This is a genomic window from Micromonospora sp. SD12, from assembly GCF_052068495.1.
Lineage (GTDB): Bacteria > Actinomycetota > Actinomycetes > Mycobacteriales > Micromonosporaceae > Micromonospora > Micromonospora echinofusca.
In genome coordinates this window covers 455,317-503,982 of the sequence record NZ_JBQHDF010000004.1, presented here as the reverse complement: position 1 = coordinate 503,982, position 48,666 = coordinate 455,317, and the positions used below count along the sequence as shown (strand labels likewise).

50 protein-coding genes (1 of these 50 only partly in view) are annotated in these 48,666 nt (G+C 74.2%); 24 read left to right on the top strand and 26 right to left on the bottom strand.

What is annotated here, in order from left to right; genetic code table 11:
- Positions 1-292 precede the first annotated feature (292 nt).
- The 7 genes from ACTMS2_RS12180 to ACTMS2_RS12150 all read right to left on the bottom strand — a co-directional run bounded on the left by ACTMS2_RS12180 (position 293) and on the right by ACTMS2_RS12150 (position 10,023).
- Positions 293-1,504, bottom strand: a complete 1,212-nt coding sequence (locus ACTMS2_RS12180; protein ID WP_441175475.1) for a cytochrome P450 — start codon at positions 1,502-1,504, stop codon at positions 293-295.
- Positions 1,505-1,605: 101 nt separating this feature from the next.
- A complete protein-coding gene (locus ACTMS2_RS12175) occupies positions 1,606-2,601 on the bottom strand; it encodes a TauD/TfdA family dioxygenase (RefSeq protein ID WP_441175474.1) in 996 nt (331 codons plus the stop codon).
- Positions 2,602-2,652: 51 nt separating this feature from the next.
- Positions 2,653-5,652, bottom strand: a complete 3,000-nt coding sequence (locus tag ACTMS2_RS12170) for a condensation domain-containing protein (protein WP_441175473.1) — start codon at positions 5,650-5,652, stop codon at positions 2,653-2,655.
- A gap of 2 nt (positions 5,653-5,654) precedes the next feature.
- Positions 5,655-7,445, bottom strand: coding sequence for a non-ribosomal peptide synthetase (locus tag ACTMS2_RS12165; RefSeq protein ID WP_441175472.1), 1,791 nt, complete (start codon positions 7,443-7,445; stop codon positions 5,655-5,657).
- A gap of 4 nt (positions 7,446-7,449) precedes the next feature.
- Positions 7,450-8,271 (bottom strand): hypothetical protein, encoded by an 822-nt coding sequence (locus ACTMS2_RS12160; protein ID WP_441175471.1) that lies wholly within the window; start codon positions 8,269-8,271, stop codon positions 7,450-7,452.
- Positions 8,272-8,341: 70 nt separating this feature from the next.
- Positions 8,342-9,079 carry an ABC transporter permease gene (locus ACTMS2_RS12155; RefSeq protein ID WP_441175470.1) on the bottom strand — a complete coding sequence of 246 codons (738 nt, stop codon included), beginning with the start codon at positions 9,077-9,079 and terminating at the stop codon, positions 8,342-8,344.
- Positions 9,079-10,023 (bottom strand): ABC transporter ATP-binding protein, encoded by a 945-nt coding sequence (locus ACTMS2_RS12150; RefSeq protein WP_441175469.1) that lies wholly within the window; start codon positions 10,021-10,023, stop codon positions 9,079-9,081. The genes ACTMS2_RS12155 and ACTMS2_RS12150 overlap by 1 nt, the downstream gene beginning before the upstream one ends.
- Before the next feature lie 232 nt (positions 10,024-10,255).
- Here ACTMS2_RS12150 and ACTMS2_RS12145 point away from each other — a divergent pair, with 232 nt between their 5' ends.
- The 6 genes from ACTMS2_RS12145 to ACTMS2_RS12120 all read left to right on the top strand — a co-directional run bounded on the left by ACTMS2_RS12145 (position 10,256) and on the right by ACTMS2_RS12120 (position 15,695).
- Positions 10,256-10,474 (top strand): hypothetical protein, encoded by a 219-nt coding sequence (locus tag ACTMS2_RS12145; protein WP_441175468.1) that lies wholly within the window; start codon positions 10,256-10,258, stop codon positions 10,472-10,474.
- Between the two features lies 1 nt (position 10,475).
- On the top strand, positions 10,476-11,951 hold the full coding sequence (locus tag ACTMS2_RS12140; protein ID WP_441175467.1) for an amidase: 1,476 nt from the start codon (positions 10,476-10,478) through the stop codon (positions 11,949-11,951).
- A gap of 135 nt (positions 11,952-12,086) precedes the next feature.
- Positions 12,087-13,070 (top strand): ABC transporter ATP-binding protein, encoded by a 984-nt coding sequence (locus ACTMS2_RS12135; RefSeq protein ID WP_441175466.1) that lies wholly within the window; start codon positions 12,087-12,089, stop codon positions 13,068-13,070.
- The gene (locus ACTMS2_RS12130) at positions 13,067-13,903 is read left to right on the top strand and encodes an ABC transporter permease (RefSeq protein WP_441175465.1); all 837 of its coding nucleotides are present in this window, start codon (positions 13,067-13,069) and stop codon (positions 13,901-13,903) included. The genes ACTMS2_RS12135 and ACTMS2_RS12130 overlap by 4 nt, the downstream gene beginning before the upstream one ends.
- Positions 13,900-15,093 carry a sensor histidine kinase gene (locus tag ACTMS2_RS12125; RefSeq protein WP_250102381.1) on the top strand — a complete coding sequence of 398 codons (1,194 nt, stop codon included), beginning with the start codon at positions 13,900-13,902 and terminating at the stop codon, positions 15,091-15,093. The genes ACTMS2_RS12130 and ACTMS2_RS12125 overlap by 4 nt, the downstream gene beginning before the upstream one ends.
- Positions 15,090-15,695, top strand: a complete 606-nt coding sequence (locus ACTMS2_RS12120; protein ID WP_101414466.1) for a response regulator transcription factor — start codon at positions 15,090-15,092, stop codon at positions 15,693-15,695. Before ACTMS2_RS12125 ends, ACTMS2_RS12120 begins: the two co-directional genes overlap by 4 nt.
- Positions 15,696-15,704: 9 nt before the next feature.
- Here ACTMS2_RS12120 and ACTMS2_RS12115 read toward each other — a convergent pair whose 3' ends face one another.
- Positions 15,705-16,673 carry a peptidoglycan DD-metalloendopeptidase family protein gene (locus ACTMS2_RS12115; protein WP_441175464.1) on the bottom strand — a complete coding sequence of 323 codons (969 nt, stop codon included), beginning with the start codon at positions 16,671-16,673 and terminating at the stop codon, positions 15,705-15,707.
- Between the two features lie 205 nt (positions 16,674-16,878).
- Here ACTMS2_RS12115 and ACTMS2_RS12110 point away from each other — a divergent pair, with 205 nt between their 5' ends.
- Complete coding sequence (locus tag ACTMS2_RS12110) at positions 16,879-17,604, top strand: Clp protease N-terminal domain-containing protein (RefSeq protein ID WP_441175463.1); 726 nt, start codon at positions 16,879-16,881, stop codon at positions 17,602-17,604.
- A gap of 6 nt (positions 17,605-17,610) precedes the next feature.
- Here ACTMS2_RS12110 and ACTMS2_RS12105 read toward each other — a convergent pair whose 3' ends face one another.
- Together ACTMS2_RS12105 and ACTMS2_RS12100 are read right to left on the bottom strand one after the other, a co-directional pair.
- The gene (locus ACTMS2_RS12105; protein WP_089001680.1) at positions 17,611-18,129 is read right to left on the bottom strand and encodes a hypothetical protein; all 519 of its coding nucleotides are present in this window, start codon (positions 18,127-18,129) and stop codon (positions 17,611-17,613) included.
- A gap of 124 nt (positions 18,130-18,253) precedes the next feature.
- Positions 18,254-18,445, bottom strand: coding sequence for a DNA repair protein (locus ACTMS2_RS12100; RefSeq protein WP_363903089.1), 192 nt, complete (start codon positions 18,443-18,445; stop codon positions 18,254-18,256).
- A gap of 333 nt (positions 18,446-18,778) precedes the next feature.
- Here ACTMS2_RS12100 and ACTMS2_RS12095 point away from each other — a divergent pair, with 333 nt between their 5' ends.
- Positions 18,779-19,441 (top strand): GNAT family N-acetyltransferase, encoded by a 663-nt coding sequence (locus ACTMS2_RS12095; protein WP_441175462.1) that lies wholly within the window; start codon positions 18,779-18,781, stop codon positions 19,439-19,441.
- Positions 19,442-19,642: 201 nt separating this feature from the next.
- Here ACTMS2_RS12095 and ACTMS2_RS12090 read toward each other — a convergent pair whose 3' ends face one another.
- The 3 genes from ACTMS2_RS12090 to ACTMS2_RS12080 are packed head-to-tail and all read right to left on the bottom strand — an operon-like array spanning position 19,643 to position 21,340.
- A complete protein-coding gene (locus ACTMS2_RS12090; RefSeq protein ID WP_441175461.1) occupies positions 19,643-20,341 on the bottom strand; it encodes a TetR family transcriptional regulator in 699 nt (232 codons plus the stop codon).
- The gene (locus ACTMS2_RS12085) at positions 20,304-20,798 is read right to left on the bottom strand and encodes a thiol-disulfide oxidoreductase DCC family protein (protein WP_441175460.1); all 495 of its coding nucleotides are present in this window, start codon (positions 20,796-20,798) and stop codon (positions 20,304-20,306) included. The genes ACTMS2_RS12090 and ACTMS2_RS12085 overlap by 38 nt, the downstream gene beginning before the upstream one ends.
- Complete coding sequence (locus tag ACTMS2_RS12080) at positions 20,795-21,340, bottom strand: hypothetical protein (protein WP_441175459.1); 546 nt, start codon at positions 21,338-21,340, stop codon at positions 20,795-20,797. Before ACTMS2_RS12080 ends, ACTMS2_RS12085 begins: the two co-directional genes overlap by 4 nt.
- Before the next feature lie 167 nt (positions 21,341-21,507).
- Here ACTMS2_RS12080 and ACTMS2_RS12075 point away from each other — a divergent pair, with 167 nt between their 5' ends.
- Entirely contained in the window at positions 21,508-21,864 is a 357-nt protein-coding gene (locus tag ACTMS2_RS12075; RefSeq protein WP_441175458.1) for an STAS domain-containing protein, read from the top strand.
- 6 nt (positions 21,865-21,870) lie between these two features.
- Here ACTMS2_RS12075 and ACTMS2_RS12070 read toward each other — a convergent pair whose 3' ends face one another.
- Both ACTMS2_RS12070 and ACTMS2_RS12065 read right to left on the bottom strand, forming a co-directional pair.
- Positions 21,871-23,073: a PP2C family protein-serine/threonine phosphatase gene (locus ACTMS2_RS12070; protein WP_441175457.1), complete on the bottom strand. Its 1,203-nt coding sequence runs from the start codon at positions 23,071-23,073 to the stop codon at positions 21,871-21,873.
- 65 nt (positions 23,074-23,138) lie between these two features.
- On the bottom strand, positions 23,139-24,590 hold the full coding sequence (locus ACTMS2_RS12065; protein ID WP_441175456.1) for a glycoside hydrolase family 3 N-terminal domain-containing protein: 1,452 nt from the start codon (positions 24,588-24,590) through the stop codon (positions 23,139-23,141).
- Between the two features lie 167 nt (positions 24,591-24,757).
- Here ACTMS2_RS12065 and ACTMS2_RS12060 point away from each other — a divergent pair, with 167 nt between their 5' ends.
- Positions 24,758-25,933 (top strand): ROK family transcriptional regulator, encoded by a 1,176-nt coding sequence (locus tag ACTMS2_RS12060; RefSeq protein ID WP_441175455.1) that lies wholly within the window; start codon positions 24,758-24,760, stop codon positions 25,931-25,933.
- A 188-nt stretch (positions 25,934-26,121) separates the two neighbouring features.
- On the opposite strand, the gene ACTMS2_RS12055 is transcribed toward ACTMS2_RS12060, so the two are convergent.
- Positions 26,122-27,135 carry an ABC transporter permease subunit gene (locus ACTMS2_RS12055; RefSeq protein WP_441175454.1) on the bottom strand — a complete coding sequence of 338 codons (1,014 nt, stop codon included), beginning with the start codon at positions 27,133-27,135 and terminating at the stop codon, positions 26,122-26,124.
- Positions 27,132-28,142, bottom strand: a complete 1,011-nt coding sequence (locus tag ACTMS2_RS12050) for an ABC transporter ATP-binding protein (RefSeq protein WP_441175453.1) — start codon at positions 28,140-28,142, stop codon at positions 27,132-27,134. The genes ACTMS2_RS12055 and ACTMS2_RS12050 overlap by 4 nt, the downstream gene beginning before the upstream one ends.
- A 119-nt stretch (positions 28,143-28,261) precedes the next feature.
- On the opposite strand from ACTMS2_RS12050, the gene ACTMS2_RS12045 reads away from it, so the two are divergent.
- Entirely contained in the window at positions 28,262-29,068 is an 807-nt protein-coding gene (locus tag ACTMS2_RS12045; protein ID WP_441175452.1) for an ABC transporter ATP-binding protein, read from the top strand.
- 13 nt (positions 29,069-29,081) lie between these two features.
- Positions 29,082-29,978 (top strand): ribokinase, encoded by an 897-nt coding sequence (locus ACTMS2_RS12040; RefSeq protein WP_441175451.1) that lies wholly within the window; start codon positions 29,082-29,084, stop codon positions 29,976-29,978.
- Positions 29,979-30,009: 31 nt separating this feature from the next.
- Here the strand turns inward: ACTMS2_RS12040 and ACTMS2_RS12035 are convergent, their stop codons facing one another.
- Positions 30,010-30,759 carry a hypothetical protein gene (locus tag ACTMS2_RS12035; RefSeq protein WP_441175450.1) on the bottom strand — a complete coding sequence of 250 codons (750 nt, stop codon included), beginning with the start codon at positions 30,757-30,759 and terminating at the stop codon, positions 30,010-30,012.
- 58 nt (positions 30,760-30,817) lie between these two features.
- Positions 30,818-31,297: a DUF6232 family protein gene (locus tag ACTMS2_RS12030; RefSeq protein ID WP_441175449.1), complete on the bottom strand. Its 480-nt coding sequence runs from the start codon at positions 31,295-31,297 to the stop codon at positions 30,818-30,820.
- Between the two features lie 593 nt (positions 31,298-31,890).
- Between ACTMS2_RS12030 and ACTMS2_RS12025 the strand changes: the two genes are divergently transcribed.
- Entirely contained in the window at positions 31,891-32,292 is a 402-nt protein-coding gene (locus ACTMS2_RS12025; RefSeq protein ID WP_441175448.1) for a nuclear transport factor 2 family protein, read from the top strand.
- On the opposite strand, the gene ACTMS2_RS12020 is transcribed toward ACTMS2_RS12025, so the two are convergent.
- Positions 32,289-32,765: a DUF6232 family protein gene (locus ACTMS2_RS12020; RefSeq protein WP_441175447.1), complete on the bottom strand. Its 477-nt coding sequence runs from the start codon at positions 32,763-32,765 to the stop codon at positions 32,289-32,291. The two genes, ACTMS2_RS12025 and ACTMS2_RS12020, sit on opposite strands and share 4 nt — an antisense overlap.
- A 99-nt stretch (positions 32,766-32,864) precedes the next feature.
- On the opposite strand from ACTMS2_RS12020, the gene ACTMS2_RS12015 reads away from it, so the two are divergent.
- Positions 32,865-33,638, top strand: coding sequence for an enoyl-CoA hydratase-related protein (locus ACTMS2_RS12015; RefSeq protein WP_441175446.1), 774 nt, complete (start codon positions 32,865-32,867; stop codon positions 33,636-33,638).
- Between the two features lie 116 nt (positions 33,639-33,754).
- On the top strand, positions 33,755-35,377 hold the full coding sequence (locus ACTMS2_RS12010; protein ID WP_441175445.1) for an acetolactate synthase: 1,623 nt from the start codon (positions 33,755-33,757) through the stop codon (positions 35,375-35,377).
- Between the two features lie 45 nt (positions 35,378-35,422).
- On the opposite strand, the gene ACTMS2_RS12005 is transcribed toward ACTMS2_RS12010, so the two are convergent.
- Genes ACTMS2_RS12005 through ACTMS2_RS11995 form a run of 3 tightly spaced genes read right to left on the bottom strand, consistent with a single transcriptional unit; the run spans position 35,423 to position 36,588 of the window.
- Positions 35,423-35,857, bottom strand: a complete 435-nt coding sequence (locus ACTMS2_RS12005; RefSeq protein ID WP_089001662.1) for a PLD nuclease N-terminal domain-containing protein — start codon at positions 35,855-35,857, stop codon at positions 35,423-35,425.
- Positions 35,858-35,884: 27 nt separating this feature from the next.
- Positions 35,885-36,253, bottom strand: coding sequence for a DUF202 domain-containing protein (locus ACTMS2_RS12000; protein WP_441175444.1), 369 nt, complete (start codon positions 36,251-36,253; stop codon positions 35,885-35,887).
- Positions 36,250-36,588: a YidH family protein gene (locus ACTMS2_RS11995; RefSeq protein WP_441175497.1), complete on the bottom strand. Its 339-nt coding sequence runs from the start codon at positions 36,586-36,588 to the stop codon at positions 36,250-36,252. The genes ACTMS2_RS12000 and ACTMS2_RS11995 overlap by 4 nt, the downstream gene beginning before the upstream one ends.
- Before the next feature lie 79 nt (positions 36,589-36,667).
- Here ACTMS2_RS11995 and ACTMS2_RS11990 point away from each other — a divergent pair, with 79 nt between their 5' ends.
- Both ACTMS2_RS11990 and ACTMS2_RS11985 read left to right on the top strand, forming a co-directional pair.
- A complete protein-coding gene (locus ACTMS2_RS11990; RefSeq protein WP_441175443.1) occupies positions 36,668-37,465 on the top strand; it encodes a GNAT family N-acetyltransferase in 798 nt (265 codons plus the stop codon).
- Positions 37,466-37,467: 2 nt separating this feature from the next.
- The gene (locus tag ACTMS2_RS11985) at positions 37,468-37,875 is read left to right on the top strand and encodes a hypothetical protein (RefSeq protein ID WP_441175442.1); all 408 of its coding nucleotides are present in this window, start codon (positions 37,468-37,470) and stop codon (positions 37,873-37,875) included.
- Here the strand turns inward: ACTMS2_RS11985 and ACTMS2_RS11980 are convergent.
- A complete protein-coding gene (locus ACTMS2_RS11980) occupies positions 37,863-38,114 on the bottom strand; it encodes a hypothetical protein (RefSeq protein ID WP_441175441.1) in 252 nt (83 codons plus the stop codon). The two genes, ACTMS2_RS11985 and ACTMS2_RS11980, sit on opposite strands and share 13 nt — an antisense overlap.
- 218 nt (positions 38,115-38,332) lie before the next feature.
- Between ACTMS2_RS11980 and ACTMS2_RS11975 the strand changes: the two genes are divergently transcribed.
- From ACTMS2_RS11975 to ACTMS2_RS11965, 3 genes are all read left to right on the top strand, one after another.
- On the top strand, positions 38,333-39,112 hold the full coding sequence (locus ACTMS2_RS11975) for an electron transfer flavoprotein subunit beta/FixA family protein (protein ID WP_089001656.1): 780 nt from the start codon (positions 38,333-38,335) through the stop codon (positions 39,110-39,112).
- A gap of 11 nt (positions 39,113-39,123) precedes the next feature.
- A complete protein-coding gene (locus ACTMS2_RS11970; protein WP_441175440.1) occupies positions 39,124-40,083 on the top strand; it encodes an electron transfer flavoprotein subunit alpha/FixB family protein in 960 nt (319 codons plus the stop codon).
- Between the two features lie 175 nt (positions 40,084-40,258).
- Entirely contained in the window at positions 40,259-42,967 is a 2,709-nt protein-coding gene (locus ACTMS2_RS11965; RefSeq protein WP_441175439.1) for an HAD-IC family P-type ATPase, read from the top strand.
- 70 nt (positions 42,968-43,037) lie between these two features.
- On the opposite strand, the gene ACTMS2_RS11960 is transcribed toward ACTMS2_RS11965, so the two are convergent.
- Together ACTMS2_RS11960 and ACTMS2_RS11955 are read right to left on the bottom strand one after the other, a co-directional pair.
- Complete coding sequence (locus tag ACTMS2_RS11960) at positions 43,038-43,835, bottom strand: anti-sigma factor (protein ID WP_441175438.1); 798 nt, start codon at positions 43,833-43,835, stop codon at positions 43,038-43,040.
- A complete protein-coding gene (locus ACTMS2_RS11955; RefSeq protein ID WP_441175437.1) occupies positions 43,789-44,391 on the bottom strand; it encodes an RNA polymerase sigma factor in 603 nt (200 codons plus the stop codon). The genes ACTMS2_RS11960 and ACTMS2_RS11955 overlap by 47 nt, the downstream gene beginning before the upstream one ends.
- Before the next feature lie 230 nt (positions 44,392-44,621).
- Here ACTMS2_RS11955 and ACTMS2_RS11950 point away from each other — a divergent pair, with 230 nt between their 5' ends.
- From ACTMS2_RS11950 to mnmA, 4 genes are all read left to right on the top strand, one after another.
- Positions 44,622-45,452 (top strand): DUF4397 domain-containing protein, encoded by an 831-nt coding sequence (locus tag ACTMS2_RS11950; RefSeq protein ID WP_101414491.1) that lies wholly within the window; start codon positions 44,622-44,624, stop codon positions 45,450-45,452.
- Positions 45,449-46,114, top strand: coding sequence for a class F sortase (locus tag ACTMS2_RS11945; RefSeq protein WP_441175436.1), 666 nt, complete (start codon positions 45,449-45,451; stop codon positions 46,112-46,114). The genes ACTMS2_RS11950 and ACTMS2_RS11945 overlap by 4 nt, the downstream gene beginning before the upstream one ends.
- Positions 46,115-46,277: 163 nt before the next feature.
- Positions 46,278-47,453: a cysteine desulfurase family protein gene (locus ACTMS2_RS11940; protein ID WP_441175435.1), complete on the top strand. Its 1,176-nt coding sequence runs from the start codon at positions 46,278-46,280 to the stop codon at positions 47,451-47,453.
- A gap of 148 nt (positions 47,454-47,601) precedes the next feature.
- Positions 47,602-48,666: the 5' portion of a tRNA 2-thiouridine(34) synthase MnmA gene (mnmA, locus tag ACTMS2_RS11935; RefSeq protein WP_441175434.1), read on the top strand. Its footprint extends 9 nt past the window's final position; 1,065 of the gene's 1,074 nt are visible here — the first part of the coding sequence; the start codon lies at positions 47,602-47,604; its stop codon lies beyond the right edge, outside the window.

The window sequence follows — 48,666 nt, the reverse complement described above, 5'->3', positions numbered from 1 at the left end:
TGGTGGTGGTCATTGGTGTGGAAGTGCGCTGGTGCTGGTCAGGTGTCGTGGGCCGGCGGTGGGGCATGAGACCGTCACATTCAGCTGGTGACCCGCGCACGAATAACCGGGGAAAGGCGCCCCGCGGAATCGTGCCGTCGCTAACGGCGGTCAATTGACGGGCGAATGCCGCCGTCGGATCCCGCTGTCGAAATACGGTCACACGCCACGACGCCGCCGGGGCGCGGAACCGGGTGACCGGATCCACGTCCCGACGGCGACACGCCCCTCTCCGGGGGCGGGTGGGGAGCCCTCAGACCGTGACGGGTAGCGACAGGAGTGCGGGGATGAACGGGTAGGCGCGCAGCTTCAGCGACTCCCGGGGGGCGGCCAGCGCGATGTCGGGGAAGCGCAGGAACAGCTCACGGAGGGCGATGGTCACCTCCATCCGGGCCAGTTCGGCCCCCGCGCAGAAGTGCGGGCCACCGCCGAAGACCAGGTGCGTCTTGTCGGCGCGGTCGATGTCGAACACCTGCGGGTCGGCGAACCGCCTCGGGTCGTTGCCGGCGGCGGCGACGTGCAGGAGCACCGTGTCGCCCTTGCCGATCCTGGTGCCGTCGATCTCCATGTCCTCGGTGGCGAAGCGACGAAAGGCGTGGTGCACCGACGGGTTCTTGCGCAGCATCTCCTCGACGGCCGCGTCGAACAGCTCCGGTTGCCGTCGTAGCCGCTCCAGCGTCTCCGGGTCGTCCAGCAGGGCCAGGGCGCCCCGGCTGATCATGCCCGCGGTGGTGTCGTAGCCGCCCAGCATCGTCAGCGCGGCCAGGACCAGGACCTGCTCGACGTTCAGCACGGGGGTGCCATCGGCGTCCTTCGTGTGGATCCAGTACGAGAAGAGGTCTTCGGTGGGCTCCGCCGTCTTGCGCCGCCTGATCTCGTCGAGCATCTGCAACATGTCCGCGCGGAGCTGGGCGTTGGTCTCGTCGTCGCTGCCGAAGCCGAGGTCCGCCATCCTCTTGAGGTCCGTGCGGTATTCGTCGGGGATGCCGAGCACGTCGCAGACGATCGTGATCGGCAGGATGGCCCCGTAATCCTCGACGAGGTCTCCGCCGCCCGCCGCCTCGAGCGCGTCCAGCCGCCCGGCGACGAGCTCCTGTATTCGCGGTCGGAAGGTCTCCAGGTTGCGGGGCAGGAAGGTGAAGTTGATCATCTTCTTGAGCCGCGTGTGGTCCGGCGGGTCGAGGGTGACGATGGTGCCGGTCGGCGTGCCCTCCGGGAAGCGCTGGCTGGTGAAGTCGCCGTTGGAGTACTCGCGGGGACGCGCCAGGCGCTTGTCGCGCAGCGCCGTGTAGACCTCGGCGTGGCCGGTGACCAGCCACACCCGGCCGTGGTCGTCGAGGCATGTCTGGTGGACGGTGCCCCGCTCGTGCATGACCGCGTAACGCTCGTTCGCCGCGTACGGGCTGGCGAAGTAGTCGGCGTCCATCAGCTTCTCCAGCCCGTGCACGGGGCACCTGCTCACCATGTTGGCCTCACTCTGGTCGGTGGGAAGGGAATCGCTGGCGGCTTCGGGTTCAACCGGTCTTGCGCCCCGCGGCGATCCGCCCCTCGCCCAGGGCCGGTGGATCAGTTGGTGCTGCTGAGCACGTGCCCGTCGGCGGGCCGCATCACGCGGGAGCGGCGGAAGTCGCGGTGCACGAAGATCCGTTGCAGCCAGCGGTCGCGGCCGTCGTAGCGCGGGGTGAACTCGGTGCGGCCGTGCAGGGCCAGCCGGTTGTCGACGAACGCGAGGTCGCCGGGCTCCAGGATGAACGTACGGCGGACGGTGCGCAGCGCGTCGCCCAGCATCGACAGCGCCTGCGTGGCCTCGGGGTCGAGGGGGAAGGAGCTCTCGAAGTCGACCCGTACGTCCGGGTCCTCGAAGCTGCCGACGAGGATGCCGTGCGGCTCCGGCGCGCTGTGCAGGTCGCCGAACGACGCCGGCGGCTCGGTGACGAACCGGGGCTCGTGCAGCACCCGCCGGACCTGCTCGGACAGCAGGGGCAGCGCGTTGCGCACGGACGTCACCTGCAACCCGGCGACGTTGTCGTGGTCGTTGCGCAGGCAGTGCAGGCCCACGTAGTCCGGGCGGTGCTGGTGGAAGGCGTTCTCCACGTGCATGGAGAGCGTCACCGAGCCCGCGTTGCCCTGGAACTTCTCCATGCCCGGCACCGGCACGACGTCCTGCACGAGCGCGCCGCTCTTCTCCTCCTTGAAGGCGATGAGTTCGCCGAGTTGCAGGCCGAGCAGCACCTGGGCGGCGGCGGGCACCGTGGACTCCCGCTGCACCGAGCCGGCCACGGTGGGCGTCGCGGGCAACTCGTCGACGTCCACGGGCAGGTTCCGCACGAGCAGTACGGCGTCGAGCCCGGGATCCCAGGCGAAGCGCCGCACCATCTGGCGCAGTCGTACGGGCAGGTTGCTGGACAGCTCGCGGGCCGACGCGAGCCAGGCGGTCGCGTCGACCATGCGCGGCGGCCGGCCCGCCAGGTAGCGGGCGATCGTGTCGACCTCGATGTTCTCCTCTCTGGTCAGTGTGATCATGCGGTCGGTACCGCGGGTGGGCTGGACGTCGACGGTCACGCCGAGCCTCCTCTGCTGAGGTTCGAGACGGTGTGGGGGTTGAGCGATCGGTCAGTCGTCGTCCTCGTCGTCCCAGAACGCGTCCTGCAGGTGCTCCGCGAGCTGCCGGGGCGTCGGGTTGGCGAACAGGTCGGCGAGCTGGACCGGCATCGACAGGTCGGTCCGCACCCGCTGCACGAGCTGGGCGCCCAGCAGCGAGTGGCCACCGCTGGCGAAGAAGTTCGAGTCCGCGTGCAGGCCCGGCCGGTCGAGCATCTCGGTCCAGATCCCGACGAGGGCGAGGGTCGTCTCGTCCGGCGGGTCGGCGTCGGCCGACGTCCGCGCGGCGGCGAGCGCCACGAGGGCCGCGCGGTCCACGGTGCCGGCCACGGTGACCGGCAGCTGGTTGAGCACGACCAGTTCGGGCGTGAGCGGCAGGGCGGCACGGGCGTGTTCGCGCAGCCTGTCGGTCACGTCGGGCTTGCGGGACTCGACGAACGCGACGACCGTGCCGTCCTGCGCGTCGCCGCCGGACCCGACGGCGGCGACCGCCTCCACGTCCGGGTGGGCGGCGAGGACCGACTCGACGTCGAAGAGATGGATCCGCTGGCCGCCGACGCGTACCTGCGCCGACAGCGGGCCGACCACGTCCACCCGGCCGTCGGGCAGCAGGCGCGCGAGGTCCGCGGTGCGGTGGAACCGCCCGTACGTCGGGTGCTCGCCGAAGCGCGCGGCGGTCAGCTCCGGCCGGCCGTGGTAGCCGGAGGCCAGCGTGTCGCCCGCGACGCACAGCTCACCGCGTACGCCGATGCCCAGCTCGTGTCCGGTGCCGGGCTCGGTGACGAACACGCGGGTCGCCGGGCGGACGCCCGGCTCGTCCAGGCTGTCGTCCAGCGCGGCGTACCCGGCGACGCCGGGCGTGGTGTAGCCGTGGTGCGGCGTGCCGCCGGTGGCGCGCAGCTGCGCGGCCAGCGGGCGGGGGAGCGGTTCGTGCGCCACCAGGACGACGCGGCCCGCGAGCCGGTCGCCCGCGTGCTCGGCCACCTGGCGCCACACCGCCGGCGTCGCCTGCACCACGTCCACCGCCTGCCCGCGCACCAGCTCGCCGAGCGCGTGGCCGTCGGTCCGGGCCGCGTCGGGAGCGACGACGACCCGGCCGCCGGTGCTCAGCGCGACCAGCAGCTCCGTCAGCGCCGCGTCCGTGGCGGCGCTGCTCAGCCAGGCGGTCACGGCCGGCCCGGCGCCGACCCGGTCGATGAGCCGCGCGACCGCGCCGGCCAGGGCCCGGTGGGTGACCGTCACCGCGAGCGGCGCGGGCGTGTCGAGGTGGTACTCCAGGTAGGCCACCGCGTCGAGGTCACCGCCGGTGGGCGCGTCGGCGCGGATCGCGTCGGTGGCGGCGGGGACGGCGGGGATGGGCAGGGCGCCGGGCACGGGGAGGCCCTCGGCCGCCAGCACCGGGGCGGCACCCGAGTCGGCCAGCCGGGCGGCGAGGTCGGGGATCGGCTGGGCCGGGTCGAGCAGGACGCAGCGCGCGCCCGCCAGCCACACGCCGAGCCACGCGGCGGCCAGCAGCGCGCCGCGCGGCGCGAGCACGGCGACCGTGCCGCCGCCCGAGGCCGCGACCAGGTCCCGGGTGGCGAGCGCCGCGGACCACAGCCGGCCATACGACACGGCGTCCGCGCCGTCCTGCACCGCGACGAGGTCCGGGCTCGCGGCGACCGTCGCGTGCACCGCGTCCAACACGGACGCGGTGGCGGCCGGCGCCGACGGCGACGCCGGCAGGGCGAGGTCGCTCGTGCCCAGGCGGGACAGCTGCGCCACCGGCCGGTCCAGCTCCTCGCCCAGCCGTACGAGCAGCGCGTCGTAGCGTTGCAGCAGCAGCACGACGTCGGCCGCCTCGAAGGCGTCGACGCAGAACGCCGCGCGGACGGTCGTCGCGTCCTCGCCCGGCATGATGAAGAACTCCAGGTCGAAGCGGCTGTAGCCGTTCTCCACCATGACGTGCCGCACCGGCATCCCGGTCAGCGTGGCGGAGGTGTCGACGGTGCCGGGCACGTAGTTGAACAGGTGCCGGAAGAAGGAGCTGCGCCACGACGACGGCGCGTCGCCGAGCACGGCGGGGGACACGTGCTCCAGCGGTACGTCGGCGTGGCTGATCGCCTCCAGGAACGTGCTGCGCGTCTGCTTCACGACGGCGCGGAAGTCGGCGTCCGGGTCGAGCCGGACCCGCAGCGGCACCAGGTTCGCGTGGTAGCCGATGGCGTTCATGCTGCGCTGGTCCCGGACGTTGACCGGGGTGCCGATCACCACGTCGGAGCCCGCGCCGTGCTGGGCGAGCAGCACCGAGTACGCCGCGAGCAGCACCACCGCCTCGGAGGCGCGCAGTTCGCGCTGGAAGCGGCGTACCACGGCGCGGGCCGGCGCGGAGAGTTCGTGGTGGACGGTCTCGGCGCGCAGGGACGGCGCCCCGACGGGCGGCCGGGCGCACCACAGACCCGCCTCGGCGGCCCGCAGCCCGTCGAGGTTCTTCCGCCAGTACGCGACGCTGCGCTCGTTCGGCGCGCGCTCCGCGAGCGCGGCCACCGGGGCGTCGTCGGGCTGGCGTCCCGCCGCCACCGTCTCGTACGCGACGAGCAGTTCGCGGAGCAGGATCGTGGTCGACATGGCGTCGAAGTTCAGGTGGTGCACGACGACGCAGCACACGTCGCCGTCGGCTCCCGCGCGGATGCCCGCCCGCACCAGGGGGCGGCCGTCGATCGCGAAGGGCTCGGCGGCGAACGCGGTCAGGTCGGCGTCCATCCCGTCGTCGCCGGCCGGGACGTCCACCACCGGCACGTCGATCCGGTCGGCGGCGAGCACCTCCCGGGTCAGCGTCGCGTCGTCGGTGCGGAACACGGTGCGCAGCACCTCGTGGCGGGCCAGGACCGCCCCCAGCGCCGCGGTGAACAGCTCGCGGTCGATCCGGCCGGCCACCTCGAAGGCGACCGCCACGTTGTTGACCCCGGTGTCCGGCACCAGCCGCTCGAGCAGCCACATGGCTGCTTCCTTCCTGCTGGCCGCGATGCTCATGCTCACTCGTCCCCTCGGTCGGTGTCGGCGCAGACCTCGGCGAGTCGCGCCACGGTCCGGTTTTCCAGCACGTCACGCAGCGACAGGGTGAGTCCGCGTCGGCGTGCCTCGTTGACCAGCTGGGCGGCGCCGAGGCTGGTGCCGCCCCGGACGAAGAAGTCGTCGTCGACACCGATCGAGGAGACGGCCGTGTAGGTGGCGAAGAGCTCGCACAGCAGCGCCTGCAACTCGTCGGCCGGCGCCCGCCCGCCCGGCGTCGCCGTGACCTCCGGCGCCGGCAGGGCCGCCGTGTCGAGCTTGCCGTTGACGGTCAGCGGCAGCGCCGCGAGGCTCACCACGGCGCTCGGCACCATGTAGTCCGGCAGGGTCTCGGCGAGGTCCTTGCGCAGCTGCTGCGGGTCGAGCGTCGCGTCCGCCTCGGCCACGACGTACGCGACGAGCTGCTTGACCTCGGGCGCGTCCGTGCGGATCACCGCCGCCGCGTGCCGCACCTGCGGGCTGCGCAGCAGCGCCGCCTCGATCTCGCCCAGTTCGATGCGGTAGCCGCGGATCTTCGCCTGGTTGTCGACCCGCCCGCAGAACTCGTACTCGCCGTCCTCGGTGGGCCGGACCCGGTCGCCGGAGCGGTACATGCGCGAGCCGGGCGGGCCGAACGGGTCAGGCAGGAAGCGCTCGGCGGTCAGCCCCGGCCTGCCCAGGTAGCCCCGGGCGAGCTGGGCGCCCGCGATGTGCAGTTCGCCGATCTCGCCGGGCACGACCGGGCGCAGCTCCTCGTCCAGCACGTGGAAGCGCACGTCGGGCATGGGCTGGCCGATGGGCAGCGGCCCCGGCGGCACCGGCTGGTCGGGCTCGATGACCACCGTGCTGCACCCGACGGTCGTCTCCGTCGGGCCGTACTCGTTGACGACCCGCGCGCCGGGGTGCCGGCGGCGCCAGGCGTCGACGGTCTCGCCGAGCAGCAACTCGCCGCCGGCCATCAGCTCCCCGGTCGGGGACGCCTCGGCGGGCAGCGCGGTGAGCAGCGGGATGTGCGAGGGCGTCACCTTGACGAACGTGGGCCGCTCCTGCCCGAAGGGCCCGGCGGCGGGCGTGCCCATCTCCTCCAGGGCGCCGACGTGCACGCAGCCGCCCGTCATGAGCGGCGCGTAGAACGCGGTGACCGTCAGGTCGAAGGCGAACGAGGAGTGCAGCAGCGCCCGCCCGCGTACGCCCGGGTAGGACCGCACGACGTGGCGCAGGTACGTGCCGAGCTGGCGGTGCTCGATGACCACGCCCTTGGGGCTGCCGGTGGAGCCGGAGGTGTAGATGACGTACGCGGTGTTGGCGGGCCGCAGCGGGGCGAGCCGGTCGGCGTCGGTGACGTCGGTGTCCGGCTGGCCGGCGTACGCGTCCGGGTCGTCGAGGAGGACCCGGGGCGCGTCGGACGCCGGCACCGCGTGCTGGTCGTCGCCGGTGGTCAGCAGCAGCATCGGCCGCGCGTCGGTGAGCATGTGCTCCAGCCGCTGCGGCGGGTAGCTCAGGTCCAGCGGCAGGTAGGCCGCCCCGGCCTTGAGGGTGGCCAGCGCGGCCACCACCAGGTGCGCGGAGCGGATCCCGATCGCGACGAGCCGGTCCGGGCCCGCGCCGAGCGACACCAGCCGGTGCGCGAGCCGGTTCGCCTCGGCGTCCAGCTCCGCGTACGTCCTGCGGTGCTCGCCCCACACGACGGCGGTCGCGTGCGGGGTGCGCCGCACCTGTTCGGCGAACAGGTCGGTGAAGAGCGCGGGCTCACCGCCCGCCGGGCCCGGTGCCACCGCGCTACCCCGCGATCCGCAGACCGGCGTCCGCGCCGGTCATCAGGGCGGAGACCGTCGCGGCGACGTCGGGATGGCGCAGCATCTGGTCGTGGTCGACGTCGAGCGGGACGGTACGCCCGAAGCCCTGCCCGCCCTGGGTCGAGTGGGCGGAGGTGATCGCCGTCGCCGTCGCCCACTGCGGGGTCGGGTCGATCTCCGCCGCCGCCCGCAGGTACCCGACGAACGAGGCGAAGCTGCCGCCCAGCTCGCCCCGGACGTCGTCGTCGAGCCCGAGCCTGCGGCCCGCCACGTCGATCGCGCCGCGGAAGATCCCGGCGAGCGCGGGACCGATGAGGGTGAGGTCCTCGAGGCCGTACTTCTCCCGCACCGCCTGGCCGTCGGCGTGGAACGCGGCGATCTCCTCCGGGGAGAGGATGGTGCGCAGCGCGTCGGCGGCGGCGTGGAAGTCCCGGTAGAGCCCGACGATGTTCGGCAGCTCCGGGTCCAGCAGGATCAGCCGGGGCGCCTCGTCCTGCGCCTCGGCCAGCCGGGACGCGAGGGGGGCGGCGAAGACCGCGCCCACGCAGTAGCCGATCACGGTGTCGACGGTGCGTTCCCGCCGGCGTACGCCCTTCGCCCACCGCTCGACGTAGTCGGCGCCGGACATGGTGTCCTCGGCGCCGGAGGCGGGTGCCACGGTCTCCCAGATCTCGCCGGGCGCGCTCAGCAGGGGGACCAGGTCGCGGAAGCACGCCTGGGTGCGGCCGGTGCTGGTGAAGTCGACGGTGAGCGTGAGGCCGCCCGGTCCGCCCTTGCGCAGTATCTGCCAGGAGTTCTTCTTCACGATGCAATCCCTCGTCGTAGCGGTGCGTACGTTCGTCGTGCGGGGTGTGGGAGGTCCGTCGGCTCCCGGCTCAGACGCGGGCGCTGTCGCGCACGTAGCGCAGGGTCACGGCGGCGCCGAGCACGATGGTCCAGCCCGCGAGCACCAGGGCCGCGAGCCCGAGGCGGGAGTCGGCCTCGAACGGGCTGTGGCCGACCACGGCCAGCCAGTGGCTCGGCATGACGGCGGACACCGCCTGGAGCCACTCGGGGAACGCGACCGACGGGAACAGCGCGCCGCCGAGCACCCCGAGCAGCATGTGCGAGACGGAGGTGAGGACCTGCACGCTCTCGGCCGTGGCGACCTGGCCGATGAAGACGCCCAGCAGCGCGAACGGCAGCGTGCCGATCCAGACCCCGAGCACCAGCTGGAGCCAGCCGCCCAGCGGCAGCCGGACGCCCTGCAACAGCGCGCCGGTGAGCGCCACCGCCGTGATCGCCGGCAGCGCCACCACCATCGCCGCGGCCAGCTTCGCGGTCAGGTACGACGTCGGCGACAGCGGGGTGATGCGCAACTGGCGCTGCCACCCCGTCGACCGCTCGATCGCCACCCGGGTGCCGACGTTCAACGCCACGAAGAGCGCGCCGAAGGCGGCGAGACCGCCCAGCAGGTGCTCGCTGAAGTTGATGCCGGTGCGCTCGACGACCTCGCCGCGGAACAGGTTGGCCTGCATCAGGTAGAGCAGCGTCGGGAACAGGAACGCGACGATCCAGAACTTGCGGGCGCGGATCACCCGCTTCACTTCGATCTTGAGGAAGCCCGTGCTCATCAGGCGGCCCCGCCCTTCGTGGAGGTGAGGGCCAGGAACGCCTGTTCCAGGCCGAGGGCGCCGATCTCGACGTCGTACGCCCGGGGATGGCGCGCGAACAGCTCCCGGGCGGCGGCGTCGGAGTCGGAGCAGACGAGTTCGAAGCGCTGGCCGCGGGACTCGGCGCTGAGCACGCCGGGCAGCAGGCGCAGCTGCTCCACCGTCGCGTCCGGGACGGTGGCCGACAGCGAGCGGCCCGCCACCACGGAACGGATCTCGGCGACCGTGCCGTCGGCGATGACCGTCCCGGCCTGCACGAGCACCACCCGGTCGGCGAACTCCTCGGCCTCCTCCAGGTAGTGAGAGGCGAACACCACGGTGCGCCCGGAGTCGGTGAACTCCCGCATGGCGGCCCAGAACACGTGGCGCGACTCGACGTCCATCGCCACCGTCGGCTCGTCCAGCACCAGCAGCTTCGGGTCGGACACGAGGGTCATCGCCAGCCGCAGCCGCTGGCGCTGACCGCCGGAGAGCCGGCTGCGGCGGTCGGCGATGTCGGTCAGGTCGGTGCGGCGCAGCACCTCGGCGATCGGCAGCGGGGCGGCGTGCAGCGACGCCACCATCGTGAGCAGCTCGCGAATCGACACGTCGTCGAGCAGTGCGCCGTCCTGGAGCGTCGCCCCGATGACGCCCCGGGTGATGGCCTCCCGGGGGGTGTGCCCGAAGACGCGGATCTCGCCGCGGTCGGGGCGGGTGAGCCCCAGGATCATGTCGACGAGCGTGGACTTGCCCGCGCCGTTGGGCCCGAGCAGCGCCACCACCTCGCCGGGCGCTATCCGCAGGTCGATGCCGTTGACGGCCCGTACGTCGCCGTATCTCTTGTGCACGGCCGAAACGTCGATCGCCTGTGGTTGCACCGCACCGGCCGTGGGTGTCGCCACGAGGTTCGCGATTGCGTTGCTCATTGATTTCCCCATTTAGATCGGTGCGGGTATGCGAATAGTATTTATCAGCGCCGCGGAGCGGGGAGCCAGGAACTCCGGGGCCGTCGCCGCGAGGATCGGCGTCCGAGGCGCCTCATTCCGGGGTGGTGAGGGGTGACCGTAGGGGTTACCCCGCGACGGCCGCGACCGCCATCGTCGGAGTTGTCGTGGTCCTGGGCCGCGCATTTTTTGTGGCCCGTGCGGGGAGGTGTTCGTGGCACGCCAGAAGCGGAACGGTGACCGTCATTCGTCGAACGGTGACGCGAAGACGGACGTCATGGTCGGTGACGATGTCACGGCCGAGTCGTTCGTTTTTCCGCACAGCGACTTCTTCCGGCACACAAGAATGGACGCGGAATCGGAATTGACCGGCGACCGGCCCTCGCCGCGGGTCGTCGCGACCGGCCGGCCGGGTCACGCGGCGGTGAGCTGACATGGACCACGTCGCCGCCGCGGCCGAGCGGGCCGACCGGCTCGGGCCGATGCTCGGCACCTTCCTGCACCGCTTCCCGACCGTCGACGCCGGCACGGACGGGCCGCTGCGCGGCACGCTGATCGGCGTCAAGGACGTCGTCGCCGTGGCCGGCGCGCCGAGCACCTGCCAGAGCGTCGTGCACGACGCGGACTGGTGGGCCGACCGCGACGCGACCGTGGTGGCGCGGCTGCGCGCCGCGGGCGCGCTGATCGTCGGCAAGACCACGATGGGCGAGCACGCGCTGTCCCGGCCGGACCCGGAGGCGCCCTTCCCGGTGCCCCGCAACCCGTGGGACCCCCACCGGTTCACCGGCGGGTCGAGCTGCGGCAGCGCCAACGGCATCCCCGCCGGCTTCTTCGACGCGGGCGTCGGCACCGACAGCAACGGCAGCATCCGGATCCCGGCCGCGCTGTGCGGCGTGACCGGGCTCAAGCCGACGCAGGGCCTCCTGCCGGCGACCGGCGTCCGCCCGCTGGCGCGCTCGGTCGAGACCACGGGCCCGCTGGCGCGCACGGCCCGGGAGTGCGCGCGGCTGCTCGCCGTGATGGCGGACCGGCCCGCGGAGCTGTCCCGGCCGCCGCTGGCCGACCTCGCGGGCGTACGCGTCGGCGTCCCGGGCGACCTGGTGCGCTACGCCGCCGCGCTGACCGAGGACACCGCCGCCGCCTTCGACGCCGCGCTCGACGAGTTGCGGGCCGCCGGGGCGCAGGTCGTCGACGTGCCGTTCGACGAGGCGTTCCCGCTCTTCGCCGCGCAGCTCGTGACGATGCTGGTGGAGGCGTTCGAGGTGCACGGGGCGCAGCTGCGGGCGCGTTGGAGCGACTACGGGCGACCCTTCCGGTGGAACGTCGCGCTCGGCGGCGTGCTCCCGGCGGAGACGTACCTGCGGGCCCAGCGGGTGCGCGGGTGGGGCGCCGACGCCCTGCGGGCGCGGTTGCGTGACGTCGACGTCATCGCCACGCCCGCCTGGCCGTCCGGCGCCCCCCGCTACGACGACCAGGCCAGCCTCCAGATGATCTCCTTCCTGCCCAGCGCCTGGAGCGCGGTTGGCTTCCCCGCGCTGGCGCTGCCGATGGGCGTCGACGGCGACGGGATGCCGCTGTCGCTGCAACTCGCCGCCGCGCCCGGCCGCGACTTCGAGCTGGCCGCCGTCGCCGACGTCTACCAGCGGCGTACGGGCTGGCACGAGCGGGAGCCGAAGCTGGAGGTCGTGACGGACCTCGCGTCCGTCTGCGTGCCCGAGGCGCCCGCCGACGGCGTCGACCCCGTACGCCGGGAGCGGCTGGCGCGGGCGTTCGGCGAGCTGGGCGTCCCGCTGGGGGACGGGGACCTCGACCAGGTGACCATGACGTGGACGAAGGTCGAGGCGCTTGCCGGGGTGCTGCCGGAACTCCCGGTGGACGTGGCGCCGTTCGCCGCCCACCCGGCCGGTTGAGCGCCCCCCGGATGCACCGGGCCACCGACCGCTCGGCGTCGTGTCCGCGTCCGCGCGTCCGCTGACCCCGGGCGGCGCGCCTGCCCCGGACGTGGGGGACACACGGGTCGGGCATGCGTACGACACGGTGGGAACATGACGCGACGGGGGTTGGAACTGTCGCCCACCGACGGCAGCCTGATGAGCATGGATGACGTCGTGATCGAAGTGGACGGGCTGCGCCGCAGCTACGGGGAGTTCGAGGCGGTGCGCGGCATCTCGCTGCGGATCCGCCGGGGCGAGCTGTTCGCGCTGCTGGGCACCAACGGTGCCGGGAAGACCACCACCATCGAGGTCCTGGAGGGCCTGCAACCGGCCACCGCCGGCCGGGTCCGGGTGCTCGGGCTGGACCCCGTCCGGGACCGCAACTCGGTGCGCCCCCGGACGGGGGTGATGCTCCAGCACGGCGGGTTCACGGGCGCGCTCACCGTCCGCGAGACGGTGGAGATCTGGCGGTCGCTCACCGTCCGGCCGCAGACCACCGCGGAGGTGCTGGACCTGGTCGACCTCGGCGACCGGATGAACGTCGCCGTCGAGCAGCTCTCCGGCGGCGAGGGCCGGCGGCTGGAGCTGGCGCTTGCCGTGCTCGGCCGCCCGGAGGTGCTCTTCCTCGACGAGCCCACCACCGGCATGGACCCGGCGTCGCGCCGCCGCACCTGGGACGTCGTCCGTGAGCTCCAAAAGGGCGGCACCACCGTCCTGCTCACCACGCACTACCTGGAGGAGGCGGAGGTCCTCGCCGACCGGGTGGCGATCATGCGGGGTGGGAGCATCGTCGCCACCGGGGCGCCGGAGGACGTCGTACGCACCCTGCCCGCCCGGATCAGCTTCCGGCTGCCGGCCACGGAGTCGCTGCCCGACCTGCCGCACGCCGCCCGCCTGGTCGAGGGCGACCGGGTCACGTACGAGTCCCGCCAGCTCCAGACCGACCTGACCCGGCTGCTCGAGTGGGCCAACGCGGGCAACATCCGGCTGGCCTCCCTGTCGGCCCGACCGGCCACCCTGGAGGATGTCTTCCTGGACATCGCCGCCGACCACGACCCGACCGACCAGCACGCGGAAGCGGAGGTTGCCCGATGAGCGGGACGATGACGACGCCGAGCCCCACCACCGCCGCCGCCTCGGGCGACCGCGCGACCAGGCCCATCTGGCAGATGGCCGCGATGCTCAAGATGGAGCTGCTGGCGCTGCGCCGCAGCTGGACGTCGACCGCGATGTCCGTGGTGACGCCGCTGATGATCGCTCTGCTGCTGGTCAGCGAGTACCGCGGCCAGACGGTGCCCGGCGTGCGCCGGGTCGTCAGCGTCACCACCCTGATCATGGTCTTCCTGGTGCACCACCACCTGACCACCGTGTACGCCTCGCGCCGCCAGGAACTGGTGCTCAAGCGGCTGCGCGCCGGGCTGGCCTCGGACCGCACGATCCTGTTCGGCACGGCCAGCAGCACGGTGGCGATCTTCCTCGCCCAGTTCCTCGCGCTGGCCGTCTACGCGGTCCTGGTCCTCGACCTGCCGATGCCCAGGAACCCGCTGGTCATGGTGGTGGCGCTGCTGATCGGCTCCTCGATCATGGCGGCGTTCTCGGCCGCGCTCTCCGCGATCACCCGCAGCTCCGAGGCGGCCATGCTCACCACCCTGCCGACCGTGGTGGTCTTCCTGGCCACGCCGGGTGCGCTGCTGCCGCTCGGCGCGTTGCCGGAGTCGCTGGAGCGGGTGCTCTGGTTCCTGCCCAACGGCCCGTTCACCGAGGTCATGCGCGTCGGCTGGCTCGGCCGTACCGACGAGGGCCAGACCCTGAGCTTCGCCGGCACCTTCATCGAGACGCTGCCGTCCTTCGGGGTGCTGCTGGTCTGGCTGGTGGTGTCGCTGCTCATGGCGGGCCGGTACTTCCGGTGGGAGCCCCGGCACGGATGATCGGGGCAGCGATCGCGTCACCCGGCCACGGGGACGTGAACATGGACCGGGCGCAGGTCGAGCGGGATCTCGGCCTGCGCCGCGCCCGCGTCGTCACCCTCACCACCGTCGGCAGCGGCGTCCTGGGGACGCTGCTGCTGGCCGCCGCCGGGCTGTCGCGGGAGGACGATCCGGGGTGGACGGCTGCCGGGGCGGTGGGCATCGTCCTGTTCGTCGTCGCGCAGGCCGGCGCGCTCTACGGTGCGATCACCCCGTGGCTGGCGGGGGCCGTGCGGCGCCGCCTGCTCGTCGCGTTCGTCGTGGCCGCCGTGGTCTCCGTACCCCTGGTGGGGCCGGTGGGGGCGCCGGAGTGGGCGACCTGGGGTTTCCTCGGCGCGTCGGTGATCGGCTCGGTGCCGATGCTGTCGCGCTGGTGGGCCGCCGGCCCGGCGGCGCTGCTGACCGTGGCGGTGGCCGCCGGGGTGGCGCTGCGCAACGGGGCGTCGGTGCGTGACCAGGTCACCATCGTGCTGGTCGCCGGCGTCTCCATGGCCGCGTGGAACGCCCTGCAGCTCTGGCTGTGGGGCCTGCTCGTCGAGGCGCAGCGGGGGCGGGCCGCCCAGGGGCGGCTCGCCGCGACCGAGGAGCGGCTGCGCTTCGCGCGCGACGTGCACGACCTGCTCGGGCACAGCCTCTCGGTCATCGCGCTCAAGGCGGAGCTGGCGTCCCGCCTGGCGGCGACGGACGCCGGGCGGGCCAGCTCCGAGGCGGCCGAGGTGCAGCGACTGGCCGCGTCGGCGCTGGTCGAGCTGCGCGAGGTGGTGCACGGGTACCGTGCGGTGGACCTCGGGGACCAGATCGCCGCGGTGGAGCAGGTGCTGCGTTCCTCCGGCATCCGCTGCGCGGTCGCGCTGCCGCCGGACGACGTACCGTCGGAGATCGCCCGGCAGTTCGTCGCGGTGCTGCGGGAGGCCAGCACCAACGTGCTGCGGCACAGCCGGGCCACCTGGTGCACCATCGAGATCAGCCAGGACGAGGACGAGGTACGGATGACCATGACGAACGACGGCGCCGAGGGTGCGTCGCCGGACCGGCACAGCTTCGGGTTGCGCGGGCTGGCCGAGCGGATGGCCGAGGCCCGGGGCTCGCTGCGGCACCGGACCGACGACGGGGTGTTCCGCCTCGACGTGACGGTACGGACCCGCCCGTGATCAGGGTGCTGCTCGCCGACGACGAGGACCTGATCCGGGCGGCGCTGGCCGCTCTGCTCGGTCTGGAGTCCGACCTGGAGGTCGTGACCGAGGCGTCGGACGGGCGGGCTGCGGTGACCGCCGCGCTCGCCCACCGGCCGGACGTGGCCGTGGTGGACCTCCAGATGCCGGCCCTGGACGGGTTGGAGGTGACCGCGGAGCTGGCGCGCGTCCTGCCCGCCTGCAAGGTGGTGATCCTGACCGGGCACGGCCGGCCGCCCCACCTGCAACGCGCGCTGGCCGCCGGGGCCAAGGGGTTCCTGCCCAAGGGCGCTCCCGGCGGGACGCTGGCCGACGTCATCCGCCGGGTGCACGCCGGCGGCCGGTACGTCGACCCGGCGCTGGCCGCGGACGCCCTCACCGCGCCGGAGTGCCCGCTCACGCCCCGCGAGCTGGACGTGCTGCGGCTGGCCGAGTACGACACGCCGGTGGCGGAGGTGGCGCGGCGTACCCACCTGTCGGCGGGCACCGTCCGCAACCACCTCTCCGCCGCGGTCAGCAAGCTCCGCGTGGCCAACCGCGCGGAGGCGTTCCGCACCGCCCGGGACAACGGCTGGCTCTGACGGTGCCGCTCAGATGAGCACGCTCCACGTCACCGGCCCGACGAGGCCGTCGGCGACGAGGCCGTTGCGGCTCTGGAAGGCGCGCACCGCGCTGGTGGTGACCGAGCCGAAGCCGCCGTCGACGAGGAGGCTGGCACCCCGGGCGTTGAGGGCGGTCTGGAGGCCGCGCACCAGGTCGCCGGAGTTGCCCTCGCGCAGGGGCAGGACGAGCGCGGTCCAGGTGATCGGGCCGACCATGCCGTCGGCGTAGAGGCCCCGGCTGCTCTGGAACGACCTGACCGAGGCGGCGCAGCCCGGTCCGTAGATCCCATCCACCACGACGGAGATGCCGCGGGCCCGCACCAGGTACTGGATCACCCGGGGCATCCAGCCCGAGGCGCCCTGGCTGACGCTCGGGTAGCCGGTGCTGCCGACCGGGGCCGTCGAGCCGAGGGTGATGCCCCGGTTGGCCAGGAAGACCCGGGGGTCCAGCGAGGTCAGCCGGGGCCGGTGGATCTCGAAGTGCAGGTGCGGGCCGGTCGAGTTGCCGGTGTTGCCCATCAGGCCGATCAGCTGCCCGCAGCTGACCCGCTGACCGGCGCTGACCAGCACCCGGTGCAGGTGGCCGTAGTAGGAGAAGTAGCTGTCGGCGTGGTTGATGTGGACGCTGTTGCCGGTGCGACCGGCCAGCGGCCCGCTCGTCGTGTCGCCCGGGTACGAGTTGGTCTTGACGTCCCGGACGGTTCCGTCGGCGGTGGCGTAGATCGGGGTGCCCTGGCTGTTGGCCACGTCCCAGCCCAGGTGACCGGGCCGGCTGGGGCTCTTGTAGCCGGAGGTCAGCGTGCCGCGGGTCGGGTTGCTCCAGCCGGCGACGGCGGCCAGCGCGGGGCTGGGCAGACCGAGCACCCCGATGCCGGCGCCGACGCCCAGCGCCGTGAACAGGGCGCGGCGCCGGGCCGGTACGTGGAGCAGCGTGCCTGTCTCCGGTGCGTCACACATTGTTGCCTCCGATGTTCGTACCGTGGGGAGGGTTGGACGATGGAGGCCGAATCGTAAAACTTCTATATCGAGCGAGGCAATGGTGAAACTTTCCTACGGGTGATCACCGGCCGTCGTCTGCCGAGGCCGACGAGCCCGCGGGAGCTGTGGTGCCGATCGTCAACTTTGGGTTGACGGCATGCGTGCGTCAACCTATGGTTGACGCATGACGGATCCAGTGCAGATGACCAACCCCGTACGCCTGGACGACCTGATCCGGGCGATCAAGAAGGCGCACACCGACGCGCTAGACCAGCTCACCGACGCGGTCATCGCGGCCGACCACCTCGGGGAGGTCGCCGACCACCTGATCGGCCACTTCGTCGACCAGGCACGCCGCTCCGGCGCGTCCTGGACCGAGATCGGCCGCAGCATGGGCGTCAGCAAGCAGGCGGCGCAGAAGCGCTTCGTGCCGAAGGCCGACGAGACGCCGCCCGACCCGCAGCAGGGCTTCTCCCGGTTCACCCCCCGCGCGCGCAACGTGGTGATGGCCTCGCAGAACGAGGCCAGGGCCACCGGGCACGCCGAGATCCGCCCCGAGCACCTGGTGCTGGGACTGCTCAACGAGCCGGAGGCCCTGGCCGCGAAGGCCGTCGTCGCCCAGGGGGTGCCGCTGGAACGCGTACGCGAGGCCGCGACGGCGGCACTGCCACCCTCGACCGCCGAGGTGCCCGACCTGATCCCGTACGACGCCCAGGGCAAGAAGGCGCTGGAGCTGACCTTCCGGGAGGCCCTGCGCCTCGGGCACAACTACGTCGGCACCGAGCACATCCTGCTCGCGCTGCTGGAGCACGAGAACGGCGCCGGGGTCCTCAGCGGGCTCGGCGTGACCAAGGCCGCGACCGAGGAGTGGGTGGCGGCGGCCCTGCGGGCCGTCCAGATGCGGGAATGACCCGCCTCAGGGCGCGGCGGGGAAGCCGTAGCGGGCGGCGTGCTCGGGGTCCGTCGGGTCCACCTGGCGGATCCCGGCGTCGGCGAGCCGCTTGTTGACCTCGTCGAGCCGCTCGCGCACCAGCCGGGCCTCCTCCTCGGTGACCCGGCCCCGGTGCGGCCGGCCGGCGTGCTCGATCGTGCCGTAGTCGACCCGCTCCGCGCCCTTGCGGGCCTTCGGCGGGCGGACCCGCTCGGCGGTCTTCAGCAGCTGCGCCATCGGCACGTCGGTCGCCATCGCGTCGAACTCGCTCGCGGTGAGCACCACCCGGCGCGGCTCGCCGTCGCCGTGCCGGTCGTGGATCTCGACCACCGCGACGTCCAGCGCGGCGTCGTCGATGCTCTCCACCTCGACCGGGGTGGCGTCCAGCCGTACGGGCCCCGCGACCAGGTCCGGGTGCTCCAGGACGACGACGCGGACCACCTCGTCGTCGGGCTGGATGACCGTGCCGCTGAAGTCGGAGACGTGGATCGTCTTCTTGCCCATGCGCGGAGCTTCTCCTGTCGTAGGCCGGGATGCCGGACCAGAAGAAATTACCCGACAGGTGTGCGAAAGCCGCCGGTGGACCGTCCGGGTGTGTCGCGGTACGACCGGGCCTTGCGCGGGGTGGTCAGTGGGTGTTCCGGCCGCCGCGCGACGCGGCGCCGGCGGGCTGCTTGTCGACCTCGCTCCACGGGAGCGCCTCGGGCCCGGCGCGGTGGCCCCGGTACGCCGACTGGGCCGGGAACCACCCGGTGGCCTCGGTGCATCGCCAGAGTCGCTCCGGGTCCTGGTGGTACCGGTCGTTCGGCTGATTCGGCATGACCATACCGTCCCAAACAAAGTTGTCCATGTATGAAAATGAATATGACGGCCGGTCGATGCGTCTGGTTCCCGTGATCGGCCCTCGTCCCACGAATCGGCGGCCATCGGTGTGTCGATACGTCTACCCGCCCGCCACGCCACCCAATCATCGCGCGCGTCCCCGCTGCGCGGGGCGGATTCCGTCGGGTCACGGGGACCCGCGCCGGTCCACCCCCGACGGGTTCGCGCGCGCACCGCGCCGCGCCCGCGTACGGTGATCGTCGGCGAGGCGGGCGGCGTCGGCGGCCCGGCCTCCGGGTGACGACCGACGGCCGTGGGGAGGTGACCGGCGATGCTCGACCGGCGGCTGCACCTGCACCTGGCGAGCTGGCTCGGCCAGTGGCCGGCCGGGCCCGGGCTGCACGTGGTCGGCTCGCACCGGCGGGCCCGACCGGCCTGGGACGGCAGGCTCCGGCCGGCCGTCGCGGTGGCTGCCGGCGCGAGCACCGTGCTCTCCGTCGCCCCCGACCGGGTCGCGGCGGTCCGCGAGTTGGCCCGGCGGCCGTGCGGCCCGCCGCTCGCGGCGTTGCCCGCCGCGGTCGGCCGACCCGGCTGGGCGGTGCACGACGACGTGTTCCGGTGGAGCGTTGCGCCGACCCCGCTGCCGGACGCGGGGGAGTGGACGGCCCCGAACGCCGCCGGGCTGCCGTCCTGGCTGCGCCTGTTCGACCGGCCGGTCCTGGTGGCACGCGACGCCCAGGGCCGCTACCTGTCCGGGGTCGGGATCAAGCGGCACGACGCGTACGGCCACGAGCTGGCGGTCGGCACCGTGCCGGCGGCCCGGGGGCGGGGACTGGCCCGGCGGCTGGTCGCCCAGGCGGCGCGCCGGGTGCTCGACGAGGGGGCCGTCCCGACGTACCTGCACGACCCCGCGAACACCGCCTCCGCCCGGGTGGCGACCGCTGCCGGCTTCGCCGACCGGGGCTGGCGGTCGTTCGGCGTCTATCCGCCCTGAGCGTGCCCGAGGGCGGGGCGCGGACCGTGGTTCCCGGGCCGGATCCACGGTCCGCAGTCTCCCCCCAGGGCCCGCGGGTGGTGTGCGCACCCATCACGCTATGTATCGGTGAGGGCGTCGGCAAGGTGCCACTGGTGCGATCCGGGTGTCGACTAACGGACTCTGACCTGCGGCTATTTGGAGGATGGCCGCGTTCGGCAGTCAGTGACGCAGCGTACGAATGAGGTCGAGCACCTGCCGGGTCACCGGGCGCAGCACGCGCAACCGCGACAGCCCTACCAGTCGGTCGACCAGCGGCACCGCGCCGTCGATGAGCTGCCGGGTGCGGGCCTGGCCGGGCGAGCGGTCGTAGACCCAGTAGAGCACCACCCCCATGTACGCCAGCCAGAGCAGCTCCGGCAGGTGCGGGCGCAGCTCCGGGTCGACCCGGGCGGTGGAGCCGTCCAGCGCCTCGGCGAAGAGCCCGATCGCCGCCTCGCGCGGCCCGGAGGACTCGGCCGAGAAGGGGCTCAGCGGTGAGGTCGGCTCCGCCGCCGTCTTGAAGAAGCTGGCGGCGAAGGAGTGCGACGGGGTGAGCACGTCGATCCCGGCGTGCATCACCCCGGCCAGCCGGGCGGCGAGGTCGCTCTCGCGGGCGAGCACCGGCCCGGCCGCCGTCCGGTGCTCCGTCTGCGAGCGGGCGTAGAACTCCTGGATCAGGTGTTCCTTGGAGCCGAAGTAGTAGTAGGCGTTGCCCACCGCCACCCCGGCCTCCTGGGCGATGGCGCGCATGGTGGTCCGGGCGTAACCGCGTTCGCGGAACAGCCGCATGGCGGTGTCCAGGATGAGCTGCCGGGTCTGCTCGCCGCGCGCGGTCGCCGGCTCACCCGCAGCGGTCGTCGGCGCAGTCTGCTCGGTCATCGGGGCCACCGTATCCCGCCGGGTCGTCGGCCGGCTCCGCCCACGGGTCGCGCACCCGTTGCCGGACCGAGGAGGCGGCGGCGACCACCCGCCGGGCAAGCGGGAGCAGGTGCGGGCGGGCCAGCCGCTCCGCCGTCGCCCGGTGGTCGGCGAGCGACCAGAGGCAGGCGAACCAGGCGCCGTCGCCCGCGTACACCTCGCCGGTGTCCGCGACCACGGTGAGGTCCCGCAGCGTGGCGTCGTGGTCCAGGCCGGGGAAGCGCCGCCGGGCCTCGGCCGAGCCGGCCGGCACGAACTCCAGGGGTACGAGCTGGGCGCGGGACGCCAGCCAGCGCCGCGCGGAGCGGCAGAGCGGGCAGTGCGCGTCGTAGAGGACGGTGAACCCCCGGACGCCACCGCCCCCGTGCGCGGTGGCGTCCGGGAATCCGCCCGACCCGCCCGTGGGTCGGGCGCTCATCGGGCCGGCGGTCCGCCGACCGCCCCGGTCCCCGCTCCCGGTCCGGCGGGGTGCGGTCCGCCGGGGTGCGGTCCGGCGGCGGGCTGCAGCCCCGTGGGGTACGGCCCCGCGGGCCGGGCCCCGGCGGGCTGGGCGTCGCGCGGCGCGGGTGGCATCGGCAGCCGGCCGACCGGGGCGACGGGCGGGTGGGTGGCGTACTGGCGGAGCCGACCGCGGCGGTACCGGCCGAGCGCGAAGACGTTGAAGAAGTGCAGCGCTCCGAGCACCAGCAGCACGAGGCCGATCTTGAGGGAGAGCTCCTCCATCGCCTGGGCGGTCGAGCCGACCGGGTCGGGATGCTTCATGGCCACCGTGACGTAGCCGAGATTGAGCAGGTAGAAGCCGACGACGAGCAGGCTGTTCACGGCCTTGGCCAGCCGCTCGTCGGCGAACACCTCCTCCAGGAAGACCAACCCGTTGCGCGACAGCGCCCGGGCCACCCACACGGTCAACCCGATGCTGATCGCCAGGTAGACCAGGTACATCCAGACCTTCGTGTCCATCGCGGACGCCCTTCTTGAACGTGTTCAACTCTTGCCGCCTGAGCGTAGGCGACTTGTTGAACGTGTTCAAGTAGCTCCTCGGGTCCTCGAAGCGTCCCGGGCGGGCGGGGGCCGGTATCGTCGAGGCGCGCCGGTGCCGGCGCGTCCCTTCGACGGTGAGGCGAGCCATGGACCCGGATACGCGGGACACGGAGCCGGGGCGGGTCGTCCTGCGCCCGGCCGGCGAGATCGACATGGCCAACGCCCCCGAGTTCGAGGCGACGCTCACCGAGGCGCTGCGCCGGCCCGCCGTCCGGGAGGTCGTCGTCGACCTCGCCGACGTGCGTTTCATGGACTCCAGCGGCGTACGCGTCCTGGTGCACGGCGCCGCCGTGGGCCGCGAGCGCGACGTGCCGCTGCGGGTGACCGCCCCGCAGCCGGGGGTGGCGCGGGTCCTGCGGATCACCGGGGTCGGCGCCCTGCTCGGGCTCGCCGACGTCGAATCGGGCCGGCCCGTCGCGCGCGGGTGGCGCGGGCTGGACTGACCGGGCTCAGGGCTCCGCGTTCGCCGACGCCTCGGCGGACCACTCGACGAGCATCAGCGTCGCGTCGTCCTGGTGCGTCCCGCCCTGGTGCTCCGTCACCGCGTGGCTGAGCCGGCGCAGCGTCTCCGCGGCCGGCAGCCCGGAGCCGATGTGCCTCTCGGCGAGGTCGGCCAGGCGGGTCAGCCCGAACATCTCGCCCGCCGGGTCGCGCGCCTCGGTCACCCCGTCGGTGTGCAGCAGCAGCCGGTCACCGGGCTCCAACCGGGCACGGGCCACCTCGACGTCGCCGTCCGGCAGGCCCAGCGGCAGCCGACGGCCCCCGGCCAGCTCCCGTACGGCCCGTCCCCGGCGCAGCAGCACCGGCGGCGGGTGCCCCGCGTTGACGTAGCGCAGCAGCCCGCTGCCGGTGTCGAACTCGGCGAGCACCGCGGTGACGAACCGCGCGTCCTGCCACTCGGCGAGGATCGCGGCGTCCACCGCCCGCGCCAGACCCGGCAGGTCCGCGCCGGTGCGCCGGGCGGCCCGCAGCGCCGCCAGCGCCACCGAGGTGGTCAGCACCGCCGGCAGGCCGTGCCCGACGCCGTCGAGGATCGCCAGGGTCAGGACCCCACCGTGCACCGCGTAGTCGAAGGCGTCCCCGCCGACCTCGTAGCAGGGCTCCAGCAGGGCGCTGACGACCGCCTCCCCGGTGGCGAAGGTCAGCGGTGGGAGCAGGTGCCACAGCAGCTCGGCGGAGACCGCCATCGGCCGGCTGCGCCGCGCCCGGTGCAGGACGTCGCCGTAGTCCCGCTTGCTGGTGACCAGGTGACCGACCAGCCCGGAGACGAGTCGGCAGCCGTCGCGCAGCGCCTCGTCGGCGAGGTCGGCGTCGGGCGGCGGGAACACCTCCATCAGCCCCAGCCGGTCGGTGCCGTTGACGATCGGCACCCACAGCCGGGGCGGCGGCCCGGGGCTCACGTGCACCTCGACCTGCGTGAAGGCGCGGCCGGCGAGGCTCGTGTCGATCGGCAGCACCGTCGGCGCCGGCCGCTGCGAACCGGGCAGCGGGCGCAGGTCGCGCTGCTCGGCGTCGACCAGGTAGACGGTCGCCGCCGCGCCCAGTGGCCGGAGCGCGGCGTCGACCGTGGCCGCGAGTTCGTCCGGCGGCAACCGGTGGGACCGGGACACGAGGTCGGCCAGGGCCCGGTGCCAGGGATCGGTGGCGGTCATGCCGTCGCATACCCCGACCGGGCCTGGTCGAAGCCGATCGGGCCAGGTCGGGGTATGCGCCGGCGTCAGCCGGCCAGGCCGAGCACCTCGGCTGCCGCCCGGCCGCAGGCGTGGCTCGCGCCGTACGTGGTGACGAAGGCCCGCGCTCCCACCGGACGCCACCGCGACGGCCAGCCCATCTCGACCACGGTCACCGGGTGCTCGGCGGCCAGCGCGGTCACCAGCTCCGCCCCGCCCGGCAGCCGGTGCAGGTGGCGGCCGACCAGCACGATCGGCCGGTCCCCGGCGAGCTGGCGCAGGGCGGCCGGCCCGGTCTCGGTGGCGACCACCCGCAACTCCTCCGCGCCGTCCAGGTGCGGGCCGAGGCCCCACGGCACCCGCCCCTCGGCGATGGTCGACGCGGCGTGCAGCTGGACGACCAGCGGGCGGTCCAGGCCGGCCAGTTCCCCCTCCACCCGGACGGCGCGCCGCGCCGCCGCGTACCCGAGCCCGTCGGGGGCGACGGACGTCGTGCCGGCGGCCCGGGTCCAGGCGGCGAGCGCGGCGGCGCGGCCGGCCGCCTGCTCCACCCGCGCCCGGTCGAGGCGGCCGTCGCCGAGCGCCCCGACGATCTCCGCGACCACCCGCTCGACCAGTTCGGCGTCGACCTGGGCGCCGATGCACAGCAGGTCGGCGCCGGCGGCGAGGGCCCGCACGGCGGCCGGGCCCACCCCGCCGGCGGCCACCGCCGCGCCCTTCATCTCCAGCGCGTCGGTGATGACCGTGCCGGTGAAGCCGTACTCGCCGCGCAGCAGGTCGACCAGGACGGCCCGGCTGAACGTGGCGGGGCCGTCACCGGTCAGTGCCGGCACCCGGATGTGCGCGGTCATCACGGCCTGCGCGCCGGCCGCGACGACCGCGGCGAAGGGCGGCAGGTCGCGGCGGCGCAGCACGTCGAGGGGTACGTCCACGGTCGGTAGCTCGTGGTGGGAGTCGGCGACCGTCGCGCCGTGCCCGGGGAAGTGCTTGGCGCAGGCGGCGACCCCGGCGGCCTGGAGCCCGCTCACGGCGGCGGCGGAGTGCGCGGCGACCCGGGTCGGGTCCGCGCCGAACGAGCGGGTGCCGATCACCGGGTTCTCGTCGGCGGTGTTCACGTCCACCGTCGGCGCGAGGTTGACAGTCACGCCGAGGCCGGCCAGCTCCGCGCCGATGGCCTCGTAGACCCGGCGGGTCAGCGTCACCTCGTCGATCGCGCCGAGCGCGGCGTTGCCCGGGTACGGGCTGCCGGTGGCGTGCGCCAGCCGGGTGACGTCACCGCCCTCCTCGTCGATCGCGATCAGCACGTCCGGGCGGCCGGCCCGCAGGGCGGCGGTGCTCGCCGCCACCTGCGCCGGGTCGTGGACGTTGGTGCCGAACAGGGTGTGCCCGGCGAGCCCCTCGGCCACCAGGTCGACCGCCCAGCCCGGGGGAACCGGCCCCGGGTACGCGGCGAGCAGCGTGCCGAGCGCGAGCCGGCGCAGTCCTGGATCCAGCCCCACGTGATCTTCCCCTTTCGTCCCCGGCGGTACGGAGGTCGTACCGGCGGGGGTCGGTGACGTACCGGGTCGGCCGACCACCCCGCTCCCGGGCGGCCGATACGCTGTCGGCTACCCGCTCGCAGGTCGGTTTACAGTTAGCAAGGTTTACCAAAACTAGAGGACGTGGCATGAGTGCGACCCGGCTGCCCGGCACCCCCCGCCTGTTGCGGGCGCTGAACGACCGCGCGGCGTTGGAGCTGCTGCTGGAGCAGGGGCCGCTGACCCGGGCCCGCCTCGGCGAGCTGACCGGGTTGTCCAAGGTCACCGCCTCCCAGCTCGTCGAGCGGCTGGAGGAGCGGGGCCTGGTCACCCGGGTCGGCGAGCAGGCCGGCGGGCGGGGGCCGAACGCCCAGCTCTACGCCGTGCGGCCCGGCAGCGCGCACGTGGTCGGGGTGGACGTGGGCGCCGACCGGGTGGTCGCGGCCTGCGCGGACATCACCGGGGCGGTGATCGGCCGCGTCGAGCAGTCGACCCAGGACACCGACGACCCCGTGGGGGTCGTGCACAACGCGGTGGTCCAGGCCGCGAGCAGCGCCGGGGCGAAGCTGTCGAGCGTACGCCGGATCGTGCTGGGCACCCCGGGCCTCGTCGACCCCGGCACCGGGGACATCACGTTCGCCTTCAACCTGCCCCGCTGGCACACCGGTCTGCTCGCGGCGCTCCGGGACGACCTGCACACCCCGGTGGTCTTCGAGAACGACGTGAACCTGGCCGCCGTCGCCGAGGCGCAGTCGGGCGCGGCCCAGGGCCTGACGGACTTCGTCCTGGTCTGGGTCGGCGCCGGTGTCGGCCTGGCGATCGTGCTGGGCAACCGGCTGCACCACGGCAGCAGCGGCGCGGCCGGCGAGATCGGCTACCTGCCGGTGCCCGGCGCGCCCATCCCGCGTGACGTCTCCCGCCGGGCGAAGCCGGCGTTCCAGCAGCTGATCGGCGGCGACGCGGTCCGCGAGCTGGCCCGCGCACACGGCTACCCGGACGACAGCGCCGCCGCCGCGGTGCGGGCGGCGGTGGCCGACGGCACGGCCGGCGGCCCGATGCTCGACGAGGTGGCCCGCCGGCTGGCGCTGGGCGTGGCGAGCACCTGCGTGGTGCTGGACCCGCCGCTGGTGGTGCTCGCCGGCGAGGTCGGCCAGGCCGGCGGGGCGGCGCTGGCCGAGCGGGTGCAGCACGAGGTCGCGGCGATCACGCTGGTCCGCCCCCGGGTGGTGCCCACCGGGCTGACCGAGGAGCCGATCCTGCGGGGTGCGCTGCGTACCGCCCTGGACGCCGTCCGCGACGAGGTCTTCGGCTCGACCGTCGGCTGACCGGGCCCGGCCGCCCGCCGGCGCGGGCCGCGCGCCGCCGGCCGCCGACCGGGTTCGGCGGGTGCGGCGGCAGGCGGGCGACATGTGAAGGAATATTTCATCGCCGGCCGGCATCCTGCAAGGTCTTGCCGCGCCCGCGCGGTTCCCGCCCCGCGCCCCGTGCCCGCGACGTCGCCGGCGGCCGGGCGTCACATCAGGTCGCGGCGGCGGAACGCCACGAAGGCGGCGGCAGTCAGGGCAGCGGTCAGCCCGAGCAGCAGGACCAGCGACGACTGCCAGGTGATCACGTAGAGGCCGTTGCAGGAATTGGAAACCCCGTTGTCGCACGCCCGGTAGTCCCAGAACTCGATCCGGCCGTTGAGCAGGGCGGCCGCGTGGCTGGAGAGCATGTACCGGTCCACCTTGACGACGTCCAGGATCTCCATCACCAGCCGGGCGCCCAGCTCCCACACCACCAGGTAGCCGGCGATCGCGCCGAGCGCCGCCGAGGTGTGCCGGCCCAGGGTGGCGACGGCGAACCCGATGACGGTGAGCAGCAGCACCAGCAGCAGGCCGCGGCCCCAGGTCGCGCCCAGCGAGCCCCAGAACTCCCCGTCGAGCCGCCCCGGCCGCCCGGCGAACCGACCGATCAGCCAGAACGTCCCGAGGTACGCCGCCGAGGCCAGCACGGACAGCAGCGCCGTCGCGCCGAGCAGGGTGCCCAGCTTGGTGCCGAGCACCGTCATCCGCCGGGGACGCCAGAGCAGCAGGTTGACCACGCCGCCCGAATTCAGGTCGGCGCCGATGTAGGAGGCGCCGACCAGGAACCCGAAGAGCGCGAGGAAGGCGATGAGGAAGTAGAGCAGCGAGCCGGCCTCCTCGGCGAAGGTGAACACCCCGTGGAGGAAGTCGGCCGCCACGGGCGCCCGCTCCATCAGGGCCGGGTCGACCTCGCCGCAGTCGTCCGGGACGTACTCCCGCACGTCGTCCGCCAGCACGGCGCCGCGCTGCCGGTCCAGACAGAGCTGGTGGACGCGCTCCAGCTCGCCGCGCGCCGCGGCGGCGCTGCGCTGGGCCTCGAAGATCTCCTCGGCGCTGGGCCGGTGGGAGTTGGCCAGGGTGGTCGCCGCCGTGACGCCGAACGCGAGCACCAGCAGGACGAGCATGAGCTGCACGAAGCGCCGGGCGCCGAGACGCTCCAGTTCGGCACGGACCAGGTTCACGCGTCCACTCCCCGCACGTCGAGGTCGATCACCGGTTCGGAGGGCCCGCCGTCGGGCAGCACCGAGTCGTCCACCTGCCGGGGCAGCGCCGGGTGCGCCGCCGTGCCCGTCAGTTCGAGGAAGACGCTCTCCAGGTCGGGCCGCAGCGGGGTCAGCTCGCGTACCCAGAGGCCCGCCTCGCCGAGGGTGCGGCTGACCTCGGTGGCGTCGTCCACGTCGGCCACCACCAGGTGGTCGTCGTGCCCGGTCGCCGCCAGCCCGGCCGCCGTCAGCAGTTCCACGGCACGCTGCGGATCGTCCACCCGCACCAGCAGCTCGTGCCGGTCGAAGCCGGCCAGCACCTCGTCGACGCGCCCGGCGGCCACCCGCCGGCCCCGCGAGATGATCGTCACGTGGTCGCAGATCAACTGGATCTCGGCGAGGATGTGGCTGGAGACCAGCACGGTCACGCCGGCCTCCGCCAGCGAACGCATCAGGTCCCGCATCTCCCGGATGCCGGCCGGGTCCAGCCCGTTCGCCGGCTCGTCCAGGATCAGCAGCTCCGGGTCCTTGAGCAGGGCGGAGGCCACCGCAAGCCGCTGCTTCATGCCCAGCGAGTAGCCCTTGACCCGCTCGTCGCCCCGGTCCCGCAGGCCCACCCGCTCCAACACCTCGTCGACCCGGGCGACCGGCACGCCGCCGGCCCGGGCGAGCAGGCGCAGGGTGCGGTGGCCGGTGAAGTTGCCGAAGAACTGCGGGCTCTCCACGATCGCGCCGACCCGCCCGGACACCAGGGGCAGCCCGGCCGGCGAGGGGACGCCCAGCACCGTCATCCGGCCCGCGTCGGACCGCACCAGCCCGAGCAGGGCGCGCAGCGTGGTGGTCTTGCCCGACCCGTTGGGGCCGAGGAAACCGTGGATCTGGCCGGCCTCCACCAGCAGGTCGAAGCCGTCGACCGCCACCCGGCGGCCCTGCCGCACGCTGTGGAAGGTCTTACGCAGACCCTCGATCTCGATGACCGCGCTCATCCGCGTGGCTCCCCGCTGCGACCGGGCATGGACCGTCCTCCGGTTGTGGTGACCAACGACACGGCGCCCCACCCTATGGCCGGGGCGCCGCCCGTGGGGGGCGCCCCGGCGTTGCGTGGTTGGATGGTCGGGTGACTGGGGACGAGGATCTGGTGGTCAGCCTCGACGGCGTCGGCGTACGCCGGGCGGGCACGGCACTGCTGCACGACGTCGACTGGCGGGTCGAGCTGGACGAGCGCTGGGTGGTGCTCGGGCCTAACGGCGCCGGGAAGACGACCCTGCTCAACCTCGCCGCCGGGCGGCTGCACCCGACCACCGGCACCGCCCACGTGCTCGGCGAGCGGATCGGCCGCACCGACGTCAACGAGCTGCGCACCCGCATCGGGCTCTCCACCGCCGCGCTCGCCGAGCGGGTACCCGCCGACGAGCGGGTCAGCGACGTCGTCGTCACGGCCGCCTGGTCGGTGCTCGGGCGCTGGCGGGAGAGCTACGACAGCAGTGACGAGGCCCGGGCCCGCGCGCTGCTGGGCCAGCTCGGCATCGGCGGCCTCGCCGAGCGCACCTACGGCACCCTCTCCGAGGGGGAACGCAAGCGGGTGCAGATCGCCCGCGCGCTGATGACGGACCCGGAGCTGCTGCTGCTCGACGAGCCCGCCGCCGGGCTCGACCTGGGCGGCCGGGAGGACCTGGTCGCCCGGCTGGCCGAGCTGGCGTACGACCCGGACGCCCCGGCGCTGGTGCTGGTGACCCACCACGTGGAGGAGATCCCGCCCGGCTTCACGCACGCGCTGCTGCTGCGCGAGGGCGGCGTGGTGGCGCAGGGGCTCCTCGACGCCACGCTGACCGGGGACAACCTCTCCAAGACCTTCGGGCTGCCGCTGGCCGTGCAGCGCTCCGGCGACCGGTTCACCGCCCGCGCCGCCTGACGGGGAGGTGACGATGCGGCAGACCCGGGTCGTCGTGGTGGGCAGCGCCAACATGGACCTGGTGGGCACCGCCCCCGCCCTGCCCCGGCCGGGGGAGACCCTGCTCGGCACCGACTTCGTCATGGTGCCCGGCGGCAAGGGCGCCAACCAGGCCGTCGCCGCGGCCCGGGCCGGCGCCTCCTGCGCCTTCCTCGGGGCGATCGGCTCCGACTCGTTCGGCGTCACCCTGCGGGCGCGGATCACCGCCGCCGGGGTCGACACCGGGCAGCTCCGCACGACGTACGGCACGTCGGGGGTGGCGCTGGTGATGGTCAACGCCGAGGGCGAGAACGCGATCCTGGTCAGCCCGGGGGCCAACGCCTCGATGACCGGCCTGACCGAGCCCGAGCTGACCGCCGTACGCGGGGCGGACGTGCTGCTCGCGCAGCTGGAGATCCCGGTCGCGACGGTGACCGAGGCGGCCGTCGTCGCCCGGGCGGCCGGCGCCCGGGTGGTGCTCAACGCCGCCCCGGCGGTGCCGGTGCCGCCGGAGCTGCTGGCGGCGACGGACCTGCTGGTGGTCAACGAGACCGAGGCCCATGCGCTCACCGGCCACGGCCTGGACGAGCCGTCGGCCCTGCTCGACCTGGCGCCCCGGGCGGTGCTCACCCTCGGCGCGCAGGGCGCCTGGTACGGCGACCGCGACGGCACCGCCGTGCACGTGCCGGCGGTCAAGGTCGACGTGGTGGACTCCACGGCCGCCGGGGACGCCTTCACCGCCGCGCTCGCGGTGGCCTGGGGCGAGGGCCGGGACGTGGTCGACGCGGTGCGCTGGGCGGCGGCGGCCGGGGCGGCCTGCGCCCGCCGGCTCGGCGCCTCCGTGGCGCTGCCCACCCGGGCCGAGATCGACGAGCTTTACGTTCCTGCCTGAGCCGCCCGGCCACGGGCCGTACGTCCTTCGGTCACGCCTCGGTGTCGTCGGTGAGCTTCTCGCCCCGGCGGCGGAGCATGCCCAGCCCGGGGATGCCGGCGACGGCGAGCTTCAGGTCGCGGGTGACGTCGAGCAGGTCGTGCAGGTCCGGCCCGACCCGGTCGAGGGTGGCCAGGATCGGCAGGATGTCCGCCGTCAGGTGCTGCTTGAGCTTCGGCAGTTCGTCGACGAGCCGGATCGCGGCGTTCACCTCCTCGTGGCTGAGCTGCTCGACGAAGCGGTTCGCCATCGGGGCGCCCCGGCGCAGCGCCGGCTCGTACGCCGTCAGCAGCTCGGCGGCGGTGGCCGCCGCCTCCGCCGCGGTGCCCACGGTGCCGGCCGCCCGTACGGCCACCGCGTCGGCCTCGGCGACCACCGCACCGGCCGTACGGGACACCTTTTCCGCCTCGCCGACCACGACGGCCGCGGCGGCGGCCACCTCGGTGGCCGTCTCGATCGCGGTGGTCGCGGCGGCGCTGATGACGGCCACCTCCCGCACCGCGCCATCGGCGTCGGTGAGCACCCGGTCGGTGCGGTCGAGGGTCTGCTCGATCCGGTCCACCACGCCGTCGATGCGGTCCACCATGCCGTCGACCCGCTTCAGCAGGGCCTCCACCGAGTCCAGCACGGCGAACGCGCGGGCCGGCACGGCGGCGAACGAGGCCGCCGAGCCGAGGGCCTGATCGAGGGCGGATCGGGTCAGACCGACGACCGCGGCGGGCCGGGGGAGGGGAATCACCATGGCACCAAGTGTGCGTCGCCCGCGCCCGTACCGCCGGACAGGGCGGCAGGCCCCGTGGTCAGGAGTCCGTGTACTGCTCTACCGCGCGCTGCACCGCCCGGTAGATCTGCCCGAACCGCAGCGCGTCGGGGGTGCGCAGCAGCAGCACCTCCCGGCCGTGGTGCTGGACCCAGAGCTCGTGCACTTTGCTGCCCCGCTCGTAGGAGCGGTCGAGCCAGCCGAGCGGGATCTCCAGGAAGGGGGCCAGGGCCAGCGCGCCGACGACGCACGCGGCGAGGATGATCAGCGCCAGCTGCCACTCGCCCCTGTCCTGCGCCGACCAGGCCAGCGAGAGCACGCAGACCACCGCGACCAGCGGAGGCAGCGAGAGGAGCAGGACCAGGACGCCGCGACCCAGCACCCGCCCCCGTACCGCCAGCGTCTTCGGCCCCTGCGCGTGCCAGACGTACGTCACGTCGGCGATCGCCACGGCGAGCCCGCCGGCCCGGATCGACTCCGACGTCACCTGCACCGCGTCGTCCCGGTAATAGATGGTCATCACTAAGCCTAACCACTGCCGGCCGGGTCGCGCCGCTCGCGCGGCCCGCTCTACCGGAGGCGTTGTCGGCGGGGCCGTGCCGGGCGAGGTGGTGTCAGGCGGGGGCCGTGTCGGGCGGAGGTGGTGTCGGGCAGGGGTGGTGTCGCGCCCGTCCTTTGGAGCTGAATCGTTTGTGACATCGCCCTCTGGGTCGCTGGCGCTCGTCGGGGAGGCCGGACCGGCTGAGTCGTTTACGTCATCAGCTCCAAAGGGCGCGCGAGGCGTACTGCCGCTGCCTTGCGACGGGTGCGCCTCGTCCGCCTTTGGTCTCACTGCAACCGCGATGGGGCACCACCGCAACGGTGTCGAAGCGGCGTCGGAGCGCCACCGCACACCGGCGTCGGAGCGACTCCCGGGAGCCCGTCCGGGCGGCTGTCGAGCTGCCCCGTTCATGGGACCGCTCGGGGCGTGCGAGCCGGGGGCGGCCGGCGCGCCTGCCCCTTCGGACGGGGCAGCTCGACAGCGCGGGCGGCAGGCCACCTCGCCCGGCGGGGGGCGTCCGAGGGCGGTCCGGGGGCGGTCCGAGGCGGTCCGGGGCGGTACCGTGACCGGTCATGACGGAGCAGGAGCGCAACGTCGAGGTGGTCCGCCGCTACCTGCGGACCTTCGTCACCAAGGACCTGGCGGAGTTGCGCGCGGTGGTCGACGAGGACGTGCTGATCTACGGCTCCGGCAGCCCGGTCCGGGGGCGGCACCACGTCGAGGGGGCCGTCGCCTCGCCGGGGCTGACCGTGCTCGACCAGGAGATCGTCGAGATCTTCGCCGCCGACGACCGCGTGGTGGTGTCGCTGGCGCAGACCTACCGGCGGGACGCCACCGGCGCGACGGCGGTGCAGAGCGCCTGCAAGATGTACCGGTTGGACGGTGGCCGGATCGTGCAGTTCTGGGGCGAGCAGGACCTGTTCGGACTGCTGCGCGGCCTGGGCATGCTGCCGGACGGGCCGATCGGGTTCTAGCGGCGGCGGGGGGACACCGGCTGGCCCGCCTCGACGGCCCGCTGCACCGCCCGGTAGATCTGGCCGAAGCGCAGCGCGTCGCCGGTGCACAGCAGCCGCACCGGCTGGCCGCGCCAGCGGGCCCAGATCTCCAACTGCCGGCTGCCCCGCGCGTAGGAGCGGTCGAGGTGCTCGAAGAGGAAGTCCGCGACGGGGCCGACCGCGAGCCCGATCAGCACCGAGGCACCGACGATGGCGATGGTGATGGTGAGGGAGCGGTCCAGCCAGAGCGCGAGGGCGATGCCGAGGGCGGCGGCGACCAGGGGGCCGGCGAGCGCCGCGCCGATCGCGCCGCGCCCGGCGAGCACCCGCCAGGACCGGCTGCCACGCCGGTGCCACACCATGCTGATCTCGGCCAGCCGGAAGGTCCGGCCGTCCACCCGGACGGCGGTCGAGGTGACCTGCACGGACCTGTCGTCGTAGTACGTGATCATGGCGGTACTCCCGGTGGCGGGCCTGAGACCACACTACTTACCCCAACGATCCGGGCCGTAAGGTTGGCACGCGACTTCGACGAGGAAGTGAGGGCCAGCGTGGGCGAGTTCGTGCGGTTGGAGACCAAGGGCGGCATCGGCACCATCCGGCTGGAGCGGCCGCCGATGAACGCCCTGAACACCCAGGTGCAGGAGGAGTTGCGCGCCGCCGCCACGGCGGCCACCGCCGACCCGGGCGTCCGCGCCGTCATCGTGTACGGCGGGGAGAAGGTCTTCGCGGCCGGCGCGGACATCAAGGAGATGGCCGACATGTCCTACGTGGACATGGCGGACCGCGCGGCCGACCTCTCCAGCGCCCTCGGCGCCATCGCCCGGATCCCCAAGCCGGTCGTCGCCGCGATCACCGGCTACGCCCTCGGCGGCGGCTGCGAGCTGGCGCTGGCGTGTGACTGGCGGGTGGTGGCCGAGGACGCCAAGCTCGGGCAGCCGGAGATCAAGCTCGGCATCATCCCCGGCGCGGGCGGCACCCAGCGGCTGGCCCGCCTGGTCGGCCCGGCCCGGGCCAAGGACCTGATCATGTCCGGCCGGATGGTCGACGCCGAGGAGGCCCTGCGCATCGGTCTGGCCGACCGCCTCGCCCCGGCGGCCCAGGTCTACGACACCGCGGTCGAGCTGGTCCGCCCGTACCTCACCGGGCCCGTGCAGGCGCTGCGCGCCGCCAAGCTCGCCGTCGACGGCGGCCTGGACATGGACCTGAACTCCGGTCTGGCCTGGGAGAGTCAGCTCTTCGCGGCGCTGTTCGCCACCGAGGACCGGCGCGAGGGCATGGCGGCGTTCGTGGCGAAGCGCAAGCCGGACTTCACCGGCCGTTGACCGGGCGCGGGCCGGCGGGGCGACCCGCCGGTCCCGGCGTCGAACGAGAACTGTTCACATTCCGCCTACCGGTGAGTAGCGTGTGACACCGGCCATGCGGACGAAGGGGAGCGGCGATGACGGAGCGGATTGAAGGTCACGGCGGGGAGCTCGCGCTCGCGGCGTTGCGCGCGTACGGGGTGCGGGAGATGTTCACCCTCTCCGGCGGGCACGTCTTTCCGCTCTACGACGCCGCGCACAAGACCGGCTTCCCCATCTACGACGTGCGGCACGAGCAGTCGGCCGTCTTCGCCGCCGAGGCGGTGGCGAAGCTCCAGCGCCGCCCCGGCCTCGCCGTGCTCACCGCCGGCCCCGGCGTCACCAACGGCGTCTCCGGGCTTACCAGCGCGTACTTCAACGCCTCGCCCGTGCTGGTGCTGGGCGGCCGGGCCCCGCAGTTCCGCTGGGGCTCGGGGAGCCTCCAGGAGATGGACCACCTGCCGCTGGTCGCCCCGGTCACCAAGCACGCCGAGACGGTGTTCAGCCCCGACGACATCCCGCGCGCGGTGACCGCGGCGCTGACCACCGCGCTCACCCCGCACCGGGGCCCGGTCTTCCTCGACTTCCCCCTGGAGGCGGTCTTCTCGGTCTCCGACGCCGAGTTGCCCCCGCTGCCGGGCATCGCGCCGGTCGAGCCCGACCCCGACGAGGTGACGAAGGCGGCCGGCCTCATCGCCGCCGCCCACCGTCCGGTGATCATCGCCGGCTCCGACGTCTACGCCGGGGACGCGGTCGACGCGCTGCGCGCGGCCGCCGAGGCGCTCCAGGTGCCGGTCTTCACCAACGGGATGGGCCGGGGCGCCCTGCCGCCGGAGCACCCGCTCGCCTTCGCCAAGGCCCGTCGCGTGGCACTCAAGGGCGCCGACGTGGTCGTCGTGATCGGCACCCCGCTCGACTTCCGGCTCAGCTTCGGCGACTTCGGCGACGCGAAGGTGGTGCACGTCGTCGACGCGCCCAGCCAGCGCGCCGGGCACGTGCAGCCGGCCGCCGCCCCCGCCGGCGACCTCCGGCTGATCCTCACCGCGCTGGCCGACCACCCGGGCGACCGGGCCGAGCACGCGGACTGGATCGCCGAGCTGCGTACGGCCGAGGACGCCGCGAAGGCCCGCGACGCCGAGGAGATGGCCGCCGAGTCCGACCCGATCCGGCCCGCCCGGGTCTACGGCGAGCTGCGCAAGGTCCTCGCCCGCGACGCCATCACCATCGGCGACGGCGGCGACTTCGTCTCGTACGCCGGCCGCTACCTGGAGCCCGCGCAGCCCGGCACCTGGCTCGACCCCGGCCCGTACGGCTGCCTCGGCACCGGCATGGGCTACGCGATGGGCGCCCGGGTCAGCCACCCCGACCGGCAGATCTGCGTCCTCATGGGCGACGGCGCGGCCGGCTTCTCGCTGATGGACGTCGAGTCCCTCGCGCGGCAGAAGCTGCCCGTGGTGATCGTGGTCGGCAACAACGGCATCTGGGGCCTGGAGAAGCACCCGATGCGCGCCATGTACGGCTACGACGTCGCCGCCGACCTCCAGCCGGAGCTGCGCTACGACCACGTGGTGAGCGCCCTGGGCGGGGCCGGCGAGACGGTGGCGAAGGCCGGCGACCTCGGGCCGGCGCTGCGGCGGGCGTTCGACGCCGGCGTGCCGTACCTGGTCAACGTGCTCACCGACCCGGCGGACGCGTACCCCCGCTCGTCGAACCTGGCCTGAGTCGGGCCCGCCGCCGTCGCCGGGCGACCGGCGACGGCGCGGGGCTCAGGCGCCGGGGGTGGAACCCTCGGGGCGGTCCTCCTCGCGCGGCGGCTCGCCGTCGCGGCGGCGCATCTCGTCCTCGCGGCGGCGCAGGTCCTCCTCCCAGCGGCGGAACAGCTCCCCGTCCTCCTGCCGGGAGCGCTCGCCGAGGGAGCGGAGGAACTCGGGGTCGTCGTCGGGGGCGACCGGGCGGGGCCGCTCCCGGGGCGGCAGGAGCCGACCCTTCGGCGCTCCGCCGGCGGGTCGCCCGGCGACGCGCTCGCGCCCCGCGGCGAACCAGGCGAGGGAGCCGAGCAGCGGGAAGAACAGGATGATCAGCACCCAGGCGATCCGGGGCAGGGCTTTGATCTCGCCCTCCTCGGCGGAGAGGCAGCTGATCAGCGCGCAGACGGCGAGGACGATCTGCACGACGAAGAGGAGGACGTAGAGCCGGGCCATGGGTCAATCATGGCGCACCGACTCCCGTCAACCCAGTCCGCGCGCCGCCAGCAGGGTGCCGAGCAGCGCGAAGCCGGCCGTGGCGAGGGCGATCAGGGGTAGCGAGCGCCCGTAGCCGGGGGCCGGGCCCGTGCCGGTGGCCCGCCGCCAGCAGACCGTCAGCGCCGCGCCCCAGCCCAGCACGGCGGCCCCGGCGACGAGCGCGCCGAACGCCCCGCCGGCGGGCGGTCCGGTGAGCGCGAGCCGCACGGTCAGCACCATGATCACGGTGAGCGCCAGGGCCGTACGCCGCCAGGCCAGCCTTGTTCGCTCGGGTTGCAGCCCGGGGTCGCGCGCCGGCCGGTCCCGCCCCGGCGGCTGCGCCCCGTGGCCGCCGGCTCCGCCGGGCCGGTTCACCGGCCACCGACCGCCCGGGCCAGTACCGCCGCCACCAGCAGCAACGCGCCGAGGCCGACGGCGAGCACCGCCGGGAAGCGTGAGGCGGGCAGTTCCTCGCCGAGGCGGATGGCCCGCTCCGTACGCGCCCAGTGGTCGACCGCGCGCACCGCCACCGTGCCGCCGAGCAGCAGCAGCGCGATGGCGATCACCTCCCGCAGGTGCGCCGGCGGCAGGAACTGCGCGGCGGCCAGGCCGCCCGCGACCAGCGCCAGCCCGGTACGCAGCCAGGCCAGGAACGTCCGCTCGTTGGCCAGCGAGAAGCGGTAGTCGGGGGTGCTGCCCACCGCCCGCATCTCGCGCGGGTCGAACCACCGCCTGATCGCCTGCCACACGTGACCATTATCCGTTTCCGGCCGGCCGTAGCCTCGAGGGATGACCGATCTTGACGCCCGCACGCTGCGCGACGCCTACGACGCCCAGATCCGCCCGGAGATTCCGGATCCGCTGCCGGCCGGGGTCGTCGTGGAACGGGACGGCCCGCTGGTCCGCGTCCTCGGCCTCGACCAGCGCGGCTTCCTCACGTACCGGACGCTGGACGGGCTCGCCGGGGCCGAGCTGGACGCGTTGATCGCCCGGCAGGTGGAGTTCTTCCGCCGGCGCGGCGAGGCGGTGGAGTGGAAGCTCAACGGGCACGACCAGCCGGCCGACCTGCCCGATCGGCTGCGCGCCGCCGGGTTCGTCGCGGAGGCGGAGGAGACCGTCGTGGTCGGTCCGGTCGCGGCGCTGGCCGCCGCCGTGCCCGTGCTGCCCGAGGGGGTACGCCTGCGCGAGGTCAGTGCCCGGGAGGACCTGGAGCGGATTGCCGCGATGGAGGAGGCGGTCTGGCACGACGACCGCAGCCACCTGGTGACCGGCCTGGCGAGGGAGATCGAGGCCGACCCGCAGTCCATCACGGTCGTCGTCGCCGAGGCGGACGACACGGTGGTCAGCGCCGGCTGGGTCCGTTACCAGGCGAACACCGGCTTCGCGACCCTCTGGGGCGGCTCGACCCTGCCGCAGTGGCGGCGGCGGGGCGTCTACCGGGCGCTGGTCGCGTACCGGGCGCGCCTGGCCGAGCAGCGTGGCAGGACGCTGCTCCAGGTGGACTGCTCGCCGGAGAGCCGGTCGATCCTCCAGCGGCTCGGTCTCGTCCCGGTCACGACCACCACCCCGTACGTCTACACTCCGTGATCATGGAGCAGCGGTTGACGGCCGAGGAACGGCTGACCCTCAAGACGGGCGCGTTCGGGGCGGTGTTCCTGGTGGCCAACGCGGACCCGGGGATGCTCGCCCTGTTCCGGGAGAGCTTCGCCGCCTCCGGTGCGATGGCCGACAGCAGCGGGGTGGTCAAGGAGGCGCTGACCAGCGGTCCGCTGCCGCAGCTGCCCCGGGACTCGGCCCTGGAGATCGAGGCGGTGGTGTTGCCGGCGCTGGGCCGCTCGGTGCGGATCCTGCGGGAGAAGTCGCCCCGGGACGTGGCCGGCTACCGCGAGGTGGTGCTCTCGGCGGCCGAGCGGGTGGCCGGTGCGCACCGGGGGGTCGCCCCGGCCGAGGCGGCGGCCATCGAGCGGATCAGGGACGCGTTGGATCAGCCGGCGTGAGCCGCGCCGGCGTCCCGGTGCGGGCGGCCGCCGTGGTCGCCCCCGGGCCCGAGGGGCGCGTCGGGGTGGGTGGTCTCGCCGTGGGCGGCGCATCGGGTCGGCGACCAGAGCGCCCGGACGGTGGCCCGCACGCACCGGTCGCGCAGCCGGCCGCAGGCGCACCGGTACGCCTCGGGTCGGGTCCGGCGACAGCGGTGTCGCGGGGCGTCGGCGCGGCCGGCGCTGGTGTTTTCTGACATTTCGCGACACCTCCCGATTCGTCAGATTACCCGCCCGCATGGCCGTCGGTGAGCTGTGTCACCCTGAGGTCGCCGGGGGCAGATGCTACTGGCAGGTAACATTGCGCCGTGGGCAACTGCACAGCACCGCGCGGTTGACCGGCGTCAACGGAAGCGCGAGGCTGCGCCCCAGACCGGGCGAGCGATCGCAACACCAACAGGAGGGTCGTCGAAGCGCGATGAACATCGTCGTACTCGTCAAGCAGGTGCCCGATTCGGGCGCGGACCGCAACCTGCGCAGTGACGACAACACCGTCGACCGCGGTTCGGCGAACAACGTCATCAACGAGATGGACGAGTACGCCATCGAGGAGGCGTTGAAGATCAAGGAGGCCCACGGGGGCGAGGTGACCGTCCTGACCATGGGTCCGGACCGGGCGACCGAGTCGATCCGCAAGGCGCTCTCCATGGGCCCGGACAAGGCCGTGCACGTCGTGGACGACGCCCTGCACGGCTCCTGCGCCGTGGCCACCTCGAAGGTGCTCGCCGCCGCCCTCGGTCAGCTCAACGCCGATCTGGTGCTCTGCGGCAGCGAGTCGACCGACGGCCGGGTGCAGGTCATGCCGCACATGCTCGCCGAGCGGCTGGGCGTCGCGGCGCTCACCGGCGCCCGCAAGCTCACGGTCGACGGCTCCACGCTGACCGTCGAGCGGCAGACCGAGGAGGGCTACGAGGTGGTCACCGCCACCACCCCCGCCGTGGTCTCCGTCTGGGACACCATCAACGAGCCGCGCTACCCGTCCTTCAAGGGCATCATGGCCGCCAAGAAGAAGCCGGTGCAGACGCTCTCCCTGGGTGACCTCGGGGTCGCCCCGGCCGAGGTGGGCTTCGAGGGCGCGACCAGCGCCGTGCTGGAGCACAGCAAGCGGCCGCCGCGCTCCGGCGGCGCGAAGATCACCGACGAGGGCGACGGCGGCGTGAAGCTGGTCGAGTTCCTCGCCACCGAGAAGTTCGTGTGAGAGGTCTGGACATGTCTGAGGTTCTCGTCGTCGTCGAAGCCACCCGGGAATTCGGCGTCAAGAAGGTCACCCTGGAGATGCTCACCCTCGCCCGCGAGCTGGGCACCCCGAGCGCGGTCGTGCTCGGCGGCCCCGGCGCCGCGGAGGCGCTGAGCGCCAAGCTGGGCGAGTACGGCGCGGAGAAGATCTACGCGGCCGAGAGCGAGGAGATCGACGGCTACCTGGTGGCCCCCAAGGCGACCGTGGTGGCCGAGCTGGTCTCGCGGGTGCAGCCGGCCGCCGTGCTGCTCGCCTCCTCCCAGGAGGGCAAGGAGATCGCCGCCCGGCTGGCCGTCAAGCTGGACAACGGCATCCTGACCGACGTGGTGGGCCTGGCCGCCGACGGCACCGCCACCCAGGTGGCCTTCGCCGGCTCCACCATCGTCAAGTCCAAGGTCACCCGCGGCCTGCCGCTGGTCACCGTCCGGCCCAACTCGGTCAACCCGACCCCGGCGGCGGCCAGCCCGGCCGTCGAGCAGCTCACCGTCGCGGTCGCCGACACCGACAAGCTGGCCAGGGTCGTCGACCGGGTGGCCGAGCAGAAGGGCTCCCGCCCGGAGCTCACCGAGGCCGGCGTGGTCGTCTCCGGCGGTCGGGGCGTCGGCAACGCCGACAACTTCAAGCTGGTCGAGGAGCTGGCCGACCTGCTCGGCGGCGCCGTGGGCGCGTCCCGCGCGGCCGTCGACTCCGGCTACTACCCGCACCAGTTCCAGGTGGGACAGACCGGCAAGACGGTCTCCCCGCAGCTCTACGTCGCTCTCGGCATCTCGGGCGCCATCCAGCACCGGGCCGGCATGCAGACCTCGAAGACCATCGTCGCGGTCAACAAGGACGGCGAGGCGCCGATCTTCGAGCTGGCCGACTTCGGCGTGGTGGGCGACCTGTTCAAGATCGTCCCGCAGGCCGCGGACGAGATCCGCAAGCGCAAGTGAGCTGACGTCCGCCCGGGCGCGGGCCGGGAACCGCGACGCGGTTCCCGGCCCGCGCCTTTTTCCGCAGGCGGCGCCCCGGAACGACCGGCGGGGCCCCGCGCCGGCCTGCGACCATGGAGACGCTCCACCCGGAGTGCCCAGCGCGGCCGTCCCCGTGTCGAACAGGAGTGTGCCGATGCCGGCCAGGACGCCCGAGGGCGATCACCACGCGCTCGCCGTGCCCGAGGTCGTGCTGCTGCTCGGCACGGACACCGAGCACGGGCTGACCGACGAGGAAGCGGCGGCGCGGCTCCAGCGGTACGGGCCCAACGTACTGCCCAGCGCGGCCGAGGGCGGGGCGCTGCGCCGGCTGCTGCGGCAGTTCCACAACCCGCTGATCTACGTGCTGGTCGCCGCCGGTGTGGTCACCCTGCTGCTCGCCGAGTACGTCGACTCGGCGGTGATCTTCGGGGTGGTGCTCGTCAACGCCGTCGTCGGCTTCCTCCAGGAGTCCCGCGCGGAGGCGGCCCTCGACGCGCTGCGGGCGATGGTGCGTACGCAGGCCCGGGTGCTGCGCGCCGGCCGGCAACGCCACGTGCCGTCCGACGACGTGGTCCCCGGGGACGTGGTGCTCGTGGAGGCGGGGGAGAAGGTCCCCGCCGACCTGCGGCTCGTACGCGCCGCCGAGCTGCGCGCCGACGAGTCGGCGCTGACCGGCGAGTCGCTGCCCGTCCGCAAGGACGAGCTGGTGGTGCCGGCCGACGCGCCGGTGGCCGACCGCCGCAACCTGCTGCACTCCGGCACCCTGCTCACCGGCGGCACGGCGGTCGGCGTCGCGGTGGCCACCGGGGCGGAGACGGAGCTGGGCCGCATCCACCGCCTGGTCGGCGGCGCGCAGGTGCTGGACACGCCGCTGACGGTGAAGCTCGCCCGGTTCAGCCGGCTGCTCACCGTGGCGATCCTGCTCCTCGCAGCGCTGACCTTCGGCATTGGCCTGGTGCGGGGGCAGGACGCCGGGGAGACGTTCACCGCCGCCGTGGCGCTCGCCGTGGGCGCGATCCCGGAGGGGCTGCCCGCCGCCGTGACGATCACCCTGGCGATCGGCGTGTCCCGGATGGCCCGCCGCCGGGCGGTGATCCGGCGGCTGCCGGCGGTGGAGACGCTGGGCAGCACCACGGTGATCTGCACCGACAAGACCGGCACCCTCACCGAGAACCAGATGACCGTCCAGGTGCTCTGGACCCCGCAGGGCCGCTACGAGGTCGGCGGGACCGGCTACGAGCCCACCGGCGAGATCCGGGACCCGGCGGGCGGTCCGGCCCCGACCGGGGAGGGCCCGCTGCGCTGGTCACTGCTTGCCGGCGTGGGCTGCAACGACGCCCGCCTCGACGAGCAGGACGGTCGCTGGGCCGTGCTCGGCGACCCCACCGAGGGCGCGATGCTCGTGGCGGGCGCCAAGGTGGGGCTGCACGCCCACGAGGTCGCCGCCGAGCTGCCCCGGGTGGCCGCCGTCCCGTTCACCTCGGAACGGCAGTTCATGGCGACCCTGCACGAGCGTCCCGAGGGCGGGCGGGTGGTGCTCGTCAAGGGGGCGGTGGAGCGGGTGGTCGAATGGTCCGGGTCGGCCCTGCGCCCCGACGGCTCGACGGGACCGCTCGACGCCCCGGCCGTGCTGGCCGCCGCCCACGAGCTGGCCGGCGAGGGCCTGCGGGTGCTCGCCACCGCGATGCGGCCGGTCGGCCCGACGGACGGGCTCGTCGAGGAGGAACTGGCCGGCACGCTGGTCTTCACCGGGCTGCACGCGATGCTCGACCCGCCCCGGGCCGCCGCGGCGGCGGCCGTGACGTCCTGCCACCGCGCCGGGATCGACGTGAAGATGATCACCGGGGACCACCTCGCCACCGCCACCGCCATCGCGCGCCGGATCGGGCTGCTGCGGGCCGAGCCCGGCCCGGGCGACGTGCTGACCGGCGCCGACCTGGCGGCGCTGCCCGCCGGGGAGCTGCCCGCGGCCGTACGGGGGGCGTCGGTGTTCGCCCGGGTCTCGCCCGAGCAGAAGCTGCGGCTGGTGGAGGCGTTGCAGGCCGACGGCCAGGTGGTCGCGATGACCGGCGACGGGGTCAACGACGCCCCCGCGCTGCGCGCGGCCAACATCGGGGTGGCGATGGGCCGCAGCGGCACCGAGGTGGCCAAGGAGGCCGCCGACGTCGTGCTCATCGACGACGACTTCGCGACCATCGAGGCGTCCGTCTCGGAGGGGCGGGGCGTCTTCGCCAACCTGACGAAGTTCATCACCTGGACACTGCCCACCAACACGGCGGAGGGACTGGTCATCCTCGTCGCCATCGTGCTCGGCTCGGCGCTGCCGATCCTGCCGAGCCAGATCCTCTGGATCAACATGACCACGGCGGTGTTCCTCGGCCTGACGCTCGCCTTCGAGCCGAAGGAACCCGGGATCATGGACCGGCCGCCCCGCGATCCCGGTCAGCCCCTGCTGACCGTCGCACTGGTGGTCCGGGTGCTGCTGGTCTCCGCGCTGCTGGTGGTGGGCGCCTGGTGGCTGTTCGAGTGGGAGCGTGCCGGCGGGGCCGACCTGGCGCAGGCGCGGACCGCGGCGGTGAACCTCTTCGTCACCGTGATGGCGTTCTACCTGTTCAGCTGCCGCTCCCTGACCCGCTCGCCGTGGCGCCTGGGCCTGTTCAGCAACCGCTGGCTGATCGCCGGGGTGCTCGTGCAGGCCCTCGGCCAGCTCGCCCTGACCTACCTGCCGGTGATGAACGACCTGTTCCGTACGGCGCCCATCGACGGGCAGGCGTGGCTGCGGATCCTGGGCATCGCCGTCGTGGCTTCGGCCGTCGTCGCGCTCGACAAGCGGTTCGGCCGGTTCGGCCGCCGCCTCGGCTGACCTGCGGAGGTGGCGGCCGGGCCGCGATGGGAGCTGATCGGCGGGCCGGGGAGCTGAGCCGGCCCGCCGATCAGCCCGTCAGAGTGCCCCTCAACAGGCTCTTGCCGGAGTGGGCGGTGTTGTTGTCGTACGCCTCGGCGGAGACGTCGACAACCGAGTATGCCTCAAGGTCCACGTTCGGTGGCAGCGGCAGCAGTTCGTCCGTCGCGTCGCCGAGCACACCGACCGAGAACATCTCCATGTTCCGCGGGTTGATGAGCCATACCTCGTAGTACCCCGGGACGTCCGGGAGATTCGCCAGGTGCAGGTGCAGTCGGCCGTTGTCGAACACCCGGGCCTCGCCGCTGGCGTCCGGCGGCGTCTCGCCGTACGCCTCCAGGGGCGCGCTGGCCAGCACCACCTGCGGTGGGGCGGGCTCCGGCGCCGGCCCGCTCCCGTCGATCGCGACGAGGGTGCCGACGACGCCGACCACGGCGGCGGCCGTCGCGGTCGCGGCGGTCGTGGCCCAGCGCGACCACCGGCCCCGCCGCCGGGCCGGGGCGAGGACCACGCCGCCCGCCCCGTCGGCGTCGCCCGGCCGGTCGGTCGGGGGGCGCTCGTCGGCGGACCGCTCGGCGCGGGGCCCGGGCAGCGCCGGCAGGGCCTCCGCCGCGCGGATCTCCGCGACGATGCCCTGCCAGACGTGCTCCGGCGGATCGGGCAGGTCGTGCAGGCCCTGGGCGTCGGCGCCGAGGCCGGCGACGTGTTGGAGGGTGTCCATCTCGGCCCGGCAGGGCGCGCAGGTGTCGAGGTGGGTGGTCTCCGTGGCGTCCGCCTCGGTCTCACCGAGCGCCAGGAAGACCAGCCGGTCGTGGTCCAGGTGCGGCACCGTCCACCTCCCATCTGCGTTTCAAGCTCGCCATGCCGCGGCGGATGTGGCTCTTGACCGTGCCGAGGGGCACCCCGGTCACCGTCGCTATCTGCTGGTGGGTGAGGTCGTCGAAGAACGCCAACTCCAGCATGCGCCGCTGGTCGTCGGGCAGTCGGGCCAGCTCGTCGGCGACCACCAGCCGGTCGACCACGGTGTCCGGATCCGGCCCCGGACGCGCCGGCTCCGGCAGTTGCCGGACCGTCTCGACCACCCGGGTCTCGCGGGCCGAGGCCCGCAGCCGGTCGATCACCTTGCGGCGGGCGATGCCGAGCAGCCAGCCGACCAGCGAGCCCTTGCCGGGGTCGAAGGTGTCCCGCGCCAGCCAGGCGGCGACGAAGGTGGTCTGGGTCACGTCCTCGGCGTCGCTGCGGTTGGCCAGGGTGCTGGTGGCCAGGTGCAGGACGGCCCGGCCGTACCGGTCGTACGCCTGCCGGAGCGCCAGTTCGTCGCCCGCGCGGAAACGCGTGGCCAGGTCGTCCTCGGGTGGGTCCGGCTCCTGCCGTGCCGCTGTCACAGGGCGGCTCGCCTTCCAGGGGGCATGCCCGACTGTAACTCCCACAGTCATCGCCCCACCTTTCCGGTCGGTCTGGTGTCGGTAGCTCTTCGCTCCGGAGGCGGCCGGTGGATGCGGATCCGGCGGACGAAAAGAAGTTGCTCCCGGGCGCATCCGGCGGCGGTGGGCCGGGCGTAACTCGTTTTGCACACCAGGCCTGACGAATCAGCATTAACTACCAGGAGGCAGACATGCAGCTCTCGTACTTCCGTCGGGTCGCCGCGGGCGGCGCGGTCGCCGCGCTGACGTTCGCCGGAGCCGGCGCCCTCACCGCCACCCCCGCGTACGCCGCCTCGTCCAAGGTCTCCGTCGTGCACGGCATCCCGGACACCCCGGTCGACGTGTACGTCAACGGCGAGAAGACGCTGGACAACTTCAAGCCCGGCGACGTGGCCGGCCCGCTGAACCTGGAGGAGGGCGCGTACGACATCGCCCTCACCAAGCCCGGCGAGCCGATCGCCCAGGCCATCCTCAGCGTCGACGACGCCGCGGTGCCGGGCGGCGCCAACATCAGCATCGCCGCCCACCTCGACGCGGCCGGCAAGCCGAAGATCACGCCGTTCGTCAACGACACCGGCAAGGTCGCCGCCGGCAAGGCCCGGCTGATCGTCCGGCACACCGCGGCCGCGCCGGCGGTGGACGTGCGCGCCGGCGGCACCCCGGTCTTCGAGGACCTCACCAACCCGAACGAGGCCAAGGGCGACGTCGACGCGGGTGCCGTCAAGGCCGACGTGGTGCTCGCCGGCACCGACACCGTGGCGATCGGGCCGGCGGACCTCGACCTCAAGGAGGGCACCGCGACGATCGTGTACGCGATCGGCTCGGCCGACGCGAAGAACCTCGGCGTCGTGGCGCAGACCATCACCGGCCTGCACTCGGCCCCGGCCGGGGTGCCCAGCGGCGACGGCGGCCAGGCCGGCACCGGCGTGGACACCTGGTGGTACGTGCTGACCGGCGCAGGCGCGCTGCTGTTGATCGGCGGCGGGGCGCGGGTGGCCACCGCCCGGACCGGTCGCAGGTGACGGTGCGTCACCGCGCGGCGCTGGCGGCCATGGCCGCCGGCGTCGCCGCGCTCACCGTCGCGACCCTCGTCGCCTGCGGCTCCCGGCCGGCCGAGGACGTCGGCGCCGACGAGGCGGCGGCCCTGGCCAGCCCCACGCCGGCCCCGTCGGTCACCACCGGCGACGCCGCCTCGGTCCCGGTCACCACGGGGGAACTGCCGGCCGGTACGAGGGTCGTCCCGCCGGTACGGCTGGAGATCCCCGCGATCGACGTCACCGCCACGGTGAACGCGGTCGGCATCAACGCGCGCACCAACGAGTTCGAGGTGCCGCCCAGCGTCGACCAGATCGGCTGGTACCGGTACGGGCCGGGCCTGGAGACCGACGCCGGCTCGGTGGTCGTCGCCGGCCACGTGGACAGCGCCACGCAGGGCAAGGGCGCCTTCTACCGCCTGCGCGAGCTCGACGAGGGCGACACCCTCACCGCGACCGGCAGCGACGGCGAGGCCCGGCGGTACCGGGTCGTCGCCCGGGAGGAGTACGACAAGACCAGGATCCCGCTGGACCGGTACTTCGCCCGCGACGGCAAGCCACGGCTGACCCTGATCACCTGCGGTGGGCCGTTCGACGCGAAGGCCCGCAAGTACCGCGACAACATCGTCGTCACGGCGGTGCCCGCCTGACAGGTCGCACGGCGGTGCCTCCGACACGGCCGGGCCGCGCACCGGGCAGGCCCGGCACCGGGCGGGGAGGACCGCACTCCCCGCCCGGTGCCGGCATCCGTGGCCGTCGCACGGGGCCCTCCGGCATCCGGGCCGCCACGAACCGGTCGTAGGCTGAACGGCGATGGCTTACCTGGATCACGCGGCGACCACTCCGATGCTCGACGAGGCACTGGAGGCGTACGTCGCCACCGCCCGCGAGGTCGGCAACGCGTCCTCACTGCACGCGGCGGGCCGCCGTGCCCGGCGACGGGTGGAGGAGTCGCGGGAACGGGTGGCCGCCGCGCTGGGCGCCCGCCCCTCCGAGGTCGTCTTCACCGGCGGCGGCACCGAGAGCGACAACCTCGCGGTGAAGGGCATCTTCTGGTCCCGCCGCGCCGCCGACGCGCGGCGCGACCGGGTGGTCTCCAGCGCCGTCGAGCACCACGCCGTGCTCGACGCGGTGGACTGGCTCGTCGAGCACGAGGACGCCGGCGTGGGCTGGCTCACCGTCGACGCCGCCGGCCGGCTCAGCCCCGACGAGCTGCGCGCCGAGCTGGCCGCGCACGGCGACCGGGTCGCCGTGGTGACCGCGATGTGGGCCAACAACGAGGTCGGCACCGTGCAGCCGGTCGCCGAGCTGGCCGCCGTCGCCGCCGAGCACGGGGTGCCGTTCCACACCGACGCCATCCAGGCGGTCGGGCAGGTGCCGGTCGACTTCGCCGCCGCCGGGGTCGCCGCGCTGACCGTCACCGGGCACAAGCTCGGCGGGCCCACCGGGGTGGGCGCCCTGCTGCTGGCCCGCGACGTGTCGGCCACCCCGCTGCTGCACGGCGGCGGCCAGGAACGCGACGTACGCTCCGGCACCCTCGACACCGCCGGCATCGTGGCCTTCGCGGTCGCCGTGGAGGCGGCGGTCAAGGGCCAGCAGGAGTACGCGGCCCGCGTCGCCGCGCTCCGCGACGACCTGGTGGAGCGGGTCCGGCACGCGGTGCCCGAGGTGGTCTTCAACGGCGACCCGACCGACCGGCTGCCGGGCAACGCGCACTTCTCCTTCCCCGGCTGCGAGGGCGACGCCCTGCTGCTCCTGCTGGACGCGCGGGGCATCGCCTGCTCGACGGGTTCCGCCTGCTCCGCCGGGGTGGCCCAGCCGTCGCACGTGCTGATCGCCATGGGCGCCGACGACGACCGCGCCCGCTCCTCACTGCGCTTCACCCTCGGCCACACCAGTACGGCGGCCGACGTGGACGCGCTGATCGCCGCCCTCCCGGCCGCCGTCGACCGCGCCCGCCGCGCCGCCGCCCTCCGCACGCCCCGCTGACCTCGCCGCGAGGCGGTCGATCCATGCGGTCGTGGCGCCCGGAGCGTGGTCTCCGGCGGCATTCGTGCCCCGCCACGACTGCTCGATCGCCGGTGGCTGGACGGGTCGGGGATGGGGATAGGGTCGGTGGGGTGAAGGGAGTGAGCCGGTGAGGGTCTTGGCGGCGATGTCGGGCGGGGTGGACTCGGCGGTCGCGGCGGCGCGGGCCGTCGAGGCGGGGCACGACGTGACCGGCGTGCACCTGGCGCTGGCCCGCAACCCGCAGACCTACCGCACCGGTGCGCGCGGCTGCTGCACCCTGGAGGACTCCCGGGACGCCCGGCGGGCCGCCGACGTCATCGGCATCCCGTTCTACGTCTGGGACATGGCCGACCGCTTCCACTCCGACGTGGTGGACGACTTTGTCGCCGAGTACGCGGCCGGCCGTACGCCCAACCCCTGCCTGCGCTGCAACGAGAAGATCAAGTTCGCCGCGGTGCTGGATCGGGCCGTGGCCCTGGGCTTCGACGCCGTGGTCACCGGCCACCACGCCCGGCTCGGCGTGGACGGCCTGCTGCGTCGCAGCGTCGACCTGCCCAAGGACCAGTCGTACGTGCTGGCGGTGCTCACCCGCGAGCAGCTGGACCGGTCGGTGTTCCCGCTCGGCGACTCGACGAAGGCGCAGGTGCGCGAGGAGGCGGCCCGGCGCGGGCTGGCGGTGGCCGACAAGCCGGACTCCCACGACATCTGCTTCATCGCCGACGGGGACACCCGCGGCTTCCTCGCCGAGCGTCTCGGCGAGGCGCCCGGCGAGGTGGTGGACGCCGCCACCGGCGCCGTGGTGGGCAGCCACAGCGGCGCGTACGCGTACACGGTCGGGCAGCGGCGCGGGCTGCACCTGGACCGGCCGGCGCCGGACGGCCGGCCGCGGTACGTGCTGTCCATCACGCCGAAGACCAACACCGTGACGGTCGGCCCGGCCGAGGCGCTGGAGGTCTCCCGGGTGTGCGCGGAGCGCCCCGTGTGGACGGGCGGCCCGCGCCCCGACGCGCCGCTGGAGTGCGAGGTGCAGTTGCGGGCGCACGGGGACGTGGTGCCGGCGACGGTCGAGCTGACCGCCGACGGTCTGCGCGCCGAGCTGCGCCGCCCCGTGCGGGGGGTCGCCGCCGGCCAGGCGATCGTGGCGTACCGGCCGGACCCGGCCGGCGACGTCGTGCTCGGCTCCGCCACCATC

Excerpts from the sequence above, each read along its gene's own strand:
- ACTMS2_RS12085 (WP_441175460.1), bottom strand. The coding sequence starts at position 20,798 with ATGAGCGCCCGACCCACGGGCGGGTCGGGCGGATTCCCGGACGCCACC.
- ACTMS2_RS11985 (WP_441175442.1), top strand. The coding sequence starts at position 37,468 with ATGGAGCAGCGGTTGACGGCCGAGGAACGGCTGACCCTCAAGACGGGC.
- ACTMS2_RS12060 (WP_441175455.1), top strand. The coding sequence starts at position 24,758 with ATGAGTGCGACCCGGCTGCCCGGCACCCCCCGCCTGTTGCGGGCGCTG.
- ACTMS2_RS12140 (WP_441175467.1), top strand. The coding sequence starts at position 10,476 with ATGGACCACGTCGCCGCCGCGGCCGAGCGGGCCGACCGGCTCGGGCCG.
- ACTMS2_RS12025 (WP_441175448.1), top strand. The coding sequence starts at position 31,891 with ATGACGGAGCAGGAGCGCAACGTCGAGGTGGTCCGCCGCTACCTGCGG.
- ACTMS2_RS12115 (WP_441175464.1), bottom strand. The coding sequence starts at position 16,673 with ATGTGTGACGCACCGGAGACAGGCACGCTGCTCCACGTACCGGCCCGG.
- ACTMS2_RS11970 (WP_441175440.1), top strand. The coding sequence starts at position 39,124 with ATGTCTGAGGTTCTCGTCGTCGTCGAAGCCACCCGGGAATTCGGCGTC.
- ACTMS2_RS12110 (WP_441175463.1), top strand. The coding sequence starts at position 16,879 with ATGACGGATCCAGTGCAGATGACCAACCCCGTACGCCTGGACGACCTG.
- ACTMS2_RS11975 (WP_089001656.1), top strand. The coding sequence starts at position 38,333 with ATGAACATCGTCGTACTCGTCAAGCAGGTGCCCGATTCGGGCGCGGAC.
- ACTMS2_RS11965 (WP_441175439.1), top strand. The coding sequence starts at position 40,259 with ATGCCGGCCAGGACGCCCGAGGGCGATCACCACGCGCTCGCCGTGCCC.
- ACTMS2_RS12100 (WP_363903089.1), bottom strand. The coding sequence starts at position 18,445 with ATGCCGAATCAGCCGAACGACCGGTACCACCAGGACCCGGAGCGACTC.
- ACTMS2_RS12030 (WP_441175449.1), bottom strand. The coding sequence starts at position 31,297 with ATGACCATCTATTACCGGGACGACGCGGTGCAGGTGACGTCGGAGTCG.
- ACTMS2_RS12040 (WP_441175451.1), top strand. The coding sequence starts at position 29,082 with ATGCGGCAGACCCGGGTCGTCGTGGTGGGCAGCGCCAACATGGACCTG.
- ACTMS2_RS12150 (WP_441175469.1), bottom strand. The coding sequence starts at position 10,023 with ATGAGCAACGCAATCGCGAACCTCGTGGCGACACCCACGGCCGGTGCG.
- ACTMS2_RS12090 (WP_441175461.1), bottom strand. The coding sequence starts at position 20,341 with ATGACCGAGCAGACTGCGCCGACGACCGCTGCGGGTGAGCCGGCGACC.
- ACTMS2_RS12155 (WP_441175470.1), bottom strand. The coding sequence starts at position 9,079 with ATGAGCACGGGCTTCCTCAAGATCGAAGTGAAGCGGGTGATCCGCGCC.
- ACTMS2_RS12005 (WP_089001662.1), bottom strand. The coding sequence starts at position 35,857 with ATGGCCCGGCTCTACGTCCTCCTCTTCGTCGTGCAGATCGTCCTCGCC.
- ACTMS2_RS12075 (WP_441175458.1), top strand. The coding sequence starts at position 21,508 with ATGGACCCGGATACGCGGGACACGGAGCCGGGGCGGGTCGTCCTGCGC.
- ACTMS2_RS12010 (WP_441175445.1), top strand. The coding sequence starts at position 33,755 with ATGACGGAGCGGATTGAAGGTCACGGCGGGGAGCTCGCGCTCGCGGCG.
- ACTMS2_RS12170 (WP_441175473.1), bottom strand. The coding sequence starts at position 5,652 with ATGAGCATCGCGGCCAGCAGGAAGGAAGCAGCCATGTGGCTGCTCGAG.
- ACTMS2_RS11990 (WP_441175443.1), top strand. The coding sequence starts at position 36,668 with ATGACCGATCTTGACGCCCGCACGCTGCGCGACGCCTACGACGCCCAG.
- ACTMS2_RS12180 (WP_441175475.1), bottom strand. The coding sequence starts at position 1,504 with ATGGTGAGCAGGTGCCCCGTGCACGGGCTGGAGAAGCTGATGGACGCC.
- ACTMS2_RS12130 (WP_441175465.1), top strand. The coding sequence starts at position 13,067 with ATGAGCGGGACGATGACGACGCCGAGCCCCACCACCGCCGCCGCCTCG.
- ACTMS2_RS12080 (WP_441175459.1), bottom strand. The coding sequence starts at position 21,340 with ATGGACACGAAGGTCTGGATGTACCTGGTCTACCTGGCGATCAGCATC.
- ACTMS2_RS12020 (WP_441175447.1), bottom strand. The coding sequence starts at position 32,765 with ATGATCACGTACTACGACGACAGGTCCGTGCAGGTCACCTCGACCGCC.
- ACTMS2_RS11995 (WP_441175497.1), bottom strand. The coding sequence starts at position 36,588 with ATGCGGGCGGTGGGCAGCACCCCCGACTACCGCTTCTCGCTGGCCAAC.
- ACTMS2_RS12125 (WP_250102381.1), top strand. The coding sequence starts at position 13,900 with ATGATCGGGGCAGCGATCGCGTCACCCGGCCACGGGGACGTGAACATG.
- ACTMS2_RS12050 (WP_441175453.1), bottom strand. The coding sequence starts at position 28,142 with ATGAGCGCGGTCATCGAGATCGAGGGTCTGCGTAAGACCTTCCACAGC.
- ACTMS2_RS12035 (WP_441175450.1), bottom strand. The coding sequence starts at position 30,759 with ATGGTGATTCCCCTCCCCCGGCCCGCCGCGGTCGTCGGTCTGACCCGA.
- ACTMS2_RS11950 (WP_101414491.1), top strand. The coding sequence starts at position 44,622 with ATGCAGCTCTCGTACTTCCGTCGGGTCGCCGCGGGCGGCGCGGTCGCC.
- ACTMS2_RS12105 (WP_089001680.1), bottom strand. The coding sequence starts at position 18,129 with ATGGGCAAGAAGACGATCCACGTCTCCGACTTCAGCGGCACGGTCATC.
- ACTMS2_RS12135 (WP_441175466.1), top strand. The coding sequence starts at position 12,087 with ATGACGCGACGGGGGTTGGAACTGTCGCCCACCGACGGCAGCCTGATG.
- ACTMS2_RS12070 (WP_441175457.1), bottom strand. The coding sequence starts at position 23,073 with ATGACCGCCACCGATCCCTGGCACCGGGCCCTGGCCGACCTCGTGTCC.
- ACTMS2_RS12095 (WP_441175462.1), top strand. The coding sequence starts at position 18,779 with ATGCTCGACCGGCGGCTGCACCTGCACCTGGCGAGCTGGCTCGGCCAG.
- ACTMS2_RS11940 (WP_441175435.1), top strand. The coding sequence starts at position 46,278 with ATGGCTTACCTGGATCACGCGGCGACCACTCCGATGCTCGACGAGGCA.
- ACTMS2_RS11980 (WP_441175441.1), bottom strand. The coding sequence starts at position 38,114 with ATGTCAGAAAACACCAGCGCCGGCCGCGCCGACGCCCCGCGACACCGC.